General features: G+C 60.1%; 54 protein-coding genes and 2 tRNA genes (1 of these 56 only partly in view). 22 read left to right on the top strand and 34 right to left on the bottom strand.

Annotated features, from left to right (window positions below):
- The 6 genes from mazG to AC1RR7_RS18380 all read right to left on the bottom strand — a co-directional run.
- A protein-coding gene (gene mazG, locus AC1RR7_RS18405; protein ID WP_493158116.1) for a nucleoside triphosphate pyrophosphohydrolase crosses the window boundary here: on the bottom strand, window positions 1–187 show its beginning. The gene continues 647 nt to the left of window position 1, outside the view; only the first 187 of its 834 coding nucleotides appear in the window; its start codon is at window positions 185–187; its stop codon lies off the left edge, out of view.
- A 5-nt stretch (window positions 188–192) separates the two neighbouring features.
- Window positions 193–2,436, bottom strand: a complete 2,244-nt coding sequence (gene relA, locus AC1RR7_RS18400; RefSeq protein WP_096818008.1) for a GTP diphosphokinase — start codon at window positions 2,434–2,436, stop codon at window positions 193–195.
- A 124-nt stretch (window positions 2,437–2,560) separates the two neighbouring features.
- The gene (gene rlmD, locus AC1RR7_RS18395; protein ID WP_493158105.1) at window positions 2,561–3,913 is read right to left on the bottom strand and encodes a 23S rRNA (uracil(1939)-C(5))-methyltransferase RlmD; all 1,353 of its coding nucleotides are present in this window, start codon (window positions 3,911–3,913) and stop codon (window positions 2,561–2,563) included.
- The gene (cysM, locus tag AC1RR7_RS18390) at window positions 3,913–4,815 is read right to left on the bottom strand and encodes a cysteine synthase CysM (protein ID WP_096818012.1); all 903 of its coding nucleotides are present in this window, start codon (window positions 4,813–4,815) and stop codon (window positions 3,913–3,915) included. The genes rlmD and cysM overlap by 1 nt, the downstream gene beginning before the upstream one ends.
- 170 nt (window positions 4,816–4,985) lie before the next feature.
- Window positions 4,986–6,410 carry a histidine kinase sensor domain-containing protein gene (locus tag AC1RR7_RS18385; protein ID WP_493158104.1) on the bottom strand — a complete coding sequence of 475 codons (1,425 nt, stop codon included), beginning with the start codon at window positions 6,408–6,410 and terminating at the stop codon, window positions 4,986–4,988.
- Window positions 6,397–7,119, bottom strand: a complete 723-nt coding sequence (locus AC1RR7_RS18380; RefSeq protein WP_493065947.1) for a response regulator transcription factor — start codon at window positions 7,117–7,119, stop codon at window positions 6,397–6,399. Before AC1RR7_RS18380 ends, AC1RR7_RS18385 begins: the two co-directional genes overlap by 14 nt.
- Window positions 7,120–7,335: 216 nt before the next feature.
- Between AC1RR7_RS18380 and AC1RR7_RS18375 the strand changes: the two genes are divergently transcribed.
- Both AC1RR7_RS18375 and AC1RR7_RS18370 read left to right on the top strand, forming a co-directional pair.
- Complete coding sequence (locus AC1RR7_RS18375) at window positions 7,336–10,089, top strand: response regulator (protein ID WP_493065948.1); 2,754 nt, start codon at window positions 7,336–7,338, stop codon at window positions 10,087–10,089.
- 83 nt (window positions 10,090–10,172) lie between these two features.
- The gene (locus AC1RR7_RS18370; RefSeq protein ID WP_102621004.1) at window positions 10,173–11,162 is read left to right on the top strand and encodes a 2-hydroxyacid dehydrogenase; all 990 of its coding nucleotides are present in this window, start codon (window positions 10,173–10,175) and stop codon (window positions 11,160–11,162) included.
- Window positions 11,163–11,172: 10 nt separating this feature from the next.
- On the opposite strand, the gene AC1RR7_RS18365 is transcribed toward AC1RR7_RS18370, so the two are convergent.
- Complete coding sequence (locus AC1RR7_RS18365) at window positions 11,173–11,643, bottom strand: hypothetical protein (RefSeq protein ID WP_273538581.1); 471 nt, start codon at window positions 11,641–11,643, stop codon at window positions 11,173–11,175.
- Between the two features lie 133 nt (window positions 11,644–11,776).
- Here AC1RR7_RS18365 and AC1RR7_RS18360 point away from each other — a divergent pair, with 133 nt between their 5' ends.
- The gene (locus AC1RR7_RS18360; protein ID WP_096818023.1) at window positions 11,777–12,211 is read left to right on the top strand and encodes a hypothetical protein; all 435 of its coding nucleotides are present in this window, start codon (window positions 11,777–11,779) and stop codon (window positions 12,209–12,211) included.
- Window positions 12,211–12,615 carry an META domain-containing protein gene (locus AC1RR7_RS18355; protein WP_007957769.1) on the top strand — a complete coding sequence of 135 codons (405 nt, stop codon included), beginning with the start codon at window positions 12,211–12,213 and terminating at the stop codon, window positions 12,613–12,615. The genes AC1RR7_RS18360 and AC1RR7_RS18355 overlap by 1 nt, the downstream gene beginning before the upstream one ends.
- A 39-nt stretch (window positions 12,616–12,654) precedes the next feature.
- Here the strand turns inward: AC1RR7_RS18355 and AC1RR7_RS18350 are convergent, their stop codons facing one another.
- Window positions 12,655–13,122, bottom strand: coding sequence for a TlpA disulfide reductase family protein (locus AC1RR7_RS18350; RefSeq protein ID WP_096818026.1), 468 nt, complete (start codon window positions 13,120–13,122; stop codon window positions 12,655–12,657).
- Between the two features lie 114 nt (window positions 13,123–13,236).
- On the opposite strand from AC1RR7_RS18350, the gene arsC reads away from it, so the two are divergent.
- From arsC to AC1RR7_RS18335, 3 genes are read left to right on the top strand one after another with little or no spacing between them, the layout of a single operon-like run.
- Window positions 13,237–13,590, top strand: a complete 354-nt coding sequence (arsC, locus tag AC1RR7_RS18345; protein WP_011335489.1) for an arsenate reductase (glutaredoxin) — start codon at window positions 13,237–13,239, stop codon at window positions 13,588–13,590.
- Window positions 13,587–14,183: an NAD(P)H:quinone oxidoreductase gene (gene wrbA, locus AC1RR7_RS18340; RefSeq protein ID WP_096818028.1), complete on the top strand. Its 597-nt coding sequence runs from the start codon at window positions 13,587–13,589 to the stop codon at window positions 14,181–14,183. The genes arsC and wrbA overlap by 4 nt, the downstream gene beginning before the upstream one ends.
- A gap of 1 nt (window position 14,184) precedes the next feature.
- The gene (locus tag AC1RR7_RS18335) at window positions 14,185–14,610 is read left to right on the top strand and encodes a DUF2069 domain-containing protein (protein ID WP_102621006.1); all 426 of its coding nucleotides are present in this window, start codon (window positions 14,185–14,187) and stop codon (window positions 14,608–14,610) included.
- Window positions 14,611–14,661: 51 nt separating this feature from the next.
- Here AC1RR7_RS18335 and AC1RR7_RS18330 read toward each other — a convergent pair whose 3' ends face one another.
- Entirely contained in the window at window positions 14,662–15,336 is a 675-nt protein-coding gene (locus tag AC1RR7_RS18330; RefSeq protein ID WP_096818031.1) for a DNA-3-methyladenine glycosylase I, read from the bottom strand.
- A 68-nt stretch (window positions 15,337–15,404) separates the two neighbouring features.
- Entirely contained in the window at window positions 15,405–16,229 is an 825-nt protein-coding gene (gene ttcA / locus AC1RR7_RS18325; RefSeq protein ID WP_096818033.1) for a tRNA 2-thiocytidine(32) synthetase TtcA, read from the bottom strand.
- 289 nt (window positions 16,230–16,518) lie between these two features.
- On the opposite strand from ttcA, the gene AC1RR7_RS18320 reads away from it, so the two are divergent.
- A complete protein-coding gene (locus AC1RR7_RS18320; protein ID WP_053122787.1) occupies window positions 16,519–17,121 on the top strand; it encodes a Yip1 family protein in 603 nt (200 codons plus the stop codon).
- 160 nt (window positions 17,122–17,281) lie between these two features.
- Window positions 17,282–17,776, top strand: coding sequence for a SprT family zinc-dependent metalloprotease (locus AC1RR7_RS18315; protein WP_493158103.1), 495 nt, complete (start codon window positions 17,282–17,284; stop codon window positions 17,774–17,776).
- A gap of 131 nt (window positions 17,777–17,907) precedes the next feature.
- Here the strand turns inward: AC1RR7_RS18315 and AC1RR7_RS18310 are convergent, their stop codons facing one another.
- Together AC1RR7_RS18310 and AC1RR7_RS18305 are read right to left on the bottom strand one after the other, a co-directional pair.
- Window positions 17,908–19,089, bottom strand: coding sequence for a CaiB/BaiF CoA transferase family protein (locus AC1RR7_RS18310; protein WP_493158102.1), 1,182 nt, complete (start codon window positions 19,087–19,089; stop codon window positions 17,908–17,910).
- Window positions 19,090–19,247: 158 nt separating this feature from the next.
- Window positions 19,248–20,582, bottom strand: coding sequence for a dicarboxylate/amino acid:cation symporter (locus AC1RR7_RS18305; RefSeq protein ID WP_096818039.1), 1,335 nt, complete (start codon window positions 20,580–20,582; stop codon window positions 19,248–19,250).
- A 353-nt stretch (window positions 20,583–20,935) separates the two neighbouring features.
- On the opposite strand from AC1RR7_RS18305, the gene AC1RR7_RS18300 reads away from it, so the two are divergent.
- Window positions 20,936–21,934 (top strand): AraC family transcriptional regulator, encoded by a 999-nt coding sequence (locus tag AC1RR7_RS18300; protein ID WP_493158101.1) that lies wholly within the window; start codon window positions 20,936–20,938, stop codon window positions 21,932–21,934.
- A 4-nt stretch (window positions 21,935–21,938) separates the two neighbouring features.
- Here AC1RR7_RS18300 and AC1RR7_RS18295 read toward each other — a convergent pair whose 3' ends face one another.
- Entirely contained in the window at window positions 21,939–23,285 is a 1,347-nt protein-coding gene (locus AC1RR7_RS18295) for an ATP-binding protein (RefSeq protein WP_493158100.1), read from the bottom strand.
- Entirely contained in the window at window positions 23,282–23,959 is a 678-nt protein-coding gene (locus AC1RR7_RS18290; RefSeq protein WP_096818046.1) for a response regulator transcription factor, read from the bottom strand. Before AC1RR7_RS18290 ends, AC1RR7_RS18295 begins: the two co-directional genes overlap by 4 nt.
- A gap of 206 nt (window positions 23,960–24,165) precedes the next feature.
- On the opposite strand from AC1RR7_RS18290, the gene AC1RR7_RS18285 reads away from it, so the two are divergent.
- Window positions 24,166–24,957, top strand: a complete 792-nt coding sequence (locus AC1RR7_RS18285) for a dienelactone hydrolase family protein (protein WP_096818048.1) — start codon at window positions 24,166–24,168, stop codon at window positions 24,955–24,957.
- A gap of 93 nt (window positions 24,958–25,050) precedes the next feature.
- The gene (locus AC1RR7_RS18280; protein WP_493158099.1) at window positions 25,051–25,776 is read left to right on the top strand and encodes a 4'-phosphopantetheinyl transferase family protein; all 726 of its coding nucleotides are present in this window, start codon (window positions 25,051–25,053) and stop codon (window positions 25,774–25,776) included.
- A 6-nt stretch (window positions 25,777–25,782) separates the two neighbouring features.
- Here the strand turns inward: AC1RR7_RS18280 and AC1RR7_RS18275 are convergent, their stop codons facing one another.
- Window positions 25,783–27,393, bottom strand: coding sequence for an ATP-binding protein (locus tag AC1RR7_RS18275; protein WP_096818050.1), 1,611 nt, complete (start codon window positions 27,391–27,393; stop codon window positions 25,783–25,785).
- Window positions 27,390–28,112, bottom strand: a complete 723-nt coding sequence (locus AC1RR7_RS18270) for a response regulator (protein WP_096818051.1) — start codon at window positions 28,110–28,112, stop codon at window positions 27,390–27,392. The genes AC1RR7_RS18275 and AC1RR7_RS18270 overlap by 4 nt, the downstream gene beginning before the upstream one ends.
- A 734-nt stretch (window positions 28,113–28,846) precedes the next feature.
- On the opposite strand from AC1RR7_RS18270, the gene AC1RR7_RS18265 reads away from it, so the two are divergent.
- Window positions 28,847–31,741: a ribonucleoside-diphosphate reductase subunit alpha gene (locus AC1RR7_RS18265; protein ID WP_096818053.1), complete on the top strand. Its 2,895-nt coding sequence runs from the start codon at window positions 28,847–28,849 to the stop codon at window positions 31,739–31,741.
- 175 nt (window positions 31,742–31,916) lie between these two features.
- On the opposite strand, the gene AC1RR7_RS18260 is transcribed toward AC1RR7_RS18265, so the two are convergent.
- From AC1RR7_RS18260 to AC1RR7_RS18215, 10 genes are all read right to left on the bottom strand, one after another.
- A complete protein-coding gene (locus AC1RR7_RS18260; protein ID WP_096818055.1) occupies window positions 31,917–32,114 on the bottom strand; it encodes a hypothetical protein in 198 nt (65 codons plus the stop codon).
- 382 nt (window positions 32,115–32,496) lie between these two features.
- Window positions 32,497–33,873, bottom strand: a complete 1,377-nt coding sequence (locus AC1RR7_RS18255) for an efflux transporter outer membrane subunit (RefSeq protein ID WP_493158098.1) — start codon at window positions 33,871–33,873, stop codon at window positions 32,497–32,499.
- A 5-nt stretch (window positions 33,874–33,878) separates the two neighbouring features.
- On the bottom strand, window positions 33,879–35,897 hold the full coding sequence (locus tag AC1RR7_RS18250) for a MacB family efflux pump subunit (protein ID WP_493158097.1): 2,019 nt from the start codon (window positions 35,895–35,897) through the stop codon (window positions 33,879–33,881).
- Window positions 35,894–37,054, bottom strand: coding sequence for an efflux RND transporter periplasmic adaptor subunit (locus AC1RR7_RS18245; RefSeq protein ID WP_493065955.1), 1,161 nt, complete (start codon window positions 37,052–37,054; stop codon window positions 35,894–35,896). The genes AC1RR7_RS18250 and AC1RR7_RS18245 overlap by 4 nt, the downstream gene beginning before the upstream one ends.
- Before the next feature lie 190 nt (window positions 37,055–37,244).
- Window positions 37,245–38,561 (bottom strand): flagellar hook protein FlgE, encoded by a 1,317-nt coding sequence (gene flgE, locus AC1RR7_RS18240; protein WP_096818063.1) that lies wholly within the window; start codon window positions 38,559–38,561, stop codon window positions 37,245–37,247.
- A gap of 30 nt (window positions 38,562–38,591) precedes the next feature.
- On the bottom strand, window positions 38,592–39,317 hold the full coding sequence (gene flgD, locus AC1RR7_RS18235) for a flagellar hook assembly protein FlgD (protein ID WP_096818065.1): 726 nt from the start codon (window positions 39,315–39,317) through the stop codon (window positions 38,592–38,594).
- 15 nt (window positions 39,318–39,332) lie between these two features.
- Window positions 39,333–39,776, bottom strand: coding sequence for a flagellar basal body rod protein FlgC (gene flgC / locus AC1RR7_RS18230; RefSeq protein ID WP_007960329.1), 444 nt, complete (start codon window positions 39,774–39,776; stop codon window positions 39,333–39,335).
- Between the two features lie 3 nt (window positions 39,777–39,779).
- Window positions 39,780–40,187, bottom strand: a complete 408-nt coding sequence (gene flgB / locus AC1RR7_RS18225) for a flagellar basal body rod protein FlgB (RefSeq protein ID WP_007960328.1) — start codon at window positions 40,185–40,187, stop codon at window positions 39,780–39,782.
- 241 nt (window positions 40,188–40,428) lie between these two features.
- Window positions 40,429–41,256: a protein-glutamate O-methyltransferase CheR gene (gene cheR / locus AC1RR7_RS18220; RefSeq protein ID WP_007960327.1), complete on the bottom strand. Its 828-nt coding sequence runs from the start codon at window positions 41,254–41,256 to the stop codon at window positions 40,429–40,431.
- Window positions 41,257–41,303: 47 nt separating this feature from the next.
- Complete coding sequence (locus AC1RR7_RS18215; protein ID WP_007960326.1) at window positions 41,304–42,236, bottom strand: chemotaxis protein CheV; 933 nt, start codon at window positions 42,234–42,236, stop codon at window positions 41,304–41,306.
- 82 nt (window positions 42,237–42,318) lie between these two features.
- Between AC1RR7_RS18215 and flgA the strand changes: the two genes are divergently transcribed.
- The 4 genes from flgA (at window position 42,319) to AC1RR7_RS18195 (ending at window position 44,959) form a co-directional block, all read left to right on the top strand.
- Complete coding sequence (gene flgA / locus AC1RR7_RS18210; RefSeq protein ID WP_096818067.1) at window positions 42,319–43,080, top strand: flagellar basal body P-ring formation chaperone FlgA; 762 nt, start codon at window positions 42,319–42,321, stop codon at window positions 43,078–43,080.
- A gap of 194 nt (window positions 43,081–43,274) precedes the next feature.
- Window positions 43,275–43,601, top strand: a complete 327-nt coding sequence (gene flgM / locus AC1RR7_RS18205) for a flagellar biosynthesis anti-sigma factor FlgM (RefSeq protein WP_096818069.1) — start codon at window positions 43,275–43,277, stop codon at window positions 43,599–43,601.
- Window positions 43,602–43,649: 48 nt separating this feature from the next.
- Entirely contained in the window at window positions 43,650–44,117 is a 468-nt protein-coding gene (locus AC1RR7_RS18200) for a flagella synthesis protein FlgN (RefSeq protein WP_096818071.1), read from the top strand.
- Between the two features lie 95 nt (window positions 44,118–44,212).
- Window positions 44,213–44,959 (top strand): flagellar brake protein, encoded by a 747-nt coding sequence (locus AC1RR7_RS18195; protein ID WP_096818072.1) that lies wholly within the window; start codon window positions 44,213–44,215, stop codon window positions 44,957–44,959.
- A 74-nt stretch (window positions 44,960–45,033) separates the two neighbouring features.
- Here the strand turns inward: AC1RR7_RS18195 and AC1RR7_RS18190 are convergent, their stop codons facing one another.
- The 4 genes from AC1RR7_RS18190 to AC1RR7_RS18175 all read right to left on the bottom strand — a co-directional run bounded on the left by AC1RR7_RS18190 (window position 45,034) and on the right by AC1RR7_RS18175 (window position 50,227).
- A complete protein-coding gene (locus AC1RR7_RS18190; RefSeq protein WP_102621018.1) occupies window positions 45,034–46,404 on the bottom strand; it encodes an MFS transporter in 1,371 nt (456 codons plus the stop codon).
- A 68-nt stretch (window positions 46,405–46,472) separates the two neighbouring features.
- Window positions 46,473–47,714: a glutamine synthetase family protein gene (locus AC1RR7_RS18185; RefSeq protein ID WP_173861370.1), complete on the bottom strand. Its 1,242-nt coding sequence runs from the start codon at window positions 47,712–47,714 to the stop codon at window positions 46,473–46,475.
- Window positions 47,715–47,933: 219 nt separating this feature from the next.
- Window positions 47,934–48,626, bottom strand: a complete 693-nt coding sequence (locus AC1RR7_RS18180; RefSeq protein WP_096818078.1) for a sensor histidine kinase — start codon at window positions 48,624–48,626, stop codon at window positions 47,934–47,936.
- Window positions 48,623–50,227, bottom strand: coding sequence for a tetratricopeptide repeat-containing response regulator (locus AC1RR7_RS18175; RefSeq protein ID WP_192558748.1), 1,605 nt, complete (start codon window positions 50,225–50,227; stop codon window positions 48,623–48,625). Before AC1RR7_RS18175 ends, AC1RR7_RS18180 begins: the two co-directional genes overlap by 4 nt.
- 222 nt (window positions 50,228–50,449) lie before the next feature.
- On the opposite strand from AC1RR7_RS18175, the gene AC1RR7_RS18170 reads away from it, so the two are divergent.
- The gene (locus tag AC1RR7_RS18170; protein WP_493158096.1) at window positions 50,450–51,829 is read left to right on the top strand and encodes a lysozyme inhibitor LprI family protein; all 1,380 of its coding nucleotides are present in this window, start codon (window positions 50,450–50,452) and stop codon (window positions 51,827–51,829) included.
- A 72-nt stretch (window positions 51,830–51,901) separates the two neighbouring features.
- Here the strand turns inward: AC1RR7_RS18170 and AC1RR7_RS18165 are convergent.
- Window positions 51,902–51,978: transfer RNA gene (locus tag AC1RR7_RS18165), tRNA-Arg, on the bottom strand.
- 283 nt (window positions 51,979–52,261) lie between these two features.
- Between AC1RR7_RS18165 and AC1RR7_RS18160 the strand changes: the two genes are divergently transcribed.
- The gene (locus AC1RR7_RS18160; RefSeq protein WP_493065960.1) at window positions 52,262–52,492 is read left to right on the top strand and encodes a hypothetical protein; all 231 of its coding nucleotides are present in this window, start codon (window positions 52,262–52,264) and stop codon (window positions 52,490–52,492) included.
- A 19-nt stretch (window positions 52,493–52,511) separates the two neighbouring features.
- The gene (locus AC1RR7_RS18155; RefSeq protein ID WP_249482435.1) at window positions 52,512–52,691 is read left to right on the top strand and encodes a PA3371 family protein; all 180 of its coding nucleotides are present in this window, start codon (window positions 52,512–52,514) and stop codon (window positions 52,689–52,691) included.
- Here AC1RR7_RS18155 and phnN read toward each other — a convergent pair.
- Entirely contained in the window at window positions 52,666–53,235 is a 570-nt protein-coding gene (gene phnN, locus AC1RR7_RS18150; protein ID WP_493158095.1) for a phosphonate metabolism protein/1,5-bisphosphokinase (PRPP-forming) PhnN, read from the bottom strand. The genes AC1RR7_RS18155 and phnN overlap by 26 nt on opposite strands.
- A gap of 389 nt (window positions 53,236–53,624) precedes the next feature.
- Here phnN and AC1RR7_RS18145 point away from each other — a divergent pair, with 389 nt between their 5' ends.
- The gene (locus tag AC1RR7_RS18145; protein ID WP_003178899.1) at window positions 53,625–53,951 is read left to right on the top strand and encodes an Arc family DNA-binding protein; all 327 of its coding nucleotides are present in this window, start codon (window positions 53,625–53,627) and stop codon (window positions 53,949–53,951) included.
- A gap of 114 nt (window positions 53,952–54,065) precedes the next feature.
- On the opposite strand, the gene mgtE is transcribed toward AC1RR7_RS18145, so the two are convergent.
- A complete protein-coding gene (gene mgtE / locus AC1RR7_RS18140) occupies window positions 54,066–55,508 on the bottom strand; it encodes a magnesium transporter (protein WP_085730362.1) in 1,443 nt (480 codons plus the stop codon).
- Window positions 55,509–55,827: 319 nt separating this feature from the next.
- Here mgtE and AC1RR7_RS18135 point away from each other — a divergent pair, with 319 nt between their 5' ends.
- Window positions 55,828–56,346: a cell envelope protein SmpA gene (locus AC1RR7_RS18135; protein WP_493158094.1), complete on the top strand. Its 519-nt coding sequence runs from the start codon at window positions 55,828–55,830 to the stop codon at window positions 56,344–56,346.
- A 19-nt stretch (window positions 56,347–56,365) separates the two neighbouring features.
- On the opposite strand, the gene AC1RR7_RS18130 is transcribed toward AC1RR7_RS18135, so the two are convergent.
- Window positions 56,366–56,442, bottom strand: a tRNA-Arg gene (locus AC1RR7_RS18130).
- Between the last annotated feature and the right edge of the window lie 144 nt (window positions 56,443–56,586).

The following is a 56,586-nucleotide window of genomic DNA, read 5'->3' as shown; positions in this document are numbered from 1 at the left end:
GCAGATCGCCCAACTCGCCCTGCAAGTGATCGAAGTCGCCGCGCTCGATGGCGTCGGCGACTTCGTAGGCTTCCTCGAGGGTGTGCGGGACGATGGTCGCGTAAGTCTGCTTGATGTCCCACGGGCAACCGAACTGCGGGTCGCGCAGACGGTTCATCAGGTGCAACAGGTCTTCAAGGCTGTAGATCGATTTCATGGAGTCCGGTTACGCCGCGTCTCGATGATGTTCGGCAACTGGGAAATCCGCCCCAGCAACCGCCCCAGTGCGTCCAGCCCCGGAATCTCGATGGTCAGGGACATCAGCGCTGTGTTGTCCTCCTTGTTCGAGCGGGTGTTGACCGCCAGCACGTTGATCCGCTCGTTGAGCAGCACCTGCGAGACGTCACGCAGCAGACCGGAACGGTCGTAGGCGCGAATGACAATGTCCACCGGATAGGTGAGCACCGGCACCGGGCCCCAGCTGACCTGGATGATCCGCTCCGGCTCGCGCCCGGACAGTTGCAGCACCGAGGCGCAGTCCTGACGGTGAATGCTCACGCCGCGGCCCTGGGTGATGTAACCGACGATCGCATCGCCCGGCAACGGCTGGCAGCAGCCGGCCATCTGGGTCATCAGGTTGCCGACGCCCTGGATCTGAATGTCGCCGCGCTTGCCCGGCTTGTAGCCGGTGGCCTTGCGTGGAATCAGTTCCAGCTGTTCGTTGCCGCGCTCCGGCTCGACCAGTTGTTGCGCCAGGTTGACCAGTTGCGCCAGACGCAGGTCGCCGGCCCCGAGGGCGGCGAACATGTCTTCGGCGGTTTTCATGTTGGCCTTGTCGGCCAGCTTGTCGAAATCCACCGCCGGCAGACCGAGGCGATTGAGTTCGCGCTCGATCAGGGTCTTGCCGGCTGCGACGTTCTGATCGCGAGCCTGCAACTTGAACCAGTGAACGATCTTCGCCCGCGCCCGGGACGTGGTGACGTAACCGAGGTTCGAGTTCAGCCAGTCGCGGCTCGGCGTACCGTGCTTGCTGGTGATGATCTCGACCTGCTCGCCGGTCTGCAGGCTGTAGTTGAGCGGGACGATCCGCCCGTTGATCTTGGCGCCGCGGCAGTTGTGACCGATTTCAGTGTGCACGCGGTAAGCGAAGTCCAGCGGCGTCGCGCCCTTCGGCAAATCGATGGCGTGGCCGTCCGGGGTGAAGATGTAGACCCGGTCCGGTTCGATATCGACCCGCAACTGTTCGGCCAGACCACCGATGTCGCCCAGCTCTTCGTGCCACTCGAGCACCTGACGCAGCCAGGAGATTTTCTCTTCGTAGTGGTTCGAGCCGGACTTGACGTCGGTGCCCTTGTAGCGCCAGTGCGCGCAGACGCCGAGCTCGGCCTCTTCGTGCATCGAATGGGTACGGATCTGGACTTCCAGCACCTTGCCTTCCGGACCGATCACCGCGGTGTGCAGCGAGCGGTAGCCGTTCTCTTTCGGGTTGGCGATGTAGTCGTCGAACTCTTTCGGAATGTGCCGCCACAGGGTGTGGACGATGCCGAGCGCGGTGTAGCAGTCGCGCATTTCCGGCACCAGCACGCGCACCGCACGCACGTCGTAGATCTGGCTGAACTCCAGACCCTTGCGCTGCATTTTGCGCCAGATCGAATAGATGTGCTTGGCCCGGCCGCTGATGTCGGCGTCGACGCCGGTGGCCTGCAATTCGTCCTTGAGCTGCGTCATCACATCGGCGATGAAACGCTCGCGGTCGAGCCGCCGCTCATGCAGCAACTTGGCGATCTGTTTGTATTGGTCGGGTTCCAGGTAACGGAAGGACAAGTCCTCCAGTTCCCATTTGATATGACCGATGCCGAGTCGGTGGGCGAGCGGCGCATAGATGTCGAAGACTTCCCGGGCGACCCGGTTGCGCTTTTCGTCGTCGGCAGTTTTCACCGCGCGGATCGCACAGGTGCGTTCGGCAAGTTTGATCAGTGCGACGCGTACGTCGTCGACCATCGCCACCAGCATCTTGCGCAGGTTTTCCACCTGGCCCTGAGTGCCCATCACCATCGATTGGCGAGGACTGAGGCTGGCGCTGATCGCGGCCATGCGTTGCACGCCGTCAATCAGTTTGGCGACCACCGGACCGAAGCGCTGGCTGACCGCTGCCAGTTCGATCTGGCCTTCGCGCACGCCACGGTAAAGCACCGCCGCGACCAGCGAATCCTGATCCAGCTTGAGGTCGGCAAGAATCTCCGCGATTTCGAGGCCGGTGCTGAAACTGCCGCTGCCTTCGGTCCAGAGATTCTTGGCCGCATTGGACTGTTGCTCGGCCTGTCGAGCGAACTCACAGGCCTCTTTCAAGGCTTCGCGATCCAGTGCCAGATCGACACTGACCGCATGATCGAGCCAAGCCTCGAGATTGATACTGCCGTCGGTGTTGATCGGCTGGTGTGCTCTCACCTGTACCATCTTGCTTTACCTTCCCTACGACGCAGATTCAATGCGTCAAATCACTGACCTGTATTGCCCGTTCGCACTCGCGGGGCTAAGACGAGCGCTACACGGGCGGACCAGTCGGATCAGACGAGCCATCCTAGCTCGCTTCAAATAACGCCATGGCCTCGACATGTGCCGTCTGAGGAAACATATCGAGAATCCCGGCACGTTTTAACCGGTAGCCCTGCTTGATCAATTCGACCGTATCGCGCGCCAGAGTTGCAGGGTTGCACGACACATAAACCAACCGCTCGGCACCCAGGGTCGCGAGCTTGCGCACCACCTCGAAAGCACCGTCACGCGGTGGGTCCAAGAGTACCGCAGAAAAGCCGTTTCCGATCCACTCGGCATCGGTCAAAGGCTGGGATAAATCGGCCTGAAAAAACTTTGTGTTATGCAAATTGTTGCTAGCGGCATTCGCCGCGGCGCGATCGACCATGGTCTGCACGCCTTCGACCGCTACTACTTCGCGCACAGCTTTGGCCAGCGGCAAGGCAAAGTTGCCGAGACCGCAGAACAGGTCGAGCACGCGCTCATCGGCGGTCGGTTTCAACCACTCCAGTGCCTGGGCAACCATGGCTTCGTTGACCCCGGCATTGACCTGGATGAAATCTCCCGGCCGCCAGGCCAGTTCCAGATCCCACGGTTCCAGGCGATAGCCCAGCGACTGCGTGACATCGACCGGTTGCGGCCCGTCTTCGCCGTGCAGCCACAACTGCGCCTGATGGAATGCGCAGAAATCCTTGAGGATCGTCAGGTCAGCCTCGGACAGCGGCGCCATGTGACGCAGCAGAACGGCCAGGGACGAACCACTGAACAATTCCACATGACCCAGCGCCTGAGGTTTGCTCAGGCGACGGAGCATCTCCGGCAAACGGGTCATGATCGGTTGCAAGGGCTGTACCAGCACCGGGCATTCGCTGATCGCCACGATGTCCTGGCTACCGGCGGCGCGGAAACCGACTTCGAGCGTTTTGGCCTTGCTGTCCCAGCGCACGGCCACCCGGGCGCGGCGACGGTAGCCGAATTCCGGACCGGTCAAAGGTGCAGCCCATTCTTCAGGCTCGACACCGGCGACCCGCGAAAGCTGTTCGGCGAGCATGCGCTGTTTCAGGGCAAGCTGTTCGCCGTGGGGCAAATGCTGAACGCTGCAACCGCCGCAGCGACCGGCGTGCTGACAAGCGGCCGGACGACGCAATTCGCTTGCGGTGAACACACGCTCGGTACGCGCCTCGACCACTTTGCCGTGGGCGCCCAGTACCCGCGCCTCGACCTCTTCACCCGCCAGGGCGCCGAGGACAAACCAGGTTTTACCTTCAAAAAACGCGATGCCGCGACCGTCATTGGCGAGGCGCTCGATCTTCAAGCGCTGCTTTTTGCCGGTCGGGATTTGCGGGGCCTTGCTGCCGCCGGTGGGCTGGAAGCGCAGGCCTCTCTCGTGCTTGGCCATCAGTTGGGCGCGTCGAAAATGCCGGTCGACAGGTATCGGTCGCCACGGTCACAGATGATCGCGACGATCACCGCGTTTTCAACTTCTTTGGACAGACGCAGCATCGCTGCCACCGCACCGCCCGAGGACACGCCGCAGAAGATGCCTTCTTCGCGGGCCAGACGACGGGTGACGTCTTCGGCTTCGCTTTGCGCCATGTCGACAATGCGATCGACACGATCAGCCTGATAGATCTTCGGCAGGTATTCCTGCGGCCAGCGGCGAATGCCGGGAATGGCCGAGCCTTCCATCGGTTGCAGGCCGATGATCTGCACGCTGTCGCTCTGCTCTTTGAGGTAGCGCGACACGCCCATGATGGTCCCGGTGGTCCCCATGGAGCTGACGAAATGAGTAATGGTGCCCTGGGTCTGGCGCCAGATTTCCGGGCCGGTGGTGGTGTAGTGCGCTTCGGGGTTGTCGCCGTTGGCGAACTGATCCAGCACCTTGCCACGGCCTTCGGCTTCCATCCGCTGGGCGAGATCGCGAGCGCCTTCCATGCCCTCTTCCTGGCTGACCAGAATCAGCTCCGCGCCGTAAGCGGTCATCGCCGCCTTACGCTCGGCGCTGGAGTTGTCCGGCATGATCAGGATCATCTTGTAACCCTTGATCGCGGCAGCCATCGCCAACGCGATCCCGGTGTTGCCCGAGGTCGCTTCGATCAGCGTATCGCCGGCGTGGATCTGCCCGCGCAACTCGGCACGGGTGATCATCGACAGCGCCGGACGATCCTTCACCGAACCCGCAGGGTTATTCCCTTCGAGCTTGAGCAATAGGGTGTTGCTGGTGACACCGGGCAGGCGCTGCAAACGCACCAGCGGCGTGTTGCCGACGCAATCGGCGATGGTTGGGTACTGCAAGGTCATGGCGTTTTTCGCAATCCGGACAGCGGGGGCGCCTATCATACCGGCAAACCTGCGCGGCCCATATCACGCAAAGTGTGGTGCTTATGGTTTCTTGGAATAAGCAGTAAAAGTCGCGCCGGTGGTGCGACTTTTTAAAGAGTGTCAGCAGTGCTGACACTTTCTTGTACCGCTCACACAATCTGCGGGCGATTCATGTCCACTGTGGGAGTTGGCTTGCCAGCAAAGGCGTCGGGAGTGGCGGAGCTATCATCGGCCACCAACCGCAAATTCAATCGCAACCCTGACTCGCCGTTCTCAGCCCAAAGGCTCCCGCCCTGCCGCTGCACCGCATTCCTCGCAATGCTCAGCCCCAAACCAAATCCACCGTCCCCCGGCCGCGAGCCGTCGAGTCGGGTGAACGGCGAGAAGATCCGCTCCAGATCCGCCTCGGCCACACCGCCGCCCTCGTCCTCCAGCCATAGATGCCAGTAGTCCCCGTCACGCCGGCCATCCAGCCGCACGATGCCGCCCGCTGGCGAATGCCGGATCGCGTTGCGCAGAATGTTTTCCAGCGCCTGGGCCAGGGTATTGAGATTGCCGCGCACCCAGCACGATGCATCCACCGCACATTGCAACTGGCCCACCGGACAGCAACTTTCGTAACAGGCGTTTTCCGTGAGCATTTCCCACAGGGCCTGGATCTGGATCGCCTCGTCCGGCAGTGGTGCGCGTTCGGTTTCGAGCCAGGCCAGTTGCAGGGTGTCTTCGACCAACCGCTGCATGCCATCGACTTCGCGGCCAATGCGTTCGCGCAACGGCAACAAACCCTGCTCGCTTTCGCTGGCCACCCGCAGGCGACTCAGAGGCGTGCGCAATTCGTGGGACAAGTCGCGCAACAATTGCTGTTGCAGAGCAACGGTCGATTGCAGGCGTTCGGACATCGAGTCAAAAGCCCGGGCCAGTTCGCCGAGTTCGTCCGGGCGCTGGGTGATGCCGCTCGACAGACGCACATTCAATTGATCGGCACGCCACGCGTTGGCCTGCTCGCGCAGGTTGTTCAGCGGCACCACCAGCAAGCGATACAGGCCCACGCACAGCAACAGGGTGAACAGGCCGGGAATCACGCCGTTGGTGATCACTCGCCAGAACACTCGGTATTTGCCCGGCAGGAATCGCTCAGGCAACTCGATGACCAGGCTGCCGGCGGAGGGTTCTGCGGGAAATGGAACACGCAGCCACGGCCGGCCTTTCTTGTGAATCGGCCAGTCGAGCCCCCGCAGAAAGGTCAGGTGCTGGATTTCCTTTTCGTTCAATGGATCACGGCTCAGCGACTGCAAGTTGCCGTCGATCACACCGACCCAACCAGCTTCGCGCAATTCCATGCTCTGCAACCAGCGGTCGACGCCGTCACGCTGATCGCGCCGCCAAGCCGCTTCGGCTTCGGCGGCATAACGCGTGAGCGTGCCGCGAGCCTCGTCGGAGAGGAACTGATTGCGCTCCTCCATATAACGGCCCCAGGACCAGCTCAGCCAGATCATCAACAGACAGAACGCCACCAGCAGACAGGCCAGTTTCCAGAACAGCGAATGCCGACCCGGAAGTTCAGACACCCTCATCGACGGCGCTCAGAACGTAGCCCTTGCCCCACACCGTGCGCACTTCCCGCTCGGTGTAGCCGATCGATTTGAGTTTGCGGCGGATCTGGCTGATGTGCATGTCGAGGCTGCGGTCGTGGGCCGCGTAACCGCGCTGAAGTACATGCTGATAAAGGAAGGCCTTGCTCAATACCTCGTCGTCATTGCGATTGAGGGTTTCCAGCAAGCGGTATTCGCTGCGGGTCAGGCCGGCCGGTTGATTGCAGTAAGACACTTCGCACTGCTCGTCGTCGAAGTGCAGACCGCCCGCCGCCACCGGCTCAACGCTGACGGCCGGGCGCCGATCGAGAGCGACCCGACGCAAGATCGCTTCGATCCGCACGTGCAGCTCCGCCATGCTGAACGGCTTGGGCAGATAGTCGTCAGCCCCCAGGCGAAAACCGCTGATGCGATCGGCCTCGGCCCCCAACGCCGACATCAGCAACACTGGCGTGGAATGACTCTGGCGCAGTTGCGTCAGCACGTTCAGACCATCGAGGCCCGGCAACAGAATGTCCATCAACACCACATCGAACGGCTGGCGCCGGGCAATGCTCAGGCCTTCGCTGCCGTTCTGGCACCAGGTGACCTGGAAGCCGCTGCGCCCCAATTGCTCGTGAACATAGGCACCGAGCACGGGATCGTCCTCGATGGAAAGAATGCGTGGCTGGCCAACAGAGACAGGAGTCATGACTATCTGCAAATAATTCTCAGTTGGGCGATTATTCAAGATTGCCCGCCGCCCGGCAACCCAAGGTTGACCTGTCGGACAAATGACCGGTGCCGAAACGACGGATCGCGACATGATTTTTCCCGGGAATGCCCACAAGCAAATCGCTACACTGCGCCCATGCCGCGTGCCGGAAGCACGCAAGAGTCAATGATCAGCGGGATGCAGGAGATAGGCGTGCTCAAGAAACTGGGAATCAAAGGTCGCGTGTTGTTGCTGACCCTGTTGCCGACCAGCCTGATGGCACTGGTGCTGGGCGGCTATTTCACCTGGACGCAGCAGTCCGACCTGCAGGCCCAATTGATGCAGCGCGGCGAAATGATCGCCGAGCAACTCGCTCCGCTGGTGGCACCGGCCATGGGTCACGGCGATTCCGATCTGCTCGAGCGCATCGCCACCCAGTCCCTTGAACAGCCGGACGTGCGCGCGGTGACCTTCCTCGCACCCGACCGCTCACCACTGGCCCACGCCGGCCCGACCATGCTCAACCAGGCCCCCAGCGGCGACAGCACGCAACTGCTGCGGCGCAGCGGCAATGACGCCACCCGTTATCTGCTACCGGTGTTCGGCAAGCATCGCAACCTCGCTGGCGAACTGATCCCTGAAGAGTCCGACCGCCTGCTCGGCTGGGTCGAACTGGAACTCTCGCACAACGGCATGTTGCTGCGCGGTTACCGAAGCCTGTTCGCCAGCCTGCTGCTGATTGCGGCGGGACTGGCCGGCGCCGCACTGTTGGCCCTGCGCATGGGCCGCACGATCAATCGCCCGATCAGCCAGATCAAACAGGCGGTCGCGCAACTCAAGGACGGCCATCTGGAAACCCGCCTGCCGCCCCTCGGCAGTCAGGAACTGGATGAACTGGCGTCCGGCATCAACCGCATGGCCGGCACCCTGCAAAACGCCCGGGAAGAATTGCAGCACAGCGTCGACCAGGCCACCGAAGACGTGCGTCAGAACCTGGAGACCATCGAGATCCAGAACATCGAACTGGACCTGGCCCGCAAGGAAGCGCTGGAAGCGAGCCGGATCAAGTCCGAGTTCCTCGCCAACATGAGCCACGAAATCCGCACACCGCTCAACGGCATTCTCGGTTTCACTCATCTGTTGCAGAAAAGCGAGCTGACCCCGCGCCAGCTCGACTATCTGGGCACCATCGAAAAGTCCGCCGACAGCCTGCTGGGGATCATCAACGAAATTCTCGACTTCTCGAAAATCGAAGCCGGCAAACTGGTGCTCGATCATATTCCGTTCAACCTGCGCGATCTGTTGCAGGACACCCTGACCATCCTCGCCCCCGCTGCCCACGCCAAGCAGCTGGAACTGGTGAGCCTGGTCTATCGCGACACGCCGCTGTCGCTGGTCGGCGATCCGCTGCGGCTCAAGCAGATCCTTACCAACCTTGTGAGCAACGCGATCAAGTTCACCCGCGAAGGCACCATCGTCGCCCGCGCGATGCTCGAAGAAGAACACGAAGACAGCGTGCAACTGCGCATCAGCATTCAGGACACCGGCATCGGCCTGTCGAACCAGGACGTGCGCGCCTTGTTCCAGGCCTTCAGCCAGGCTGACAACTCGCTGTCGCGTCAACCCGGCGGCACCGGTCTGGGGCTGGTGATTTCCAAGCGCCTGATCGAACAGATGGGCGGCGAGATCGGCGTCGACAGCACCCCGGGCGAAGGCTCGGAGTTCTGGATCAGCCTGAGCCTGCCCAAGACCCGCGACGATGCCGAAGACCTGCCCGCCGCACCGCTGCTCGGCCGCCGGGTAGCGGTACTGGAAAACCACGAACTGGCGCGTCAGGCGTTGCAGCATCAACTGGAAGACTGCGGGCTCGACGTCACGCCGTTCAATACCCTGGAAAGCCTGACCAATGGCGTCACTGGCGCCCACCAGACCGATCAGGCCATCGACCTCGCCGTGCTCGGCATCACCAGCAACGACATGCCGCCGGAACGACTCAACCAGCACATCTGGGACCTCGAACACCTCGGCTGCCGGGTACTGGTGTTGTGCCCGACCACCGAACTGACGCTGTTCCATCTGTCGGTACCCAACCCGCACAGCCAGCTCCAGTCCAAACCGGCCTGCACGCGCAAACTGCGCCGGGCACTGTCGGACATGGTCAACCCGCGCCAGACGCGCAGCGAACCCGGCGAACCGCTGTCGAGCCGTGCACCGAAAGTGCTGTGTGTCGACGACAACCCGGCCAACCTGTTGCTGGTGCAGACCCTGCTCGAAGACATGGGCGCCAAGGTGCTGGCCGTCGAAAGCGGCTACGCGGCGGTCAAGGCTGTGCAGAGCGAAACCTTCGATCTGGTCTTGATGGACGTGCAGATGCCAGGCATGGACGGGCGTCAGAGCACCGAGACGATCCGTCAGTGGGAAAGCGAACGCCATTGCACACCACTGCCGATCGTCGCCCTCACCGCCCACGCCATGGCCAACGAAAAACGCGCACTGCTGCAAAGCGGCATGGACGACTACCTGACCAAGCCGATCAGCGAACGGCAACTGGCCCAAGTGGTGCTGAAGTGGACAGGACTGGCATTGCGCAATCAGGCACCGGACCGCAACAGCGAAAGCCTGGCGGGCCATCAGGACCTGCCGGTACTCGACCAGGAAGAAGGCCTGCGTCTGGCCGCCGGCAAGGCGGATCTGGCAGCGGACATGCTGGCCATGTTGCTGGCGTCCCTTGAGGCCGACCGCGAAGCGATCCGCAGCGCCCGCGACAGCCACGACCAGACCGGCCTGATCGAGCGGGTGCATCGCCTGCACGGCGCCACCCGCTACTGCGGCGTTCCGCAATTGCGCGCGGCCTGCCAGCGCAGCGAGACCCTGCTCAAACAGGAAGACCCCAAGGCTTCCAGCGCTCTGGATGAACTGGAGCGGGCGATCAATCGTCTGGCGGCGCAGGCGAAGATCAGCGCCTGATCCACGGCAATGCCGATCAACGCCGACGCGGCTAAAGTGGTCGCGGGTGATTCGCGCCCGCGTCGATGCTTCAGGAGGATTGCATGCGCACGATCGTTTTCAGCAGCCAGACCTACGACCGCGACAGTTTTCTCGCCGCCGACTGCCCGGCCGGCATCGAGCTGCACTTTCAACCGGCCCGACTGAGTCTCGACACGGCACCGCTGGCCGACCGGCACGAAGTGGTCTGCGCCTTCATCAACGATGACCTCAGTGCTCCCGTGCTGGAACGTCTGGCGGCCGGCGGAACCCGGCTGATCGCCCTGCGCTCGGCGGGTTACAACCATGTCGACCTGAGCGCCGCCAAACGCCTGGGACTGGTCGTCACGCGCGTACCGGCCTACTCGCCCCACGCGGTGGCCGAGCATGCGGTGGCGCTGATTCTCGCGCTCAATCGCCGACTGCACCGAGCCTACAACCGCACCCGCGAAGGCGATTTCAGCCTGCACGGCCTGACCGGTTTCGATCTGGTGGGCAAGACCGTCGGCATTGTCGGCACCGGTCAGATCGGCGCGACGTTCGCGAAAATCATGCACGGTTTCGGCTGCGAGTTGCTGGCCTTCGACCCGTATCCAAACCCGGCCGTCGAAGCCCTGGGTGCGCGCTACCTGAGCCTGCCGCAACTGCTCGAACAATCGCAGATCATCAGCCTGCACTGCCCGCTCAACGAGCAGAGCAAACACCTGATCAACCGTGATTCGCTGGCGCACATGCAGCCGGGCGCGATGTTGATCAACACCGGCCGCGGTGGTCTGGTAGACACCCCGGCGCTGATCGACGCCCTGAAGGACGGTCAACTGGGTTATCTGGGACTGGACGTTTATGAGGAGGAAGCGCAGCTGTTTTTCGAAGACCGCTCCGACCTGCCATTACAGGACGATGTGCTGGCACGGCTGCTGACTTTTCCCAACGTGATCATCACCGCGCATCAGGCGTTCCTGACCCGCGAGGCGCTGGGCGCGATTGCCGCCACCACCCTGCACAACATCGCGACCTGGGCGGCAGGAACGCCGCAGAACCAGGTCGAGGGCTGACAATCGATCGTCAGGCCGGAGGCGGAGTCGGGGTAATCGCTACGCATAAAATCAGTAGCGCCAACCAGCCGAAGCCAAACAGTCGCTGCTTGAGGGAATGGCCCCGGCGCAGCAGGAACCAGACAAAGATGATCGGCATCAGGAACGCCATGACCTTCAGCCAGCCCTCCACCGGGCGAGAGCCATCGGCATTCAACTGAAGTTCGACCGCTTGTTCGGCCTGTTGCCGGCGCCGGCGCCCAGCGGCGGCGGGCATTACTTTCGGCGCCGGGGCTGGAGTGGAAGCGGATTCTGCGACGAAAGCGTCGGCAACCGCCTTGTTCCGGGGCAGACTGCCAAAGGAAATCGTTGATGTCGCGGTGGCCGGTCGGGTCGCCTGCAGCGGTGCATGTTTCCCCGTCATCGGAGCCCCGCAATGAATGCAGGTCTTCGCTTCGGGGCTGATGCTCCGCTTGCATTCATAACATTCGATCAGCGCCATGTTCCGTTCCTTAGAGATGAAGGCGGCAGTGTGCCACGACTGTAGTGTCGATTTGAACCGGATCGAAGGTCGCAAGCGCGCGTTATTCTGCAATCAAGCCCGTGCTAGCATGTCGCGCATATTTGGAGGACCCATGGTCGAACACGATTTCCGCTACACCCTGATGAACCCGCAACACACCCTCACCGAATGCCGCGCCCTCGTACCGGGCCGTTATCAGGTTACCGGCAACGGTGGCTCGATCCGTATCGGCGACGTGCTGGTCGTGACCCTCAAAGGCAGCAAGGACTTGTCCATGCGCCTGACCGTCGACACCGTCCGCCACCTGATCAACCCGCCGGGTCAATGGACCGCGATGACCACCGGCCCGGTGTTCGGCGAACTGGCGATCCACACCTGGCAGGTCAACTGCGACAGCTGCGCCAAGGAACTGAGCTTCGAATTCGCGGTGGACGCCAAGCTCGGCAAACCGGCAGAAAAACCGGCCGCCACGGCGCGTATCGCCGAACTGGGCTGGAAAGCCGTCGATGACAAGCACCTGTGCCCGAAATGCCAGGAGCCGGTGTGATGAAACACCTGGCCCTGACCGCCGCTGTCGGCGCCGGCCTGATGGGTTGCGCCGCGGAGCCTGTGCAACTGCAACAGAACCGCAGCTACATTCTGGAGTGGATCGGCGAACGGCCACTGATGGACTACAGCCACCTGACCGTGACCCTGGGCGATGATGGCCGGGCGTATGGCAATGGCGGCTGTAACCATTGGTTCGCGCCTTACACCCTGGAAGGCGACAAGCTCAGCTTCGGCAAGATCGGCAAGACCCGCAAACTGTGTGCCCCGGCGCTGATGGAGCAGGAGCAACGCTTCCTCCAGGCGCTGGAGCACGTGGAGCGCTGGGATATCTCGCCAATCGAGCAGATGCGTTTCTGGCCTGCCGAGGGCAAGCCATTACGCTGGTGGCTGGAAGAAGGCTGAGCCTTCCAATCGTTCCCACGCACAGCGTGGGAACGATCCTCAGTTGGCCGCCTTCAACGCCTCAAGCTTCGCCATCACCCCCGCCGCCGTCTGCTCGCCCATCAACTGTTCCCGCACCTTGCCCTTGTTGTCGATGATGTAGGTCACCGGCAAGGCCTCGCTGCGCGGCAGTTCGAACAAGTCCGCCGGATCCTGCGCCAGCACGGTGAACTTGATGCCGAGTTTCTCGCTGGCACCTTTCAGTTCTTCGCCCTGCACGTTGTCGAAGTTGACCCCGAACACACCGATCTTCTTGCTCTTGAGCTCGTCCGCCAGATGATTGAGTTCCGGGATTTCCGTGCGGCACGGACCGCACCATTCGGCCCAGTAATTGAGCACGACCCATTGTTTGTCCAGACGCTCGGACGCCACCTTCTGCCCGTTCTGGTCAATGCCGTAGTCGTTACCGCAGCCCCCCAGCATCAACGCCCCGATGATCGTCAATGCCGCTGCCAGTCGCCGTGTCATGTCATGTTCCTTGTCAAAAATTGAATGCGCCTGCGACCCATCGCCTCCCAAGGTTCTGGATTGCGCGCTGCACAGTTAGAATAGCCGCCACTCTACGCAAGAAGCGACCCGCCCATGACCGATCTGACGCTTTATCACAACCCGCGCTGCTCGAAATCCCGCGGTGCGCTCGAACTGCTCGAAGCCCGTGGCCTGACACCGAACGTGGTGCGCTACCTGGAAACGCCGCTGGACGCCGCGCAGATCAAGGCCCTGCTCGGCAAGCTGGGGATCAGCGCACGGCAACTGCTGCGCACCGGCGAAGACGAATACAAGACCCTGAACCTGGCCGATGCCAGTCTCACCGAGAAACAATTGATCGAGGCCATCGCGGCGCATCCCAAGTTGATGGAGCGCCCGATTCTCGAAGCCGGCGACAAAGCCGTGATCGGCCGTCCACCGGAGCAGATCCTGGAGCTGTTGCCGTGAGTGCGCCGTACATTCTGGTTCTGTATTACAGCCGCAGCGGCTCGACCAACGAGATGGCCCGGCAGATTGCCCGTGGCGTTGAACAGGCGGGCCTCGAAGCGCGCCTGCGCACCGTGCCGGCGATCTCCACCGAGTGCGAAGCCGTGTCGCCGGACATTCCTGATGAAGGCGCGCTGTACGCCACGCTGGATGACCTGAAGAACTGTGCCGGCCTGGCCCTTGGCAGCCCGACCCGTTTCGGCAACATGGCCGCGCCGCTCAAGTACTTCCTCGACGGCACCAGCAACCTGTGGCTGACCGGCGCGCTGGTCGGCAAACCGGCTGGCGTGTTCACCTCCACCGCCAGCCTGCACGGCGGTCAGGAAACCACGCTGCTGTCGATGATGCTGCCGCTGCTGCACCACGGCATGCTGATCACCGGTCTGCCCTACAGCGAGTCGGCGCTGCTGGAAACCCAGGGCGGCGGCACGCCTTACGGTGCCAGCCATCACGCCGGGGCCGATGGCAAAAGCGGTCTCGATCAGCACGAAGTGGCGCTGTGCCGCGCACTGGGCGCACGCCTGGCCAAAACGGCTTTGAAGCTGGGGAACTGAGATGGCGAAAAAGCCGAAAATCCTGCCCGCCGTCGAATGGCTGGAGCCACGGGTAAGGGCAATGCGGGTCGTCAGTCTGCTGTGTTTCTTTGGATTGGCCGGACTGCTCGCCGCTTATTACCTGCTGTTCGCCGACTTGCATGGTGCGCGGCCGTGGGTGATTCTGCTGATCGAGCTGATCCCGTGGATCGTGCTCGCACCGGGCATGATCATGGGCAGCGCCCGCGGGCATTCGTGGATGTGCTTCGTGGTGAACCTGTATTTCATCAAGGGCGCACTGGCGGCGTATGACCCGAGCCGGCAGCTGTTCGGCGTGCTGGAGATGATCGCCAGTCTGGCGGTGTTCTGCTCGGCGCTGCTGTATGTGCGCTGGCGGTATCAGCTGAACCGCAAACTGGCCGGCGAAGGCGAAGTCTCCGTCGCCTGACAGCTGTCCCGAGATCGTTCCCACGTTTAGCGTGGGAACGATCACTCGGTCTCAATGATTGACGGTATACGCCAGCATCATCGATATCTGGCTCATCGGTCGCCCGCCGCTTTCTTCATGCCACTGGTTGAACGCGCTCTGCACCGTCGCCAGATCCCGCAGACTGCTCGGCACCTTGTCGACGATCTTCTGTGCATTCAACGCCGCGACCACGTCGTAGCTCGGCACGAACGTGTCCTTGCCAACCATCCGCAGAAAGCGTGGCGCCGACAGCCCGCCCAATTGATGGCCGTGCTTTTTCAGGTAGGTCCACAGGCCAACGATATCGGTCACCGGCCAGTCGGCGAGCAACGCGCCGAAACTGCCCTTCTCTTTCTCGACGTCCAGAATGAACTGCGCATTGCGCGGCACACTTTTGAGTTTGCCCAGGTGGCGGATGATCCGCGCATCCTGCATCAGCCGCTCAAGGTGTTCGGCGCTCATCAGCACGACTTTTTCCGGGTCGAACTTGAAGAATACTTCCTCGAAGGCCGGCCACTTGGCGTCCACCAGACTGTGCTTGAGCCCGGCGCGAAATACCCGCAGGGCCATGGTCGAGAGATAACGGTCGTCGCTGATCTGGCGCAGTTGCGCCGGGGTCTTGGGAACGGGCAGATGGGCTTCCAGTTCAGCCGCCGAACCGAAGCGGTTCAGACAGTATTCGTGCAGCCACTTGTAATCGCGCATGCCCTCTCCTAGAAAACGAATTGAAAACGGCGCCCGCGAGCGCCGTTTTTTTCAAGCGATCGGATCGCTTACAGGTTCACCACGTTGACGAAACGCGAAGCGGCGGTTTCATCAATCTTCAGGCTGGTGAAGTCGAACAGATTACGGTCAGCCAGCTGCGACGGGATCACGTTCTGCAGGCTGCGGAAGATGCTTTCGGTACGACCCGGGGTCTTGCGTTCCCAGTCCTGAAGCATTTCCTTGACCACCTGACGTTGCAGGTTTTCCTGGGAACCACAGAGGTTGCACGGAATGATCGGGAATTGCTTGAAGTCCGAATAGGCCTGGATGTCTTTCTCGTTGCAGTAGGCCAGCGGACGGATCACCACGTTGCGCCCGTCGTCGGCACGCAGCTTCGGCGGCATCGCCTTGAGGGAGCCATTGAAGAACATGTTGAGGAAGAACGTCTCGACGATGTCGTCGCGGTGATGACCGAGGGCCATTTTGGTCGCGCCGATTTCGTCGGCGAAGGTGTACAGCGTGCCGCGACGCAGGCGCGAGCACAGCGAGCAGGTGGTCTTGCCTTCAGGAATCAGCTCCTTGACCACCGAGTACGTGTCTTTCTCGACGATGTGGTACTCGATGCCCAGCTCTTTCAGGTAGGCCGGCAGCACGTGCTCGGGAAAGCCCGGCTGCTTCTGGTCCATGTTCACGGCGACGATCTCGAACTTGATCGGTGCAACCTTCTGCAGGTGCATCAGCACGTCGAGCATGGTGTAGCTGTCCTTGCCCCCGGACAGGCAGACCATGACCTTGTCGCCGTCTTCGATCATGTTGAAGTCGGCGACCGCTTCGCCGGCCAGGCGGCGCAGGCGCTTTTGCAGTTTGTTCTGGTTGACCGTAAGAGTGCCCATGACGCGAAATCCGTGAGGTGTGACGAAAGGCGGGCATTTTACGCAAAAACACCGGGGTTGTGGCCACAGGTTGTCGCCCCTTCGATTGCCCGTCTGCACAGACCCCGACGCGATTACCCCGCCGGTTTACAGCGCGATTTGCTCTAAGACCCTAATACCTGTGCGGTTAAGACCTTCCTATACTGCGACATAAGGTCGCACACAATCTGAAGACCTGTATTTGCTCGGCCACATTGGCCCGTAGGCGCTCCGCTGGGGGGCGATGGCAATAACGAGAGGAGTGACTGGCATGATCCATCACGTAGTGGGACTTTTTACCCACCCCGATCAGGAATGGAAGGAAATCCGTGGCGACCAAGAGGAAAGCATCAGCCACATGTACCTGACGCACACGCTGATTCTGGCGGCGATCCCCGCTATTTCGGCTTTTATCGGCACGACTCAGGTCGGCTGGGTGATCGGTAACCGCGCGCCGGTGATGCTCACCGTCGAAAGCGCGATCTGGATGACCGTCATGTCGTACCTGGCGATGCTCGGCGGGGTCGCGGTCATGGGAGCCTTCGTGCACTGGATGGCCCGTACCTATGACGCCAATCCGAGCCTGGCCCGTTGCGTCGCGTTTGCCACCTACACCGCGACACCGTTGTTCGTCGGCGGGCTGGCGGCGTTGTATCCGCATATGTGGCTGGGGATGATCGTCGGCACGGCGGCCATCTGCTACACGGTGTACCTGCTGTATGTGGGTCTGCCGACCTTCATGAACATTCCGTCTGACGAGGGATTCCTGTTTTCCAGCTCGGTGCTGGCGGTGGGTCTGGTGGTGCTGGTCGCCATCATGGCGTTTACCGTGATTGTCTGGGGACTGGGCGTGGGGCCCGTCTACACCAACTGACGACCGATCCAACCCGAGAAGAACAAGATCCGCCAACACAGGCCGCCGCAAGGCGGCCTTCTCGTGCCGGTTGAAAAAGAGCGACGACCATTCGGCAGTTCGGCGATTCGCAACGCCCCGGGGTTGCGGCATACTCGACGCCTCTGGAGATCCATCAAGCATGCCCGAGCAACTCAATACCCGCGTCGAAGACTGTTTCCAACTCGCTGAATCCTTTTTCAAACGTCCTTTCAAACGCCCCGTGGTGAGCCTCAAGCTGCGCGGGCAAAAAGCCGGGGTCGCGCATCTGCACGAGAACCTGCTGCGCTTCAACCCGCAGCTGTATCGGGAGAACGCCGAACACTTCCTCAAGCAGACCGTGGCCCACGAAGTCGCGCACCTGATCGCCCATCAACTGTTCGGTGACCGCATCCAGCCCCACGGCGAGGAGTGGCAACTGATCATGCGCGGCGTCTACGAATTGCCGCCGGACCGCTGCCATACCTACGCCGTCAAACGCCGCAACGTGACCCGCTACATCTACAAATGCCCGTGCGCCGACAGTGATTTTCCGTTTTCAGCCCAGCGTCATAGCCTGGTCAGGCAAGGTCGGCGCTATTTGTGCCGACGCTGTCGCAACACCCTGGTGTTCAGTGGCGAGATGCGGGTCGAGTAAGTCCCCACCTCGTTCCCACGCTCTGCGTGGGAATGTATCCCGTGACGCTCTGCGTCACAGTGGACGCGGAGCGTCCATGGCGGCATTCCCACGCAGAGCGTGGGAACGATCTGCTAACTGGGAGCTGCGAGCTACGCGACGACTTTCGCGGCACGTAATTCGGCAATTCGCTCCGGGCTCAAGCCCAACTCCCCCAATACCTGATCCGTATGCTGCCCCAGCGCCGCCCCGACATGTCGCGGCGCCGGCAATACCTCGGAGAACTTCAGCGGACAAGCGATCTGCGCCTGCGAAGAGCCATCTCCACGGGGCACCTGTGTCACCAGTTCCCGCGCCTGCAACTGTGGATGCTGCACCGCCTCGCCCAGATTCAACACCGGCTCGACACAGGCATCGATCCCGGCGAACAGCTCGCGCAGTTCAGCAAAGTCATGCTTCTCGAACTCGACCTTCAACGCCTCCTTGAGCGCCTGTTGCTGCTCGGGCTTGGGTGACAAGCCCTGGGCCGCCAGTTCCGGCCGGCCCAACGCTGCGCACAATTGCTGCATGAAGGCCGGCTCCAGACTGCCCACCGACATCCAGCGCCCGTCGCGGGAGCGGTAGTAATCGTAAAAACTGCCGCCATTGAGCATCTGATCCTCCCAGCCCGGTTCTTCACCGCAGGCCAGATACCCGGCGCCAGCCATGGCGTTCAGGCTGAACGCACAGTCAGTCATGCTCACATCCAGGTGCGTGCCCTGCCCGGTCTGTTGGCGGGAAATCACCGCCGCCAGCAAACCGATCACCCCGTGCAGCGAGCCACCCGCGACATCCGCCACCTGCATGCCCAGCGGCAACGGCCCGCTGTCAGCGCGGCCGGTGTAGCTGGAGAGCCCGGCCAGTGCCAGATAGTTGATGTCGTGTCCGGCGCGATCCTTGTACGGGCCGGTCTGGCCGTAACCGGTGATCGACACGTAAATCAGCTTCGGATTGATCGCCTTCAGTGCCTCGTAACCCAGCCCCAGCCGCTCCATCACACCGGGGCGGAACTGTTCCAGCACGATGTCGTAGTCCGCCAGCAACTGCTTGACCAGCTCCAGCGCCTCGGGCTGTTTGAGATCCAGCGCCAGGCTGCGCTTGTTGCGGTTCAGGTAGGCGTGGCTGGCCGAGATTCCGTGATCGTGGGGCGGCAAAACCCGCAACAGGTCGAGGCGAGTCGGCGATTCGATGCGCAACACCTCGGCGCCCATGTCCGCCAGCAGCAGCGAGGCGAACGGTCCCGGCAGCAGGGTCGAGAAATCCAGAATCTTCAGTGAGGCCAACGGTGCAGACATGGGCGATCTCCATCAACGATGCTTGCAGCCTAGGCAGCCGTCGGCGATGGGGCAATTACCGGATGCATCAGTTGCTGTGACCGTTGCGCTCAAATCGCCCGCTCAAATCACAGACATGAAAAAACCCGCCGAAGCGGGTTTTTCCAATCAAGCGATGCTTACTTCACATTGCTCGGGGTTGGGCCTTCAGCCACACCCAGGTCGTCTTCGTGACGCTGGTCAACGATACCGCGACCGCCCGAGGCCAGCTCGGTTTGCAGCACGTCGGTGTCCAGTTCCTTGACCCACTTGGCCACAACGATGGTGGCAACGGCGTTGCCGACCAGGTTGGTCAGGGCGCGGGCTTCGGACATGAAGCGGTCGATACCCAGGATCAGCGCCAGACCGGCCACCGGCAGGTGACCTACCGCCGACAGGGTGGCGGCCAGCACGATGAAGCCCGAACCGGTCACACCGGCTGCGCCTTTGGAGGACAGCAGCAACACCACCAGCAGAGTGATCTGGTGAGTGATGTCCATGTGGGTGTCGGTCGCCTGAGCGATGAACACGGCCGCCATGGTCAGGTAGATCGCGGTACCGTCGAGGTTGAACGAGTAACCGGTCGGGATCACCAGACCCACTACCGATTTCTTCGCGCCCAGACGCTCCATCTTGATCAGCATGCGTGGCAGTACCGATTCCGACGAGGAAGTGCCGAGTACGATCAGCAGTTCTTCGCGGATGTAGCGGATCATCTTCAGCACGCTGAAGCCGTGCATGCGGGCGATACCGCCGAGCACGATCAGGATGAACGCCAGGCACGTGATGTAGAAGCAGATCATCAGTTGACCCAGCTGCACCAGCGAACCGACACCGTAGGCACCGATGGTGAACGCCATCGCACCGAAGGCACCGATTGGCGCGAGCTTCATGATCATGTTGATGATGTTGAACATCACGTGGGCGAAGCGATCGATGAAGTCCAGGATCGGCTTGCCGTAGGCACCCAGGCGATGCAGGGCGAAACCGAAGATCACCGAGAACATCAGCACTTGCAGGATGTCACCGGTGGCGAACGCGCCGACGATGGTGGTCGGGATCACGTTGAGCAGGAAGCCGACGACGCTCTGGTCAGCGCCCTGTGCCACGTAGGTGGCGACTTTCGAGGCGTCGAGGGTGGCGACATCGATGTGCATGCCGTTGCCCGGCTGCACGATGTTGACCACGACCAGACCGACCAGCAGTGCGATGGTCGAAACGATTTCGAAGTACAGGAGTGCATAGCCACCGGTCTTGCCGACCGATTTCATGCTCTGCATGCCGGCGATGCCGCTGACCACGGTGCAGAAGATGATTGGCGCGATGATCATTTTGATCAGTTTGATGAACCCGTCACCCAGCGGCTTTACGGCCACGCCGAACTGCGGGTAGTAGTGGCCGAGCGCAATACCGATACAGATTGCGACGATCACCTGGAAATACAGGGATTTGTACAGTGGCTGACGAGTCGTCATTGCAAAGTTCCTCAAGAGTCCCGCGTAGCAACATCCATCTGTTGAACGCGACACTTGAATTGCGAACCCTCCTGCACTGGAGGGATTTGTTGTGTCGAACGACGCTTTTCCGGACCGGCTCGGCGCACGCTTCTGTCGCTCTTATCGCAAACCTCGTGCCACTTTGGTGCAATTCGCTGCAAGCCTTTTGATATCAGGGGATGCAGGTTTTTCTGTGTCACCATTCGGTTACCCAAGTATGGCGGATTTCCGCCAACGCACCGGGTCTCGTCCTACAATTTGGCGGAAATCCGCCTTGTTGCCGATCAAGGCCGCCGGCTACCATCGGTCGCCAGAGGAAGGATTTGCCGCTTATGCGCGAACGCACCATCGCCAGTCATTTCGCCCGTGCCGCCCTCGGTGGCGCACGCCGTCGCGGGTTCGATTATTCGGGCCTGCTGCTGCAGCTGGGCATCAGTCCCGAACTGCTCGACGAGCCGCGTGCGCGGATCGCCCCGGAACAATTCACCCAACTGATCCAGAACCTGTGGCTGGCCCTGGACGACGAATGCCTGGGCTTCGGCAACGCGCAAAGCAAACCCGGCAGCTTCGCCATGATGTGCCACGCCATCATTCATTGCCGCAGCCTGGAAAAGGCTCTGCAACGCGGCTTATTGTTTTATAGCCTATTCCCCGACGCTCCGCGCCTGACCCTGACCCATGAAGACGAATGGGTACGCCTGAGCCTCGACGATGCGCAATGGTGGGATCCGGATCACTTTCTCAGCGAGAGCCTGCTGGTGATCTGGCATCGCCTCGGCAGCTGGCTGATCGGCCAGCGGATTCGCCTGGAACAGGCTACTTTCAGCTACCCGAAACCGGCGCACGGGGCCGAATACGATCTGCTGTTCTCCTGCCCGCTGGAGTTTTCCGCATCCCAGAGCAGCCTGGTGTTTCACAGTCGCTATCTGCACATGCCGCTGCTGCAGGACGAACGCACGCTCAAGCATTTTCTTGAACGCTCCCCCGCCGACCTGCTGTCACGCCCGGATGACGGCAACAGCCTCAGCAGTCGATTGCGTCGCCTGCTCAGCCATGACAGCGCGCGCTGGCCGGACCTGGAAGCCGTGGCCGCGCACCTGCACATCAGCCCACAAACCCTGCGCCGGCATTTGCGTGAGGAAGGCACCAGTTTTCAGGAATTGAAGGATCAGTTGCGACGGGACATCGCGATTTATCACCTGGGGCGGGCAGATCTGTCGTTGCAACAGATCGCCGAACAGCTCGGGTTTTCCGAGCCGTCGGCGTTTCACCGGGCGTTCAAGAAGTGGACGGGGCTGACGCCGGGGGCTTATCGGGCGCAGGAACAGTAGGCGGTCACACCGCCGGAAAATGAATCCTGAACGCCGCCCCACCCATTGGTGAATCGCCCAGGGTCAATTTGGCGTTGTAGCTCTCGATGATGTCCTTGACCACCGCCAGCCCGATCCCCTGCCCCGGATGCTGGCGATCCAGCCGTTCACCCCGCTCGAGAATCCGCGCGCGCTGATGCTGTGGAACGCCAGGGCCGTCGTCTTCGATGCACAACTCGACCCCGGCCAGGCTTTCGCGCACGCTGATGCGTACTTCGCCGAGGCACAGGCGATAGGCGTTTTCCAGCAGGTTGCCCATCATTTCCAGCAAGGCGCCCTGCTCGATCGGCACGTAGCAGTGTTCCGGCAGGTCGAACGCCACGCGTACGCGTTTGTCGCGGTAGACCTTGTCCAGCGTGTCGCACAGGCTTTTGAGCACCGGCCGCAGGCGCACCTGATGGCGTACCAGACCGCTTTTGCGCAGGCTGGCGCGCTGCAACTGGTAGCTGATCTGCTGGCTCATGCGTTCGATCTGGGTTTGCAGCACCCAGGCCTGATCGCGATCTTCGGGGCGCTGGGCCATGTCTTCACTGACGCCTTGCAACACCGCCAGCGGGGTTTTCAGGCTGTGGGCCAGATCGTCGAGGGAGTCGCGGTAACGGCTGCGCTGCTGGCGTTCACTGTGCAGCAAGCGGTTGAGCGAGCCGGTCAGGCGCAGCAATTCACGGGGGTGCTGTTCGCTGAGGCTTTCGAGGGTGCCGCCTTCGATTTCGTCCAGCTCCTGACTGAGCCGGCGCAAGGCTTTCAGGCCCCAGGTCAGACCGATCCACAGCAGCGAGAGCAGCACCAGCAACGCGGCGCCGAAACCGAGGTAGAGGTTTTCCCGCAGGCCTTCGAGGGTGGTTTCGTATTCGCGTACCGGTTGCAGCGCGACGATGCTGAACGCCGCATTCTTGCCACCGAGCAGTTTGACTTCGACGTCGTAGACGAAGAACTCCTGTCCGCTGGCCTCGCGAATCCGCGCGAATTCGTTGCCCATCCCGTCGTAGCGCGGCTTGTAGTTGATCTGTTCTTCCTGGGTCGCTTTGGAGCGCCAGACCAGATGACCTTCGCGGTCGTAGATGTAGCCGAGCAGACGGAAATCGGCGAGGTTGAAACGCTCGTCCGGCAACTGCATCGGCATCACCAGCCGGCCGTTTTCAATCCGCGCGGCAGAAATCAGTGTGGTGACGTCCGAGGCCAGACGCTGCTCGATCGAATCCTGCAGCGCCAGGCTGAACGCACCTTGCATCGCCGGGAGCAAGGCGAGCATGAACAACACCGCCAACGTGGTGGCGGCCAACATCAAGCGAACGCGAAGCGAACGGATCAAGTGCAGCGCTCATTGAACAGGTAGCCGAGGCCGCGCACCGTGTCGATCGGCTTGAACCCGGCCGGGCCTTCCAGCTTGCGACGCAGGCGCCCGACCAGCACTTCGATCACGTTCGGATCACGCTCGTCGTCATCCGGGTACAACTGCTCCATCAGGCGATCCTTGGGCACCACTTGCTGGTGGTGGCGCATCAGGTATTCGAGGATCCGGTACTCATACGCGGTCAGCGCCAGCGGCTGTTCATCGAGGGTCGCCTGCTTGCGATTGAGGTCGAGCAGCAGCGGCCCGGCGACAATGGAAGACTGGGTGAAACCGCTGGAACGGCGTAGCAGCGCATTAAGTCGCGCTTCGAGTTCTTCGAACTGAAACGGTTTGACCAGATAGTCGTCGGCGCCGGCGGCCAGGCCTTCGACCTTGTCCTGCCAGTTGCCACGGGCGGTGAGGATCAGGATCGGGAAGCTCTTGCCGTCCGAGCGCAACTGACGGATCAGGTCGAGCCCGCCCATGCCCGGCAGGCCGAGGTCGATCACCGCCAGGTCAAAGTTGAATTGCCCGGTCTGGTACAGCGCCTCTTCGGCATTGGCCACGGACTCGACCACATGACCGCTTTCCGTCAGGCGGGTTTGCAGGTGATGGCGCAACAGCGCTTCATCTTCGACGACCAACAGTTTCATGACGCTCTCCCGGGCAAATCAGAATCTCCAACAGCATACCTGCGACAACGGTGTACTGCCGCTTTTGAGGGTCCTGTTCATTTCTCCCCTCGGACATGATTCAAGCTTACTGAACCGGGCCTGTACCTGCCCTGAACACACCCTGAACCCGAGCGCAATCAAATGAACTAGGCTGTTTTGACCTTTTATTGTCAGGAGACCCGATCATGCGCCTGTTCCTTGCCCTCACCCTGCTCGCCTTCAGCAGCCTCAGCGCGGCTGCGATCAAGACCGAGGAAATCCCTTACCAGAGCGCCGATGGCACCAAACTGATCGGCTACTACGCTTTCGACGATGCCATAAAAGGCCCGCGCCCGGGCGTTGTAGTGGTGCATGAATGGTGGGGCCTGAACGACTATGCCAAGCGCCGCGCCCGGGATCTCGCCGGGCTTGGCTACAGCGCGCTGGCCATCGACATGTACGGTGAAGGCAAGAACACCGAGCACCCGAAAGATGCCATGGCATTCATGCAAGCGGCCACCCAGAATGCCGATGCGGCCAGCAAACGCTTCCAGGCCGGCCTTGATCTGCTGAAGAAACAACCGCAGACCGACACCGGCAAACTGGCCGCCATCGGTTATTGCTTCGGCGGCGGTGTGGTGTTGAATGCCGCTCGCCAGGGCGTACCGCTGGCGGGTGTCGTGAGTTTCCACGGCGCACTGGCCACCAACACCCCGGCGACACCTGGCAGTGTCAAAGCCAAAGTCCTCGTCGAGCACGGCGCGCTGGACAGCATGGTCACCGCCGACAACGTCACGGCGTTCAAATCCGAAATGGACAAGGCCGGCGCCGACTACAAGTTCGTCAGTCTCGACGGTGCCAAGCATGGCTTCACCAACCCCGACGCGGATCGCCTGAGCCACGGCGATCACGGTGGCCCGGATATCGGCTACAACAAGGCAGCGGATGAAAAGTCCTGGGCGGACATGCAGGCATTCTTCAAGAAAATCTTTGGCTGAGCCGGAGTATGCTGATCGCTCCCACGTTCTGCGCGAGAGCGATCTGCACCAGCGCACTATTCAGCCTGAAGGCAACCCGGCAAAATGCCCGCCATGAATTCCAGCCCCCTCCTCCCCGCCTGCTGCACCCCGCTCGATGCCCACTGGCCGCTACCGACCGTGCTGCCGGACACCGTGCTGCTGAGCACTCATTTCGACCCGGCGCAACTGCTCGGCGATGACTTCCGCCGCAGCGCCATCGAGCCGCCGCCGAGCATCCAGCGCTCCGTGGCCAAGCGTCAGGCGGAGTTTCTGGCCGGGCGGATTTGCGCCCGGGCCGCGCTGCAACAACTGGAAGGTAAAAGCAGCGTCCCGGCCATTGGCGAGGATCGCGCCCCCGTGTGGCCGACACATATTTGCGGCTCGATCACCCACAGCACCGGCCGGGCAGCGGCGATTGTCGCCAACAAGCAACACTGGCGCGGGCTGGGCATGGACCTGGAAAACCTGCTCAACGCCGAAAGGGCCGAGCGGCTGGCCGGGGAGATTCTGACGCCGGCAGAGTTGCAGCGCATGGCTGCCGGCGCCCGCGATCAACTGGCGTTGTGGGTGACGCTGACGTTTTCGGTGAAGGAAAGCCTGTTCAAGGCGCTGTACCCGATCGTCCAGAAGCGTTTCTATTTCGAGCACGCCGAAGTGCTCGACTGGACCGAACAGGGTCATGTGCGGCTGCGCCTGCTGACGGACCTCTCCAGCGAATGGCGCAACGGGACCGAACTGGACGCACAGTTCGGGGTGCACGACGGGCAGTTATTGAGCCTGGTCAGCATCCAGGCTTGAGCGGCTTCAGCGCCGCTCCTGATTCCGCGGCCAGCTCAGGCTGAAACACGCCCCGCCCAGACTCTTGCTCTTGCCGATCAGCGCCCGGCCGTCATGCCAGTGGATGATCCGCCGTACGATCGACAGCCCCAACCCGTGCCCACCGGATGCCCGGGTACGGCTGTCGTCCAGCCGCAGGAATGGCGTGAAGATTTTCTCCCAGGCACTTTCCGGCACGCCGGGGCCGTCGTCCTCGACGTCCACCCGGCAACGCATCTGCCCGACCTGATAACTGACCGTGACCCTTGAGCGCGCATGGCGCATGGCGTTGCCCACCAGATTCTGCAAGGCGCGATGCAGGTAACGTGGCTCGGCCTCGACCCAGGCATCGTCGCAGTCGGCGGCCGACAGGCACAAACCACGTTGCACCGTGACGTCGGCACGCAGTGGCGCCAGTTCTTCGATCACCTGATTGACCAGTGCATCGAGGTCGATGCGCTGGAATGTCAGCGCTGGCGAGCCCTGTTCCAATCGCGCATAGGTCAGCATTTCATCGACCAGCTTATCGAGGTCCTCGATGTCGTGGTCCATGCCTTCGCGGTACTTTTCCAGCGCTTGCGGGGTGGTGGCCGAACCGATCATTTCCAGACCGAAGCGCAGGCGCGCCACTGGTGTGCGCAACTCATGGGACACCGCGCGCACCAGCTCACGCTGGATCGCCAGCAGCTGTTGCAGGTGCTCGGCCATGCCGTTGAACGCTGCCGCCAGTTTTCCCACCGAGTCGGCACCGCGCGCCGGCACGCGGGTTTCCAGACTGCCCTTGGCGATACGGGTGGCGGCGGCTTCGAGGCCACGCAAACGCCGCTCGAGCTGGCGCACCAGTAAATAGACGATAAGACCGATCAGGGTCAGACCCAATGCGGCAATCAGCACCAGCCATTGCGGCGGGTACGGATTCATCTGATAGAGCGGGCCGATTTCCAGCACCCACGGCGTACCGACCATCCCGGCGAACACCCGGATCGAGTCCCCGCCCTTGCCCAGCGCCATCACCGTATCGCCTTCCGACACGCGACGGCTCTGGTCTTCATCCATGTCGGCCTCGTTCACGGTGACCAGCCGCAGGTCGAAACCGAAGCCCTTCTCTTCCTTCAATTGCGCCAGTCGTTTGGGCTGCTCGCCCACCGGCACCCGCACCAGTTCATCGGCCAGCAGGTAGATGGTCGCCCGGGCCAGTTGTTCACTGATCTGCTGCACCTCGCCCACCAGCACAAGCTGCTCCTTGTCGCTGACCAGTCGATAGACCTTGGCCGCGTGCGGCCCGGTCTGCTCGACCAGTGCCTGCCCGCGTTGCACGCGGGTGCGCTGGGTGAGATCGAGATCGGTCTGGGCGAAGGTTTTCAGTGCCAGCGGAATCCCCAGCAGTCGTTCCCACACCAGCAAGGCGCGGTGGCGCTCGGTTTCGTTCATCGGTTGCAGGTTGTCGGCCATCAGCGAAAACGTGCCGTGGGCCAGACGTTCGCGGTACTGCTCGCTGCGTACCTGGTTGAGCAGGTGCAGTGCCAGAACGCCGAGCACCGCCACCAGAATCAGCGCCGCGCACATGCCGCCGTAGATGCGCAGGAAGATCGAGTTCACAGCGGCAGTTCTACGCAAGCTTCAGGCACGAACAGATAGCCTTTGCTGCGCACGGTCTTGATCAGGCGCGGGTGATCGGGGTCGTCGCCGATCTTTGGACGGATGCGCGAGATGCGCACATCGATCGAACGGTCCTGGCCGTCGTAGCCGATGCCGCGCAGCGCGGTGAAGATTTCTTCCCGCGACAGAATCCTTCCGGCGTTGGACACCAGCAGCCACAGCAGATCGAATTCGGCGCTGGTCAGTTCGATGCCGCTGTCGCTCAGCCAGGCTTCGCGTAAGGCGTTGTCCACCACCAACGGGCCGAATTGCAGACGGCGTGGCTTGCCCGACGCCGGCTCCGGTGCGTCACTGCGTCGCAACAACGCCTGGATGCGCGCCAGCAACAGCCGTGGGCGAACCGGTTTGCACACGTAGTCATCGGCGCCGATGTCGAGGCCGAGGATCTGGTCGGCATCGTCGGTGCGCGCGGTCAGCATCAGGATCGGCCCGTCGTACTGGTCGCGCACCTTGCGGCAGATGCTCAGGCCGTCTTCACCGGGGAGCATCAGGTCGAGGATCACCAGGTCCGGTTGCTCCTTGATGATTCGCGCCGCCGCCAGGGCTCCGTTGCCTTCGATCTCCACGCGCAATCCATTGGCTTGCAGGTATTCGCGGGTCAGTTCGGCCAGACGCTGGTCGTCCTCGACTATCAATACCTGCCAGGCTTCTTGCTCCACGGATGACCTCTGCTTGCCGATGTTGCGAATAAAGGAAGGATCCTCCCGTCTTTTTGTCATCTTTAAGGAGGATAAGAATGCGTGTGACAGGGCCGATTGTATAAACGGCGTACAGCGAGAACACAAGTCGGTAAATGCGTTCGGACAAGGCCGTTTTTTGTGATAGGGTTCGCGCCCTTAAAAATCCGCTGAAGCGTTTTTCCCGAAGAGAAAACAGTGACAAACGGTCTAGCTCAGCAGGTTCGCGGCCTACAAAGGAATTCCCTGTTTCGCACACAATTTACGCACAGGGTTATCCACAGGCTGTCCGTTGCAATCGCCCCCCAAAACGCATTATCTTGTAGCCCGCGCTCAAAAAAACCCTACATATAGGGTTTGACGCTAAAAACCAAACACAAACCGGACAGTGAATTCAAGGCTTTTTATTGCCATTGTCGGGTTGAACCAAACGTATTTTCAGAAGCCCAAACCGCGCCTGCGGATGGCTACCGTTTTTCAGCCGATCACGGCGTAAACGGTACGGGTGTTGCAGTTCAAAACTGCTCCCCGAAAGGAATGCGGTTTCACGCGTATCGCGCGAACCGAAGACTTCGGCATGGAAGCGGCGCCCACAAGGCCCACTTCCTGAACTGTCCCGAAGTCGTTACCCGGCGCTGGCCGGTCGTAGTGCTTCAGGACGGAACGGTGGGCACCGTGATGGTGCCCAAACAAACATAGAGAACGTGGAGACACCCATGCAAACCGACACAACTCGCGAGAACCCGCAGGGCACCTTGCCGCAGGCCGCCGATTCGAATTCGGATCTGGCTGCCACCGCGCCTGGTCAACTGCGTGTGATCAAGCGTAATGGCACTGTCGTTCCTTACACCGATGACAAGATCACCGTCGCTATCACCAAAGCGTTTCTCGCAGTTGAGGGCGGCACCGCTGCCGCTTCGTCGCGAATCCACGACACCGTTGCCCGCCTGACCGAACAGGTCACCGCGACCTTCAAGCGTCGCATGCCTTCGGGCGGCACCATCCACATCGAAGAAATCCAGGACCAGGTCGAACTGGCCCTGATGCGTGCCGGCGAGCAGAAAGTGGCTCGTGACTACGTGATCTACCGTGACGGCCGTTCGAAAGAACGCGCTGCCCACGCTCCGGCCGAAGCCGCAGTCAACGCTCACCCGTCGATCCGCATCACCCGCGCCGACGGCAGCCTCGCGCCGCTGGACATGGGTCGCCTGAACACCATCGTCACCGAAGCCTGCGAAGGTCTGGCCGAAGTCGACGGCGACCTGATCCAGCGCGAAACCCTGAAGAACCTGTACGACGGCGTTGCCCTGAACGACGTCAACACCGCGCTGGTAATGACCGCCCGTACCCTGGTCGAGCGCGAGCCGAACTACTCGTTCGTGACCGCCCGCCTGCTGATGGACACCCTGCGTGCCGAAGGCCTGGGCTTCCTGGGCGTCGCCGAGAGCGCGACTCACCACGAAATGGCTGACCTGTACGCCAAGGCGCTGCCGGCCTACGTCGCCAAAGGTATCGAGTTCGAACTGCTGAACCCTGTGCTGGCCTCCTTCGACCTGGAAAAACTGGGCAAGGCGATCAACCACGAGCGCGACCAGCAATTCACCTACCTGGGCCTGCAGACCCTGTACGACCGTTACTTCATCCACAAGGATGGCGTGCGTTTCGAACTGCCACAGATCTTCTTCATGCGCGTGGCCATGGGCCTGGCGATCGAAGAGAAGCAGAAAGAAGACCGTGCGATCGAGTTCTACAACCTGCTGTCCTCGTTCGACTACATGGCTTCGACCCCGACCCTGTTCAACGCCGGTACCCTGCGTCCACAGCTGTCGAGCTGCTACCTGACCACCGTTCCGGATGACCTGTCGGGCATCTACCACGCGATCCACGACAACGCCATGTTGTCGAAATTCGCCGGTGGCCTGGGCAACGACTGGACGCCGGTGCGTGCACTGGGTTCGTACATCAAGGGCACCAACGGCAAGTCCCAAGGCGTGGTTCCGTTCCTGAAAGTCGTGAACGACACCGCCGTTGCCGTTAACCAGGGTGGCAAGCGCAAAGGCGCTGTCTGTGCCTACCTGGAAACCTGGCACATGGACATCGAAGAGTTCATCGAACTCCGTAAGAACACCGGTGATGACCGTCGTCGTACCCACGACATGAACACCGCCAACTGGATCCCTGACCTGTTCATGAAGCGCGTCTTCGATGACGGCAAGTGGACCCTGTTCTCGCCATCCGAAGTACCAGACCTGCACGACCTGACCGGCAAGGCCTTCGAAGAGCGCTACGAGTACTACGAAGCCCTGACCGAGTACCCGGGCAAGGTCAAGCTGTTCAAGACCATCCAGGCCAAAGACCTGTGGCGCAAGATGCTGTCCATGCTGTTCGAAACCGGCCACCCATGGCTGACTTTCAAGGACCCGTGCAACCTGCGCAGCCCGCAGCAGCACGTCGGCGTGGTTCACAGCTCGAACCTGTGCACCGAGATCACCCTGAACACCAACAAGGACGAGATCGCGGTCTGCAACCTGGGCTCGATCAACCTGCCGAACCACATCGTCGACGGCAAGCTGGACACCGCCAAGCTCAAGCGCACCATCGACGTAGCCGTTCGCATGCTCGACAACGTGATCGACATCAACTACTACTCGGTACCGCAGGCGAAGAACTCCAACTTCCGCCACCGTCCGGTCGGCCTGGGCATCATGGGCTTCCAGGACGCGCTGTACCTGCAGCACATCCCTTACGGTTCCGACGCTGCCGTCGAGTTCGCCGACAAGTCGATGGAAGCGGTCAGCTACTACGCGATCCAGGCGTCCTGCGACCTGGCTGACGAGCGCGGCTCGTACGAGACGTTCCAGGGTTCGCTGTGGTCCAAAGGCGTACTGCCGCTGGATTCGCAACAGATCCTGATCGAAGCACGTGGCCAGAAGTACATCGACGTCGACCTGACCGAGTCCCTGGACTGGGCACCGGTTCGCGCCCGTGTACAGAAAGGCATCCGTAACTCGAACATCATGGCCATCGCACCGACCGCGACCATCGCCAACATCACCGGCGTATCGCAGTCGATCGAACCGACCTACCAGAACCTGTATGTGAAATCGAACCTGTCGGGCGAATTCACCGTGATCAACCCGTACCTGGTTCGCGACCTGAAGGCTCGCGGTCTGTGGGACTCGGTCATGATCAACGACCTGAAGTACTACGACGGTTCGGTTCAGCAGATCGAGCGCATCCCGCAAGAACTCAAAGAGCTCTACGCGACCGCGTTCGAAGTGGACACCAAGTGGATCGTTGACGCCGCCAGCCGTCGTCAGAAGTGGATCGACCAGGCCCAGTCGCTGAACCTGTACATCGCCGGCGCATCGGGCAAGAAACTCGACGTGACCTACCGCATGGCCTGGTACCGTGGTCTGAAAACCACCTACTACCTCCGTGCCCTGGCTGCGACCAGCACCGAGAAGTCGACCATCAACACCGGCAAGCTGAACGCTGTTTCCAGCGGCGGCAACCACGGTGACGATTCGGTCCTGGCAGCGCCTGCCGGCCCTGCTCCAGTACCGAAGGCTTGCGCCATCGACGAGCCGGATTGCGAAGCTTGCCAATAAGCTGAGCTGAATCGGGCGTTGCGAGACGCCTGATTCCTCCAGACAAAAGAAACCCCCGACAGACTTCTGGTTTGTCGGGGGTTTTCTTTTGTCTGCCAAACACCAAGGCTCTAACGAACAGGTTTCAGCAGATACAAAAAAGGCCCCTTCACAGAAGGAGCCTCCCTATCGGTGCTTACCGACGGCAGCCGCCGTTGTTGAAAGGACCGGCAACACGAACCCAGCCACTGGCTTGCGGAACGTTGCTGCACATAGTACGGCCGGTCGAAGCCGACTCATAAAGCCACCAGGAAGCCGGAGCAGCTTGAACAACGACTGCACCCAACAGCAAACTTGCGGCCAAAGTCAGACCAAAACCAATACGCAGCGACATAACGATCTCCATTTCAAATAAACGTCTCAAACGGCCGTCAGCGCAATAACTTCATAGTTCATCATCTTGCCGACACAACCAGAGACAGCAGTAAGAGTGTTGCAACCGAACACCCATCCTTTCATCAAGACCCTGACGAAAGAGCGCGCACCTTACATTGCGAAACAACTAAAAACAATAAAGAAAACTCCCACAACCAAAATTATTTATTAATTAAATAAACTCAAAAAAATCAACAAACACGCAAAAACCTACAACCTTAATTGCATATAAACCATTGACCCAAATCAAAAAAATACGCTAACTAAAACCAGACACGCGACACAATCTTCCTTAATTAAAAACAACGCTCCAACAAGTTAACGTTTGTCTGCACAATAAATTAACGCGCGAAGCCTCCGCCCAGCGCCAGGTACAGTCCCATTTGCGCCTGCAGTCGGTCGAAGCGATTCTGCGCCAGCGAAATTTGCGCGGCACGACGGCTCTCTTGCAGATCCAGCCACTCCTTGATACCCGTTTGCCCGCTGCGATAACGAATTTCGGCCAACCCTTCGGCTTTCATTGCGGCGACCAGAGCCTGCTCTCGCCGTACCCCCTGATCAGCAAACTGCACTTGCGCCGACAGCGCATTTTCAACTTCCGCCAGCGCGATATATAGGCTCTGGCGAAAATCGATTATCGCCGCCTCATAGTCCACCGCCGATATACCCACTGTGTACTTGCGAACATTCCATTGCACAAACGGCAGACTGATACCAACGCCCAATAGACCGACAGGGTTATTGAGCACTTGGCTTAACTCCCGACTACCACCCGTCGCCAGACCGCCAGTCAGTGTGAACGAAGGATAGAAACTGGCACGCGTTGCGTCATAGTTCGACAGCGCCTGGCGTAATCGCCATTCAGCCGCCTGCAGATCCGGGCGTCGATCAACCAGATCAGCCGGCAAGCCTGCCGGCACACTCGCCAATGCCATCGAAGGTAATTGCACAAGTTCTGCAAACCGATGCTCGGGTGCCTGATCGAAGACAATGGCCAGTGCGTTGCGCGCCACTTCAAGTTGCTGCAGATAGTCGCTCAATACAGCACGCTGCGTGGCCAGGACCTGCTCGGCTTGCGCCTCTTCAAGTCCGGTCGCCGCACCCGCCAGACGTTGGGACTGCACCAGTTGCAACGTCTGCTCGGCGTACCGGATACTTTCCCGCGCAGACCGGGCCAGTTCGTTGAACAGGCCGATCTGCCAATAAAGGCGCGCTGTCGTACCCACCAGACTCAGCGCACTGGCACGCCGGTCAAAATCGGTCGCCAACAGCGCCCACTGCGCGGCATCGCGCGTACTCGCCAGCCGCCCCCACAAATCGACCTCGTAACGCACCGACGAGTTCGTGGAAAATCGACGCTGGCCTGAATTGTCTCGATGTAGATTCCTGCTCCAGTCCGCCCCCGCCCCCACGTCCAGATCGGGCGTGATATTGGTCCCGGTGAGTCCTGCCTGAAGCGCTGCCCGACGCACTCTGAGCGCAGCCACTGCAAGATCGTTATTGCGCGCCAGAGCGTCGTCAACCAAGGCGTTCAGACGTGGATCATCAAACGTTTCCCACCATCGCTCCCGCACACTCAATGAGCGCTCACGGGATGCGTCACCAAACCAGAAGGCCGGCGTCTTCACTTCCGGTTGACGGTATTCGCTGTGCAGCAGGGCGCTGCAACCACCCAACAACAAAGGCAACTGCAATGCCCAGATCCACTTGCGCTTCATGTACTTCATTCTCGGGACAACGCCTGAATGGGATCAAGCCGGGCGGCATTGCGCGCCGGGATATAACCGAACAACACGCCGACCAGCAGCGAACACAAACACGCTGAAATCATGGCCAGAGCCGTGAACTCCATAACGATTGCCTGCACGAAGTAGCCGAACACCTGGCTGATCAACAACGAAAGCAGGACGCCCAACAAGCCCCCTAGCAGACAGACCAGCACAGCCTCGATCAAAAACTGCTGCAGAATGTCCGCGCGCCGCGCGCCGACGGCCATGCGGATGCCAATCTCCCGGGTACGCTCGGTGACCGATACCAGCATGATATTCATCACCCCGATACCACCGACCAAGAGCGAAATGAACGCCACGGCAGAGATCAGCAGCGTCAGGGTGTCCGTGGTTTTCTGTACGATTTTCAGGATGCTGTCGCTGGAACTGAGGAAAAAATCCGCGCGCCCATGACGTGCCACCAACAATGTTTGCAGTGCTTGTTCTGCCGCGGGACTGGCAACCTGCTCCTTGAGCCGAACCTTGATCGAATTGAAATGGCTCTGCCCCAACAAGCGCCCCATTACCGTCGTATAAGGCAAATAGACTTGCAGGCTCGGCCCTGAAAAACCGTCATCGCGACTTTCCATGACCCCCACCACCGTACAAGGCAGGCCGCCAACCAGGATGACTTTGCCCAGCGGTTGCTCCCAGTCCTTGAACAGCCGTTGTCGAGTGTTGTGGTCAATGATCAGTGTCTGAGCGCGGCGCATCACATCGCCCGCATTGAACATCGCGCCCTGGCTCACGCGGATGCCCATCACCTGAAAGTAATCCTGGCTGACACCATTGACCGTGGCACTGACATGCAGATTGCGATAACGAATCGTCCGGCTGCCATTGACCATCGCAGAAACACTGTCTACCCAGGACTGCGCCTGGATGATCCGCAAGTCCACGGGCTGCAATGTCCGGATTGAAGCTGCCTGCTCATCACCCCAATCCTTGCCGGGATAAACATCGATGGTATGGGTGCCCATCGCACTGATATCACGCAGCACCCGGGTCTGTGCGCCCTGCCCCAGCGCTACCACCGAAACCACCGAGGCAATACCGATGACGATCCCGAGCATGGTCAGCAATGTGCGCATGCGATGGCTGCGCAGAGAGATCCAGGCCATCTTGAAGGCCTCGCTGAAGCGGCGCCAATGCACCGCCGTCGCGTCACGCTCCTGAGTTTGCGGGATGTCGCCTGGCTCGGTGACCGGCGCCGCAAGCACCTTGCGGTCGGCATTCAAACGATCACCGACGATTTCGCCATCATGTATCTCGATGATGCGGTCTGCGTACTGCGCCACCTGCGAGTCATGGGTCACGATAATGATCGTGTGACCGCTGCGATGCAGTTCACGCAGGATCGCCATCACCTCCTCGCCACTGCGCGAGTCCAGCGAGCCGGTGGGCTCGTCGGCCAGAACAACCGCACCGCCATTGATCAGCGCACGAGCAATGCTGACCCGTTGCTGCTGCCCACCGGAGAGTTGCGCTGGCCGATGCAGCATGCGCTGACCCAGACCGAGACGTTGCAGCAGCCCCCTGGCCTTTTGCCGATGCTCGGTAAACGACTGATCGGCGTAAATGGCCGGCACCTGCACGTTGGCCTCCGCACTCAGATGCGACAGCAAATGAAAGCGCTGAAAAATGAATCCGAAATGCTCACGACGCAGCGTCGCCAGCTCATCGCTACTCATTTCGGCCATGTCAGCACCGTTGATGCTGTAGCGGCCAGCAGAGGGACGATCCAGGCATCCGAGGATATTCATCAGACTGGATTTTCCAGAGCCCGACGGCCCGACGATCGCTACCATTTCACCGGCGGCGATGGTCAGGTTCACGTCGCGCAGCACATGAGTCCGTGCCTCACCCTCGGCGAACCAACGCTGCACGCCTTCAAGAGCCAACAACGGCGTGACCGGCAGCTCGTCTTTCACGGGGTCTGGCGTCCAGCCATGAAGATTACTGGTGCTGCTCATCGAGGCTCCGGCTCTTCGCCGAGAACGACTTCGTCATTTTCCTTGAGCCCGTCCAGCACCTGAACGCTCAGGTCATTTCGCAACCCGGTTGTCACCAGCACCGTCTGCGGCTGACCATCCACCAGTCGGCGAACTTCGTAGCGACCGTCAGCGGCACGCTTGCCCAGCGCAGCCACCGAGACCGTTGTGGCTTTGGGCACCGAGTCGAGCAGAACGCTGACCTGCGCCGTCATCGAGGTGCGCAACGAACGATCGTCATTGGGTACGTCAAACAGCGCGTTGTAGTACACCGCTGCATCGGCGCCGCCGGCAGTCGAGCCACCGCCACCCTGCATTTGATCCTGCCGGGCAATGGACTCGGGCGCCGGCTCTACCGCCCGTATATGGCTGGTAAAACGCCGGTCCGGATCACCCAGAATATTGAAGGACACGGCCTGGCCCGCCTTGACCCGAACCACGTCAGCTTCCGAAATTCGCGCTTCGACCGTCATCCGGTCCAGACGGGCAAGTATCAGCAATGTCGGGACACTCTGTGCGGAAACGACGGTCTGGCCCTGTCTGGTCACCACGGCAATGACCTCGCCGTCCATCGGCGCACTGATCCGCGTATATCCGAGGTTGACTTCGGCGATCCTGATTTCTATCTCCGCCTGGGAAATCTGCGCAGCCAGGGATGCCAGCTCGGCGCGCGAACTTTGCAGCTGCGCCTCGGCAATTTCCAGATCGGCCCGCGATCCGGCTTCACTGGCAACCAGGCTTTGCTTGCGACGAAAATCAAGTTCGTACTGGCGGATCATCGCCTGTCGGGCTTTGTATTGCGCGCGGACACTGAGCAACGCAGCCCGGGATTTGAGCAATTCATTCTGTGGCAGCAACGGGTCGATTTCAGCCAACAGCTGACCCTGGCGAACCGTATCACCCAACCCGGCTTTCAGACTCTGGAGTTGCCCATTGACCTGCGCGCCGACGCTGACTTGCTGGAAGGGCTTGACCGTACCACTGGCCAATACGGTCTCTTCAAGATCTTCAACGGTGACGGTCGCTGTCAGGAATTTCTTTGGAGGGGTGCCCCAGCCTTGGCCCCATACAAACCAGACCAACAAGGCAACAACGGGCAGCGTCCCGAACACGATTCGGGAGCGAGAGAAAAAAACCATGAAGTAGTCGTTACATCCCTGTCAGTGGTTGGGCGAACCGCTCATTGGCGCCCGGGTATAGCGTGAGCAGGCGTGTGAATACACGCGCGCAAATGCGAATGCAGCGGACGAGTGGCCCCGGCGCGCGCATTAAACAAGAAAGCCCCTCAAAGAGGGGCTTTCCGTTACAGCTTTTTACAAAGCATCGATATCAGGTCATCTGAATGATGGTCTGCATGATGGTGCTCTGGGTGGAGATGGTCTTGGCGTTCGCCTGATAGTTGCTCTGGCCCTTGATCAGGTCTACCAGCTCGTTGGTCAGGTTAACGTTGGACTCTTCCAGCGAGTTGGACTGGATGGAGCCCAGGGTGCCGGTTTCCGGAGCGTCATAACCCGGAATCCCCGACGCGAAGGTTTCCTTCCAGCTGGTACCACCGATCGCTTGCAAGCCTTGTTCGTTGGTGAAGCTGGCCAGCGCAACCTGGCCGATGGCCTTGTTCTGGTTGTTGCTGAAGTTTGCGAACAGGGTACCGGTGCCGTCGATGGTCAGGTTAGTGATCTGGCCAGTGGCATAGCCGTCCTGAGTCGGGATCGAGCGCGCGGTGTCGGCGTTGTACTGAGTGGTACTGGCCATCGAAATGGTGATGCCGGCCGGGTTTGCTGCTGCACCGTTAGGCTTGAAGGTGCCGTTGACGACATTGCCTGGTACCCAACCGGTGATCTTCAGGTCACTGCTGATCACCGGACCAGGCAGAGTGCTGACCTGAGTCAGCTTGCCAGCAGAGTCGAAGGTCATGGTCGAAGGCACCGGGGCGGTGGTTTTCGGATCACTGCCGGTAGCGTCCGGGTTGCGACCGTCGACCAGGGTGTAGACCTTCCAGGTGTTGGCACCGGTTTTCACCACGTACTGATCCATCGGGTGCATGTTGCCCTGACTGTCATAGATCGGGGTGCTGAACGACTTGGTGTAGGTCGCCAGGTTGGTCGGGTCGAATTTGCCGGCTGGAACCGTGTCGTCGATCACCGGAGCGGTCGAGTTCAGGTTGATGGTCGAAGTCACCAGCGAAGTGGACTTCGGTGCCAGGTTCGAGGTGTCGATCTTCAGGTCGGTCAGTACGCCGTTGATGACCTTGCCGTTGGCATCCACACCATAACCTTGCAGGCGCGAGGTGTAGTCGGTGTTGGTGATGAAACCCTTGTCGTCGACCTTGAACGTACCGGCACGGGTATAGGAAATCGAGCCGTTGTTGCTCATGGTGAAGAAACCGGAGCCGTTGATGCCCATGTCCAGCACGTTACCGGTGTTGTTGATGTCACCCTGGGTGAACTGCTGGGAAACGTTGGCCAGGCGCACGCCGTTGCCGATGACCTTGCTGCCGCTACCCAGGCGAGTCGCCGAGTAGACGTCTTCGAATTCTGCGCGAGACGATTTGAAACCGGCGGTCGCGACGTTGGCGATGTTGTTGCCGGTCACGTCCAGTTGCTTGTTGGCTGCATAGAGACCGCTAAGGCCGATATTGAAAGACATATTCCACTCCTTTGTGCCGGTTAGTCGGCTCTATATACCAATGGTTTGTACTTTGGACAGGGCAACGGTGCCCTTGCCGGACAGGTTGAGCATCAGCTCGCCGCCGGTCTGGCTGATCGTCACGCTGGTGACGGTGGCCGGCAGGTAGGTCGCCATATCGGTCGCGGTGCCGTTGATCGATGCGTTGGCCTTGACGGTATAGGTACCGGTCTTGACCAGGTTGCCGTCCTTGTCCTTGCCGTCCCAGGTGAAGCTCGCGGCGCCTGCGGCGCGACTGCCCAGATCGAGGGTGCGAACAATCGTGCCGCTGCTGTCGGTGATGCTGACGGTGCCGCCGGCAATCGACGACGGAACGGTGACCGAACCGGTCATGCCTTTGCTCGGATCGTCGAGCTGGACCGAGTTGGTCTGCACGATCACGTTGCGACCGACCAGCGAAGAAGCCTGCAGGGCTTGCGACGAGTTGTAATTGCCGGCCAGCGAACTCACGGTGCTGTTGAGGGTAGTAATACCCTCGAGGCTGCTGAACTGCGCCAACTGGGCAACGAATGCGCTGTTGTCCTGCGGGTCGAGCGGGTTCTGGTTTTTCAGCTGGGTTACCAGCAATTGCAGGAACGCGTCCTTGCCCAGGGCCTGGCCGCCGGTGGAACTGTTAGTGGCCGAAGCAATGCCATCGGTTGTCGAACTGGTCTTTTTCGACGAGTTCGCCAGGATGTCCTTCATGCTCAGGCTGCTGGTGGTATCGGAAACACTCATGGCAGTCGCCCCTTATTACTGACCGAGGGTCAGTACCTTCTGCATCATGGTTTTGGCCGTGTTCATCATTTCGGCGTTGGTCTGGAACGAACGGCTCGCGGAAATCATGTCAGCCATTTCTTCCACCACGTTGACGTTCGGGTAGTAGACGTAGCCCTTGGCGTCGGCGGCCGGATGGTTCGGCTCGTAGCGCGCTTCGAGGTTGCTCTGGTCTTCGACCACGCCCATGACCTGCACGCCCTGGCCGGCCGCGTCCTGGTTCTGGAACAGCGAGTTGCTGCCGCCGCTCTGGCCGCCCTGGAACATGGTGGCGAACACCGGGTGACGGGCGCGATAGGTCTGGTCGATGCTCGACGAGACGGTTTCGGCGTTGGCGATGTTCGAAGCCACGGTGTTCAAACGCGTGGTCTGTGCGCTCATGCCGCTGCCGGCAATGTTGAAAACGCTGGACAGGGACATGGATTACTCTCCGCGCAGGGCTGACACCAGCCCTTTGAATTTGCTGTTGAGCAGCGTGAAGCTGGCCTGGAAGCCGACGGCGTTTTCCGCGTAGTTCGACTGTTCCAGCTGGGCATCAACGGTGTTCTGGTCGATCGACGGCTGCATCGGCGTGCGATACATCAGCGACTCGTCGCCATTGCCCAGACCTTCAGCTTCGATGTGACGGCTGTTGGTCATGTTCAGGGCGATAGTGCCGTTGGCGTTCTTCTGGCTCTGTGCCTCGAGCACTTTGGAGAACTCCAGATCCCGAGCCTTGTAGTTCGGGGTGTCGGCGTTGGCGATGTTGTTGGCCAGGACTTCGGCACGCTGGGCGCGGAAGCCCAGGGCTTTTTCGTGAATTCCGAGCGCTTTATCGAAGCTGATGCTCATGTCGGGAACCTTCAGGTGACCGGGTTTTTCGTAACTGGGTTATAGCAAGCGTCGTGCCAGTTTTAAAAAGCCCCGGATTCCGGGGCTTTGCAGGTGATCGGCAATGCGGCAATGCCAGAAAAGCGGCAACGGGTTTCCGCCGGATGCCGCTTTTCTGCCGCTTGCCGTCACTGCAAAAACGGCCAGGCATAAAAAAACGGGAGCCCCTGAGGACTCCCGTTTTTTGTGTTGCCGGTGCCAATCACTTCGCCTGGTAAATGATCCCCGGGCTGCACTGGACCATCTGGTAATGGTCCGGCAAACCGTTCAGCGCTTCGGAAGCGCCGAGGAACAGATAACCGCCCGGCTTCAGCGTGCTGTGAATACGCAACAGGATGTCTTTCTTCACCTCGGCGGAGAAGTAGATCAGCACGTTGCGGCAGAACACGATGTCGAACTTGCCAAGGCTTGCGTAGCTGTCGAGCAAGTTGAACGAGCGGAATTCCACCCGGTTCTTGATCGGCGCCTTGATCACCCAGCGTCCCGGCCCTTTCGGGTCGAAGTAGCGCTGCAGACGATCGGCGGACAAACCGCGACCGATCGCCAGGCTGTCGTACTCGCCGGTCTTGCAGTTGGTCAGCATGCTGCCGGACAGATCCGTGGCAACGATCTGTACGCCCATTTTCAACTGACCGATGTTGGTCCGTTCGAACTCGTCGATCGACATCGACAGCGAATAGGGTTCCTGACCCGACGAGCACGCCGCCGACCAGATCCGCAGACGCTGGTTGGGAGCGGCCTTGATCGCTTCGGGCAGCACCTTGTTCTTCAAGACTTCAAACGGATAGGTGTCGCGAAACCACAGGGTTTCGTTGGTCGTCATGGCATCGACCACCTGCTCGCGCAAACCGCTGCGCGGCTGGGTCTGGATGCGCTGTACCAGCTCACCCAGGGACTTGATGCCTTGCTGCTCCATCAGTTTGTTGAGACGGCTCGAGACCAGGTACTGCTTGTTTTCACCGAGCAAAATGCCACAGGCTTTTTCCAGGAAGACCCGGAACTGTTCGAAATCCAAATTACCCGTAGACAAATGATGCCGCCTCTTAAATCGTGTTGATCGCCAGGGACGAAAAGTCCCTAGCTGATATCTGCTGCTTTGATCCGGTCGACTACCCGGGATGCCAGGTCATCAGGACGGAATTTGGCCAGGAAGTCATCGGCACCGACCTTCTTGACCATCGCCTGGTTGAACACACCCGACAACGAAGTATGCAGGATGATATGAAGCTTTTGCATGCGAGGGTCGCTGCGGATTTCGGCCGTCAGGGTGTACCCGTCCATCTCCGGCATTTCGATGTCGGAGATCATCATCAGGAACTCTTCTTCCGGCTTCTTGCCCTCATCGACCAGCTTGCGCAGGTAATCCAGCGCCTGCTTGCCGTCGTTCAGCGCCACCACTTCAACGCCAACCGTCTGCAGGCAACGCGTCACCTGCTTGCGCGCCACCGACGAGTCATCGACCGTCAGCACCCGCAGAGACAGCGCCTTGCTCTGGGTCTCGACATCCACCACGCCGACCGAAATCGCTTCCGGTGTCGGTGCGACTTCCGCCAGCACCTTCTCGACGTCGATGATTTCGACTAACTGATTGTCCACCCGAGTCACAGCGGTCAGGTAATGATCACGACCGGTCCCCTTGGGTGGCGGATGGATCTCTTCCCAGTTCATGTTGACGATACGTTCCACCGAGCGCACCAGGAAACCCTGGGTCTTGGTGTTGTATTCCGTGATGATCACGAACGGACTGTTCTTGTCTTTCAACGCCCCGGAGCCGGTTGCCATTGCCAGATCAAGGATCGGAATGGTCGCCCCCCGGATATTCGCCACCCCGCACACGACAGGACTGGACTTGGGCATCAGCGTCAGTTGCGGGCACTGCAGCACTTCCCGAACCTTGAACACGTTGATCCCGTAGAGTTGCTGGCCGTCGAGACGGAACAACAACAGCTCCAGGCGATTCTGCCCCACCAGTTGCGTGCGCTGGTTCACCGAATCCATTACACCAGCCATGCCCAGACTCCTACACCAACGCCAAGTGTTGTTGCGACGCACATTCATTGCTAAACGGCACGGCGCTTGCTTTTTAACTCTTATGAACATTCAAACGACATTTTTCCGACGCCTGACATCCCCCCTTCGCAGAGGACTTTGCGCGGTGTCTGCCGCTTGCCTGTTTTTCGCGGGCAGCCCTGCCATTGCTGATGCGGTTACCTTGCCTGACATGCTTATCGGCGTCACTCAGGGCTTTCTTGAATTCACCGTAGAAGACTATCTGGCTACCAGTCAAACGGAAGGGCGTTATGAAATCGAGGTCAAGCAGCTCGATCCGCGCATGCACATGCCTATGTGCGACAAGGAATTGACAGCGTCGCTGGAGAGCCCGGCACGTCCTTTGGGACGCGTAACCGTCAAGGTTCGCTGCGAAGGCGCCTCCCCCTGGACCGTGTTCGTACCCGCTCAAGTCCGCCTGTTTCGCCCGGTCGTGACCACCACTCGCCCGCTCAAGCGCGCCGGCATCATCGAGCCTCAGGACGTGACCCTGCGCGAGCATGATGTGAGCCTGATCAACCAGGGCTTCCTGACGTCGGTGGATGAGGCGATCGGGCAAAAATTAACCCGACCAACGGTCGCCGACCAAGTGATTACCCTGGTGCATCTGGAACAGGCGGAAGTCGTTCGCAAAGGCGATCAAGTGGTGATTACCGCCCGCAGCGGCACGCTCTCCGTGCGCATGCCGGGCGAGGCCCTGTCCAACGGTGGCCTGAAAGAACAGATTCGAGTGAAAAACCTCAATTCCCAACGGGTCATCAAGGCGCAGGTCATGGCGCCGGGCCAGGTGGAAGTGGCAATGTGAGCAACGATTGGAGCAATGACAGGAAAGCCTCGTGAGGGATCGCGCAGAAAACTGGCGCCAACCTGAGCTGTTCCCTAAACTGTGCCGCAGCAGGATCTGTGCGGCGCATGCAGGCTCATTGGTAAAAGAGCCTAAAGTTTTCCAGGGGATGGCCGAGAACATGGCAAGCGTCCAAATTCCCAGAGGTTTTTAACATGGTCATCGATTTCAGCCGTTTGAACAGCTCCTCGTCACTTACGGGCAGTACACGTACCAGCACGCCTAAGGAAACCGCCGAAACCGGTACTTCCGCGACGCTGAATACCCCGGCCGAACAGGCCAGTACCGCAAAAAGCGGGGAATCGGTACACCTCAGCAATGAGGCTCAACAGTTGCAGAAGGTCACTGACAAGCTGCGCGATCAGCCTGCCGTCGACAAAGCCCGCGTGGCCGAGTTGAAAGCAGCGATTGCCGATGGCAGCTATAAAGTCGACAGCAACCGTGTAGCCAGCAAACTGCTCAACTTCGAAGCCCAGCGCTAGGCCTCGGTCAGCGCCAGGCTTTTGGACGCTTAAAACCCAAGGCCAGCCATGCACGACACTACTTTATTGCAACTGATCACCGACGACTTTGCTCCAGCTCAACAATTGCTGGAGTTACTGCAATCCGAGTCCCTCGCCTTGCACGGTCGCGACATGCCGCTGCTGGAAGAAATTCTGGCGCGCAAACAGGCATTGATCATTCTGCTTGAGCAGCATGGCCGCAAACGCAGCGAAATCCTCGCCAGCCTCAATCTGTCGCTCGACCGTCAAGGCCTGGAACAGCTGGCCAGCCAGTCGAGCATCGGCGAGCAGTTGCTGACCCAGAGCGACGTTCTGACCGATCTGATCGCCCAGTGCCAGGCGACCAATGCCAAAAATGGCCAGTCGATCGTGATTCAGCAGGCCGCCACGGCCAATCAGCTGAAAATCCTCACCGGCGGCGAGCCACCCGCGCTCTATGACGCCAGTGGCACCTTCTCCAAACTGCAGAAACCCCGCGCGCTCAGTCAGGCGTGATGCGTTCTTCTATGCTTGCGCCCTATCAACGCGCGAAACATGCTGGCAAAATACTGGCCAGCCGTAGTCAAATTTTGTCTGGAGATTGATTTAACGTGTCCAACGTCCTCAGCGCGGATGATTCTCCGCAGCCACCAAAGGTGCTCACCACGCCTCTGGAAATCTCCAGCAACCTGCGCCAGCTGCAAGAGAGCCACGATCCGCTGATCATCACCTTTCACGAACGCAGCCAGCGCTTCCAGAGCTACCTGATCAAGGTTGACCGGGATACCGCCACGATTGCCCTGGATGAAATGATCCCGCGCGATGGCGAACGCTTCCTGCTGGCGGGCGAGCCGTTCAAGGTCGAAGGTTTCCATGAAGGCGTACGCATTGCCTGGGAATGCAACGGCACGCTGGATATCAAGGAATCCGACGGTGACCGCTTTTACATTGGCGAGATGCCCACCGAAGTGGTCTATCACCAGCGCCGCAACGCCTTTCGCGCGGCACTGAAGCTGACCGATCTGGTCAGCGTCGAACTGGGTGGCGAAAAGCTCAAGTCGCCGATCGGTGGCAAGTTGCTGGATATTTCCGCCACCGGCTGCAAGCTGCGTTTTGAAGGTGATATCACCGACCGCCTGCAACTGGGCCAGGTCTACGATCGCCTGATCGCCCCGCCGCTGTTCGGCAATCAGCCAACATCGGTCGAGCTGCGCTACCTGCACTTCGAAGAAAAACTCAACATCACCTTCGCCGGCCTGCGTTTTCACAACATCAGCGGCCCGGCGGCGCGTAACGTCGAGCGTTTCGTCTATCAGCTGCAACGTGAAGCACGGCGTTTCGACAAAGACGATCTCTGATTCGTACGCACCATGAAAAACGGGCAGTCCCTTGCGGTGACTGCCCGTTTTTTATGCCTGGTGTTTTTTCAGAATCAAGGCCTGGCGCCGCTGATGTCCGGCGCAGGATTGTCGTTGCCGGCCTCAGGCTCCACAGGTGACTCAGATTCAGGTGCAGACTCAGGTGCCGGTTCAGGCGCGGCGTTATTCTGCATCTGCTCCTGCACCACTTGCTCATCGACCCGCGGATCGAGCGCGGCCACCAGCGGCGAACTGGACATGCTGTCCGGCATCGCCACGTGATGCAGCGGTGCGTCGTCGACCTGGTGCAGATTGGTCACGGCTTTCGGCCGGATGCGCCACACCAGCACCAGCGCGAAGAAGCTGAAGAACGCATACAGGCTCTGGCTACCGAACATTTTCATCAACACACCGGCCAACAACGGCCCGATGCTGGCGCCGACCCCGTAGGTCACCAAGAGCATCGCCGTCAGCGAGACCCGCCGATCCCCTTCGACATGGTCGTTGGAGAACGCCACGGCCAGCGGGTACAGGCAGAACTGCACCAGCGAGCACAGGAAACCGACGCCGAACAAGACCTCCAGTGGCACCTGCGGCAGGATCGCCAGCGGCAACGCGGCTACGGCCAGAAACCCGGCAAAGCAACGGATCAGCAAGGCCCGGTCATAGCGGTCCGAGAGCCAACCCAACGGCCACTGCACCAGCAGCCCGGCGAAAATGCAGGTACCCATGAACAGACCGACCTGCTCGGTGGACAACCCCTGCTGCGAGGCATAGAGCGGCGCCAGACCGTAGAACGAACCGATGATCAAACCGGCACCGAGTACCGTACTCAACGACTGCGGTACGCGCTTGATGAAGAAGCGAGGCTCCATCGGTGCCGGATGCAGCGGCGCCGGGTGAATCCGCCGGGTCAGTGCCACCGGCACCAGACACAGAGCAAAACACAGGGCGACCAGCATCAGCAGTTCCAGGCCCAGCCCCGGGTGCATGACCAGAATCAGCTGACCGAGTACCAGCCCCAGGTACGAGGCGATCATGTAGCCGCTGAACACCACGCCGCGCTGGTTGGCGTCAGCCTGTTCGTTCAGCCAGCTCTCGATCACCATGTACTGGCACATCATGCCGAGACCGACGATGGTCCGCAGCACCAGCCAGGCCGGCAACCAGTCCACCAGACCATGACCGAGCACCGCCGCGCCGACGATCCCGGCACACGCCGAGTAAGCGCGGATATGCCCGACCCGGGCAATCAACCGGTGACCGATCTTGCCGCCCAGCACCAGACCGAAATAGTTGGCCGCCATCAACGCACCGACCCACAGTCCGTCGACATGGTCGGCCGCCAGACGCAAAGCCAGATAAGTAGAAAGAAGGCCCGAGCCGATCAACATCATCAGCGAGGCGAAATACAACGCTCGAAAGGATTTCCAGATTTGGCGCATCGGCGTTCCGAGCGGCTCCTTGCGGTGAGTATCGGGCTATCAAACGATAGCCCGATGGCGACAGTTCGTCAGGCCTGGGCGGCTAGAACACGCCGTTCCCAGGGAGTGATTTCATCAAAGAAACTGGTCAACTCCATGGTTTTCGAAGCGATGTAGCCTTCGATGAACTCCTTGCCGAACAGTTCCTTGGCCAACTGGCTGCGTTTCAGACGCTCAAGTGCAGCGTGCATCGTGCACGGCAGCGAAAGATTGTCCGGCACTTCGAATTCACCCTGGATCGGCGCGCTCGGCTCCAGCTCATGTTCGATACCGTGCAGACCGGCCGCCAGACTCGCGGCAATCGCCAGGTAAGGGTTGGCATCGGCGCCCGGCAAACGGTTTTCAACCCGACGGGCAACCGGCGAACTGGCCGGGATCCGCAGGCCGGCAGCACGGTTGTCGTGAGACCAGCAGGCATTGTTCGGCGACGCAAAGGGATGGCACAGGCGCTGGTAGGAATTGACGTTCGGTGCAAACAGCGCAGTGAAGTCGGCCATGCCCGCCTGCTGCCCGCCGATGAAGTGGCGGAACATCGCGGTCGGCTGACCGTTCTCATCGCTGAACACATTCTTGCCGCTGCCGATTTCGACGATGCTCTGGTGAATGTGCATCGAACTGCCCGGCGTGTGCGCCAGCGGCTTGGCCATGCAGACCACGGTCAGGCCATGCTTGAGCGCGACTTCCTTGAGCAGGTGCTTGAACAGGAAGGTCTGGTCGGCCAGCAACAGCGGATCACCGTGCAACAGGTTGATCTCGAACTGGCTGACGCCCATTTCGTGCATGAAGGTATCGCGCGGCAGGCCCAGGGCCGCCATGCATTTGTAGACTTCACTGAAGAACGGTCGCAGACCGTTGTTGGAACTGACGCTGAACGCCGAATGACCATCCTCGCGACGACCGTCGAGACCGACTGGCGGCTGGAACGGTTGGGTCGGGTCAGTGTTCGGAGCGAACACAAAGAATTCGAGTTCAGTCGCCACTACCGGCGCCAGGCCGAGAGCTGCGTAGCGAGCAATGACTTTCTTGAGCTGGCCACGGGTCGACAGGTTGGAGCTTTCGCCGGTCAGTTCGTCGGCATCACAGATGGCCAGCGCGCGCGGCTCCTGGCTCCACGGTAGAGGATGGATTTGCGCAGGGTCGGCCACCAGCGCCAGGTCGCCATCATCGCTGCCGTAGAACCGCGCAGCGGGATAGCCCCCCATGATGCATTGCAGCAGCACCCCCCGGGCCATCTGCAAACGCCGCCCTTCGAGGAAACCCTCGGCGGTCATTACCTTGCCTCGTGGTACGCCGTTCAAATCCGGCGTGACACATTCAATCTCATCAATGCCCGTCAATCGCTGCGCGAGTGAACGCTGGCCATCGGTTGTCATGACGCAATCCTTGTTATTGTGCGAGCCGCGAACGGCGACCCGGACAAAATAGGCTTCAGCTGTTCGGAATATCAAGCAGCGGCCAACAAAAAGACTTCGAGTCGATGAATCCGTGATTCAGGGCAGGTAAATACTGAACACACCGCCACCCAACGGCCCGCCATTGCGGATCTCGGTCCGGCCACCGACACCGTTGCGCTGATGCAGCGCCGCGATGCGTCCGGCGAAGTACAGACCGAGGCCGGTACTGCCGCTGCTGTGATTGATGCCCTGCACATAATCGGCCTGACGCTCGAGCATCTCGACCGGGTAACCGGGGCCATCGTCATTGATGCTCAGAACCAGCTGCCCGGCTTCGTCGCTGACGGTGATCAGCAGCGATTCACGGGCGTAACGGATCGCGTTGTTGATGCAGTTGCCGAGCACCGAGGCGATCAGTTCCCGGTCGAAGAAACCCAGGGGGCTGAGCGGGTCGACTTCGTATGTGGCGATGATTCCACGGCTGGCGAAAACCTCTTGATGAGCCGCCAGTTGCGCCTCGATGAAATCGTCCAGCTCGTGATAGGCCGGCTGCAACGGCATCTGGTTGACGCCGAGCTTGTACAGCCCGAGCAGCTGTACCAGCATGCCGTTGAGGTGGGCGAATTCGAAGTCGATCACGCCCTGCTCCGGCACCTTGCGCTGGGCCTCGGGCAGACGCGCCAGCCATTGACTGTGAGCCTGCATCAGCATGGCCAGAGAGTTCTTCATGTCGTGCACGGTGGAGGCAATCACCGTGGAAAAGTCCAGTGCCTGCTCGTCTTGGTTCATTCGCCAAACGCCTTGCTTTTCAGCTTCTGATAACGCGGATAACGCGCGTCGGTGTCGGGCATCATGCCCACCAGTTTCAGGCAGGCCCGACATTCTTCCAGCTCCGCCGACGGCACACTGGTGTCGGTGCCGTGCAGCAGCGACTGCGCCATGTTCAGCGCAATACTGATGTTCTTCGGTTGCATCTTCAGCGCCTTGCGGAATACCTCGCGGGCCTCCACCAGGTTGCCGGTCTTGTACACGCGCACGCCCTGACGGTTGAGGTCGGCGGCGGCATTGCTGGAGCTGAGAATAGTCGGGTCGTCGGTGAGCTTGGCGATGTCTTTCATCACCGTCGGGTCATCGCCGTAGATTTCCGCGCAGCTCTTGAGCATCGACGTGCCCGCCTCGGCCTGGCCGAGCATCTGCAATTGCTTGGCGACCAGCAGCGCGGCTTCGGGGCTCATGAACTGCTCCATGCCGTCGAGACGCATCAGCGCTTGCTCGGTGAGTTTCTCGGCGGTCTCGGCGTCGTTGAGCAGCAGACTGGTGGCCTTCATCAGACGCGCACGAATCTGCAGGCCGGGGTCGGTCGGGTTTTCCTTGGCCACGGCACTGAGGGTGGTGTTGATCTCCAGTCGCGTGCGGGTATCGAGGCCTTTCTCGCTGCCCTTGCTGATCAGCGCATGGGCCAGGCCCAGATTGCTCTCCGGGTCCTTGAAGCGCGACTGCGCGCCTTGGGACACGGCCTGACGGTAGGCCCGCGACGCCGTGTCGAAATCCTCGTTGGCCATCGCCAGTTTGCCGAGCAGTGCCTGGCGACGTACCGCCAGCGGCGACAGACGGATCGCCTCTTCCAGCACCTGTTGCGCGCCCTTGGTATCGCCTTCAGCCACCAGGACATCCGCCATGCCGTCGTACAGCGCCGGCATCATCGGGAATACCTTCAGGGCTTTTTCATACACGCCTTTGGCCTGGGCAATCTGACCGCGCTTGAACAGCAACTTGCCCAGACCGGCAAATGCCCATGGCAGCGGTCGGTCGGCGATGATGCTGTCATACAGCCGCTCAAGTGCTTCGTTCTGATTCATGTCGCGCAAGGCATCGGCGCGGTAACGCAGGCACAGCGGCGAATAGCGGATGTCCTGTTTGCACAGGGCGATACAGGCGTTGAGCACTTCGACCGGTTTGCCACGGTCGAGGGCCTGCAGAATCGGCTTGAGCAGGGTCTTGCGCTGCTCCAGACGCTCCAGGCGCTGGGCCAGGCCGATGCGGTTGAACGGCTTGGTCAGGTACGCATCCGGCTCGTGCTCCAGGGCACTGAGCACCATCGCCTGACTGGTCTCGGCGGTGACCATCACAAACACCGCTTCGTGACTGATCAGCTTGTCCACCATCAGGTCTTCCAGCACCTGCTGACCGTTTTTCTTGCCGTCACCGAGGTGGAAGTCCTGGAGGATGAAGTGATAGGACTTCTGCGCGCACATTTTCAGCGCCTGCTCACCGGTGTCGGCGGTGTCCACGTCCTTGACGCCCAGCTCGCGCAACATCGAGCGTACGGAACTGCGGAAATCCGAGAAATCATCGACGATCAGAAAACTCTTTTGGTGATACGACAGCATCGAGGATTTCCAGGCAATTGAAGAGGATGGACCGAGGGCAAATTTCAGGCGCGCAGATGATAGCTGCCGGCCAAATGCTATCAAGCGATTTCGTGCGACTCTGAAGTCACCGAACGGGTTATCGGCCGGATCAACGGTTCTCTTGAAGCGGGGCTTCAAGATTCGTTGTACAGCGATTACCCTGCGCGCCTGCTCCCACCCTCCTACTTCAAGGTTTTCATCGTGTACATCAAAGGACGCTACATCGTGTCGGCCTGTGCACTGCTGTTTTTCCAGCAGGCACAGGCGCGCGGAATGGACTGCACAAAGGCTGTGAGTGTTGTGGAAACCACCATTTGTGCGAACAAGCCTCTGTATGAGCTGGATGCGCAGATGGCCTCGATTTATGGGCGGTTAATCAGGGCTATTGCGCCGGGACAGGCCGGGATCAAGACTGCCCAGCGCGAGTGGCTGAAGACAAGGGAAGCGTGCGGCGAAGATGTGGATTGCCTGAATCGGAGCTATTCACATCGCATAGAAGGATTGCATGCGCAGTGGATCGACGCCGTCGCCTATCAACCTGACGACACCGACAAACAGGTCATGCAAGATCTGCAACAACGCATTCGCGCCGCGACCAAGGTCAAACCGGAGTTCGCCCTGGAACGGGCGCTGGGTTCTCTCACGATCAGCAAGGGTCAAACCTCATTCGATGGCGATCCAAATGATGACCCGTCCGAGGATCACACACTGTTTCCCAAAACCATTCCCAAGGGTGTCACACAGGATGAATGGAAGGCGCTGACCGCATCAGGACTCGAAGCAGATGCAGAGCAAGGTCGGGCCAGTTACACACTTGTGGATCTGGACGGTGACGGTCAACGCGACTTACTCATTGCAACCTACACCGGCGGCACCGGCCTGTTCACGTTCTATGAAACCTTTCGCCGTGATGGAGAGCGGTTTACTCGCCGATTGACGCCTTATGATCCTGAATCAGGCGCTGGCAGCTCGTTGTTTTCCGTTAGTGAACGCGGAGCCGAACAATGGGCAAGCTGGATCAAGTCTCACGGGAGAACCTATCTCGCCTTCCGCGATGGCTCATACGGTGTTGATGAGCTGTACTTGATCAATCCCCTGAAGATCAATCGTCAGATACCAACAATTACGGTTCGGTACGACTACCAACTCACCGTGCCCCGCAACCAAAACCGCGAGAACGACAATACCGCCTACAAGCTTCAACCAGGTTTGCAAAAGACGCTCAGCCAAGCGTTGACCAAATCGAACGCTGGCAAACCACAGCAGCCGAGCGAGCATAAAGGCCCTCTCTGCCCCATTCCTGCATCGGGAGAAGGCGACGATACCTACTACAGCTATGGTGCCGGCTACTACGTAGACGAACCTGTGACCGATATGCCGGTGATCATCGGCAAAGAGTGCTACATCGCAAGATTGATCAATTGGTATGGGCGTTACGGCGATAAAGACGGGCTGTATGCAAAGTTGATGTTGCGCAAGCCGGGGTCGACGGATCCGGAGCAGAGTTACTCGGTCAGAGGACGTCGACATGTGACGCAGGTCAGTTCCGAGATCAGTACTCGCGGAGCCGAGCTTTTCTAGCAGTTGATTCTGCGCCGCCGAGAGCCACAAAAAAGCCCCGCCAGATCACTCTGCGCGGGGCTTTTGAATGTGTGGTGTCCCAGGGCAGGTTCGAACTGCCAACCTTCCCCTTAGGAGGGGGATGCTCTATCCAATTGAGCTACTGAGACACAGGACTGTCGGTGCGACAGACGGCGTGCATGTTAACGGCCAGGCCCTGATTTGTCATGTCGTCCGCAGGCTTTTTAAGTGTAGGCAGGCGCCCTGCAATGCAGTCGGACGTTTTATCGTGCAATTTGCACCCCTCCAAAAAGCCATCATTGCAGAATGCAATCCACGCCCTGCTAAAAACCCTGCTAAATGCTTGTTTTTAAAGGACTTGGCAGCGGTTAGACTAGTGGCACGACGGCTGCTTCAGCGGTTCTTATAAAAGAACAACTGGAGAACCGCCTCATGAACCGCGTCCTCTTGCTCGCCAACGCAATCGCCCTGATGGTTCTGGTGGGGTTTCAATTCGTTCCCCAGCACAGTGAGGCAGTAGCCCAGCGCATGCCGCATTACCTGCAAGTACAGAAGGCGCCACAATGGGCGGTACTGAGCGATCAGCGCGGCGGAGTTGCGCAAGATGTCAGCGAGTCAGATCAGGCACAGACGACACCGATGTCCGAACGCCTGGTGTTTTGAATCATTTTCGGAGTACAGCATGTCCAAATCCGCCCTGGGGTTGTTGATCCTCGCTTTCTTGAGCGGTGTTTTGCATTTCTCGCTGTTCGAAGAGACGGAAATCTCTTTGCCCCTGATTGGCTGCGGCGTTTTCGCTGTGCTGTTTGCGCTGGCCCTGGTTGCCGGGCGCAAGATCAAGTTTGATCCGGTACTGCGTTGAGCTTGATTAGATCCAACAGGTGACCAACGGCATCGGCCAGGTCGCCCGAATTGTCGATCAGATGCACAGTCATGTCAGTTGAACGCCTTTCCTTGAACAGCGCATTGCGAGCGAGCCTGGCATCGATCTGTTCAAGCGTCTCCCGGCCACGCCTGAGCAAGCGCTCACGCAACACATCATCCCGAACCGTCAGCAACACTGGCACCAATGTCGGGTAGCCTTCCAGCGCTTGTCGAAGGTTCGCCCGAGAGCCGTTGACCAGCACATGCTTCCCGGCTTTCAACCATTGGTCCATTTCCACCGGAATTCCGTAAGAGAGGCCGTTGGCTTGCCACGCGAGAGAAAATTCCCCGGCGCGCTGACGCTGTTCGAACTCTTGCAGCGTCACACCGATCGCATCCTCGCCCACCGATTCAGCCGAACGCGTGATCACCCGCCGCATCACTTCGCAGTTCAACGCACGTAATGGCTCACGCGCAGCCTCGATCAGACTGTCCTTGCCGGAACCGGATGGCCCCATGAGATAAATCAGCCTGCCATCCATCCTGAAAACGCCCTCCGGCGGGCATTTGCCCCTAGTAAATCGGCCATTTGCCACTATCCTGTACAAGGTAAGGAACAAGGATTCTAGCCGCATAGCATGCACGGTCTGACGTCTTCGGGCATCTGTTCGTGCGCTTCAGGACGCGGTCAGCGATACGGGCCGACGCATTCTTTTCAAACCAGTCCGCATTTCTGATAATTGGTGCTGGCATTACGCCTTTACCCGGATCAATATTTGTCACAGAATTGACGCCAATGATCTGGCAATTTTGAGGCATGATGCGAGCCTCTTAACAATTCAGGTTGAACCATTTGGCGCGGATGCTTGTCCTACGACTCATCCTGCGGCCAATCCCGAGAACCGCTCCCCTGAACTAACCGGTTAAATATATGCGCCCATTGAAACAGGCAATTTATTCCAGCCGTACGGCTGACAAGTTCGTCGTACGTCTGCCAGACGGAATGCGTGAACGCATTGCCGAGGTGGCTCGCAATCATCATCGCAGCATGAACTCCGAGATCATTGCGCGCCTTGAGCAGAGTCTTATTCAGGAAGGTGCACTGGGCGAAGAGCTGAGCATGCGCCTCGACAGCCCGGAGCTTTCGCTGCACGAACGCGAGTTGTTGCAACGCTTCCGCCAACTCTCCCATCGCCAGCAGAACGCGCTGGTTTCTCTGATCGCCCACGACGCCGAAATGGCCGCAGACGCATCCTGAGTCAAACCGAACATCTCAAGCCAGCATGAATGCTGGCTTTTTTTTGCCCGCTATTCGGGTTTTTCAAGGACGAAAAAAAGCCCGCCAATCGGCGGGCTGTTTCGATACGGACAATCAGAGCAGGAATATCGTCGCCAATCCCAGGAAGATGAAGAAGCCACCACTGTCGGTCATGGCCGTGATCATCACGCTGGCCCCCATTGCCGGGTCTCGCCCCATCTTGGCCAGGGTCATCGGGATCAACACCCCCATCAGCGCCGCCAGCAGAAGATTCAGCGTCATGGCAGCCGTCATCACCACGCCCAGCGACCAACTGCCATACAGCAAGTAAGCCACCACGCCGATCACACCGCCCCAGACCAGGCCGTTGATCAACGCCACGGCGAGCTCCTTGCGCATCAGGCGCGACGTGTTGCCGGTGCTGACCTGATCGAGCGCCATGGCGCGAACGATCATGGTGATCGTCTGGTTGCCGGAGTTACCGCCAATGCCCGCCACAATCGGCATCAGGGCCGCCAATGCCACCAGCTTCTCGATCGAGCCCTCGAACAGGCCGATCACCCGCGACGCAACGAATGCCGTGATCAGGTTGATCGCCAGCCACGCCCAACGGTTGCGCAGGGATTTCCAGACCGACGCGAAAATGTCTTCCTCTTCACGCAGACCCGCCATGTTGAGGACTTCGCTTTCGCTCTCCTCACGAATCAGGTCGACCATTTCGTCGATGGTCAGACGGCCGATCAGCTTGCCGTTCTTGTCGACCACCGGGGCCGAGATCAAGTCGTAACGTTCGAACGCCTGAGCAGCGTCATAGGCGTCTTCGTCCGGGTGGAAACTCACCGGATCGCTGGCCATCACTTCGGAAACCTGTTTCTCCGGATCATTGACCAGCAAACGCTTGATCGGCAGCACGCCCTTGAGCACGCCGTCGTAATCGACCACGAACAGTTTGTCGGTATGGCCCGGCAGCTCTTTGAGGCGGCGCAGGTAACGCAGAACCACTTCAAGACTGACATCCTCACGGATGGTCACCATCTCGAAGTCCATCAGCGCACCGACCTGCTCCTCGTCATAGGAAAGGGCCGAACGCACACGCTCGCGTTGTTGCTGATCCAGGGTCTCCATCAGCTCATGGACGACGTCTCGCGGCAGCTCGGAGGCCAGGTCAGCAAGTTCGTCGGCATCCATGTCCTTGGCGGCAGCCAGGAGCTCGTGATCGTCCATGTCGGCGATCAGCGTTTCACGGACGGAGTCGGATACTTCGAGAAGAATGTCGCCGTCGCGATCAGCCTTGACCAACTGCCAGAGCGTCAGACGATCGTCCAGCGGCAGGGCTTCAAGAATGTAGGCAACGTCGGCGGAGTGCAGATCATCGAGCTTGCGTTGCAGCTCGACGAGATTTTGCCGGTGGACCAGGTTCTCGACCCGGTCATGATGTGCGCCTTCCTGGCGGTGAGTCAGGTCTTCGACGACCCGTTGGCGCTGCAGCAGCTCAACGACCTGAGCCAGGCGATCCTGCAGGCTTTCCTGTGTTTTCTTTACTTCGATTTCGGACATAGGCGAACTCCACTCCCAGCAGCGGGGCACGCCGGAAGGATCAATCAGTCAATTCATGATTGGTAAAACGGGGTACTGAGTAACTACTGGGTAAGTCCATGGAGGTTTTCCATAAGCCCCGGCGGGGCTGACGGGCGCAATGATACACCGCCTGACGGTTTTAAACGTTAAAAATCTAGGCTGAAACAAGCGCTTGCGAGACAAACCTGAGCGCTGTCCTGACTCTTCAGACTGCGACGACTCATCCTGAAAAGAAAACACACCGGCGGTGAAAAAACTGCCGGCTACGCTTGAGGAGGAACGTCATGGAGGACGCCGAATGCCATCGAAAACATCCCGATTCATGCTGACCACCCTGCTCTGCCTCCCACCCACAGGGAACGCAACGACACTTCATCGCTGCGAAGCCCCTGACGGCAGCCTCACCTTCACGACACTGAGCTGCGCGAACGATGAGCATCTTTCACTTCAGGAAGTACGCCCCTATTCGCCTGGCTCCACGGTGGCACTGATGCCCGAAGCCCGGCACGAAGAAATATCCGGTATGAATATCAGAAAACGCGAAATGGCCGTCGTAGGGCGCACCCAGGACAAATGCGGAGATCTGATCGACGCGCGACAGAAGCGCGAAGCAATCATCAATCAACGAATCATCGCCGGCATGAGCCAACAGGACGTTGAAAGCGCCCTGGGCAAACCCGACAAGGTCAGCATTCGCAATTCGGCAACGAGCTATCGTTACGACCTCAAGCGAGGTCGCAGTGCTCAAGTCGATTTTGATGAGAAAGGATGCGTGACGGGAAAAGCCAAATCCCGGACAGCAAAAATCCCGCGTTAAACGCGGGCTTTCTGGTATATGGTGCACTCGACAGGATTCGAACCTGTGACCGCTCGGTTCGTAGCCGAGTACTCTATCCAGCTGAGCTACGAGTGCATTTTGTGTTTTTAGACCAGACCACAACTGGCTGAAGCCAAGTTACTTACATTGCTGCAACTAACTCTTAAATGGTGCACTCGACAGGATTCGAACCTGTGACCGCTCGGTTCGTAGCCGAGTACTCTATCCAGCTGAGCGTAC

Source organism: Pseudomonas sp. GW821-FHT11G12 (assembly GCF_058808055.1).
The sequence above is the reverse complement of the archived record's forward strand: the minus strand, read 5'-3'. Positions and strand labels throughout refer to the sequence as shown.

Excerpts from the sequence above, each read along its gene's own strand:
- relA (WP_096818008.1), bottom strand. The coding sequence starts at position 2,436 with ATGGTACAGGTGAGAGCACACCAGCCGATCAACACCGACGGCAGTATC.
- rlmD (WP_493158105.1), bottom strand. The coding sequence starts at position 3,913 with ATGGCCAAGCACGAGAGAGGCCTGCGCTTCCAGCCCACCGGCGGCAGC.
- cysM (WP_096818012.1), bottom strand. The coding sequence starts at position 4,815 with ATGACCTTGCAGTACCCAACCATCGCCGATTGCGTCGGCAACACGCCG.
- AC1RR7_RS18385 (WP_493158104.1), bottom strand. The coding sequence starts at position 6,410 with ATGAGGGTGTCTGAACTTCCGGGTCGGCATTCGCTGTTCTGGAAACTG.
- AC1RR7_RS18380 (WP_493065947.1), bottom strand. The coding sequence starts at position 7,119 with ATGACTCCTGTCTCTGTTGGCCAGCCACGCATTCTTTCCATCGAGGAC.
- AC1RR7_RS18370 (WP_102621004.1), top strand. The coding sequence starts at position 10,173 with ATGCGCACGATCGTTTTCAGCAGCCAGACCTACGACCGCGACAGTTTT.
- AC1RR7_RS18365 (WP_273538581.1), bottom strand. The coding sequence starts at position 11,643 with ATGGCGCTGATCGAATGTTATGAATGCAAGCGGAGCATCAGCCCCGAA.
- AC1RR7_RS18360 (WP_096818023.1), top strand. The coding sequence starts at position 11,777 with ATGGTCGAACACGATTTCCGCTACACCCTGATGAACCCGCAACACACC.
- AC1RR7_RS18355 (WP_007957769.1), top strand. The coding sequence starts at position 12,211 with ATGAAACACCTGGCCCTGACCGCCGCTGTCGGCGCCGGCCTGATGGGT.
- AC1RR7_RS18350 (WP_096818026.1), bottom strand. The coding sequence starts at position 13,122 with ATGACACGGCGACTGGCAGCGGCATTGACGATCATCGGGGCGTTGATG.
- arsC (WP_011335489.1), top strand. The coding sequence starts at position 13,237 with ATGACCGATCTGACGCTTTATCACAACCCGCGCTGCTCGAAATCCCGC.
- AC1RR7_RS18335 (WP_102621006.1), top strand. The coding sequence starts at position 14,185 with ATGGCGAAAAAGCCGAAAATCCTGCCCGCCGTCGAATGGCTGGAGCCA.
- AC1RR7_RS18330 (WP_096818031.1), bottom strand. The coding sequence starts at position 15,336 with ATGCGCGATTACAAGTGGCTGCACGAATACTGTCTGAACCGCTTCGGT.
- ttcA (WP_096818033.1), bottom strand. The coding sequence starts at position 16,229 with ATGGGCACTCTTACGGTCAACCAGAACAAACTGCAAAAGCGCCTGCGC.
- AC1RR7_RS18320 (WP_053122787.1), top strand. The coding sequence starts at position 16,519 with ATGATCCATCACGTAGTGGGACTTTTTACCCACCCCGATCAGGAATGG.
- AC1RR7_RS18315 (WP_493158103.1), top strand. The coding sequence starts at position 17,282 with ATGCCCGAGCAACTCAATACCCGCGTCGAAGACTGTTTCCAACTCGCT.
- AC1RR7_RS18310 (WP_493158102.1), bottom strand. The coding sequence starts at position 19,089 with ATGTCTGCACCGTTGGCCTCACTGAAGATTCTGGATTTCTCGACCCTG.
- AC1RR7_RS18305 (WP_096818039.1), bottom strand. The coding sequence starts at position 20,582 with ATGACGACTCGTCAGCCACTGTACAAATCCCTGTATTTCCAGGTGATC.
- AC1RR7_RS18300 (WP_493158101.1), top strand. The coding sequence starts at position 20,936 with ATGCGCGAACGCACCATCGCCAGTCATTTCGCCCGTGCCGCCCTCGGT.
- AC1RR7_RS18290 (WP_096818046.1), bottom strand. The coding sequence starts at position 23,959 with ATGAAACTGTTGGTCGTCGAAGATGAAGCGCTGTTGCGCCATCACCTG.
- AC1RR7_RS18285 (WP_096818048.1), top strand. The coding sequence starts at position 24,166 with ATGCGCCTGTTCCTTGCCCTCACCCTGCTCGCCTTCAGCAGCCTCAGC.
- AC1RR7_RS18280 (WP_493158099.1), top strand. The coding sequence starts at position 25,051 with ATGAATTCCAGCCCCCTCCTCCCCGCCTGCTGCACCCCGCTCGATGCC.
- AC1RR7_RS18265 (WP_096818053.1), top strand. The coding sequence starts at position 28,847 with ATGCAAACCGACACAACTCGCGAGAACCCGCAGGGCACCTTGCCGCAG.
- AC1RR7_RS18260 (WP_096818055.1), bottom strand. The coding sequence starts at position 32,114 with ATGTCGCTGCGTATTGGTTTTGGTCTGACTTTGGCCGCAAGTTTGCTG.
- AC1RR7_RS18255 (WP_493158098.1), bottom strand. The coding sequence starts at position 33,873 with ATGAAGCGCAAGTGGATCTGGGCATTGCAGTTGCCTTTGTTGTTGGGT.
- AC1RR7_RS18250 (WP_493158097.1), bottom strand. The coding sequence starts at position 35,897 with ATGAGCAGCACCAGTAATCTTCATGGCTGGACGCCAGACCCCGTGAAA.
- AC1RR7_RS18245 (WP_493065955.1), bottom strand. The coding sequence starts at position 37,054 with ATGGTTTTTTTCTCTCGCTCCCGAATCGTGTTCGGGACGCTGCCCGTT.
- flgE (WP_096818063.1), bottom strand. The coding sequence starts at position 38,561 with ATGTCTTTCAATATCGGCCTTAGCGGTCTCTATGCAGCCAACAAGCAA.
- flgD (WP_096818065.1), bottom strand. The coding sequence starts at position 39,317 with ATGAGTGTTTCCGATACCACCAGCAGCCTGAGCATGAAGGACATCCTG.
- flgC (WP_007960329.1), bottom strand. The coding sequence starts at position 39,776 with ATGTCCCTGTCCAGCGTTTTCAACATTGCCGGCAGCGGCATGAGCGCA.
- flgB (WP_007960328.1), bottom strand. The coding sequence starts at position 40,187 with ATGAGCATCAGCTTCGATAAAGCGCTCGGAATTCACGAAAAAGCCCTG.
- AC1RR7_RS18215 (WP_007960326.1), bottom strand. The coding sequence starts at position 42,236 with ATGGCTGGTGTAATGGATTCGGTGAACCAGCGCACGCAACTGGTGGGG.
- flgA (WP_096818067.1), top strand. The coding sequence starts at position 42,319 with ATGAACATTCAAACGACATTTTTCCGACGCCTGACATCCCCCCTTCGC.
- flgM (WP_096818069.1), top strand. The coding sequence starts at position 43,275 with ATGGTCATCGATTTCAGCCGTTTGAACAGCTCCTCGTCACTTACGGGC.
- AC1RR7_RS18200 (WP_096818071.1), top strand. The coding sequence starts at position 43,650 with ATGCACGACACTACTTTATTGCAACTGATCACCGACGACTTTGCTCCA.
- AC1RR7_RS18190 (WP_102621018.1), bottom strand. The coding sequence starts at position 46,404 with ATGCGCCAAATCTGGAAATCCTTTCGAGCGTTGTATTTCGCCTCGCTG.
- AC1RR7_RS18185 (WP_173861370.1), bottom strand. The coding sequence starts at position 47,714 with ATGACCGCCGAGGGTTTCCTCGAAGGGCGGCGTTTGCAGATGGCCCGG.
- AC1RR7_RS18180 (WP_096818078.1), bottom strand. The coding sequence starts at position 48,626 with ATGAACCAAGACGAGCAGGCACTGGACTTTTCCACGGTGATTGCCTCC.
- AC1RR7_RS18175 (WP_192558748.1), bottom strand. The coding sequence starts at position 50,227 with ATGCTGTCGTATCACCAAAAGAGTTTTCTGATCGTCGATGATTTCTCG.
- AC1RR7_RS18160 (WP_493065960.1), top strand. The coding sequence starts at position 52,262 with ATGAACCGCGTCCTCTTGCTCGCCAACGCAATCGCCCTGATGGTTCTG.
- AC1RR7_RS18155 (WP_249482435.1), top strand. The coding sequence starts at position 52,512 with ATGTCCAAATCCGCCCTGGGGTTGTTGATCCTCGCTTTCTTGAGCGGT.
- phnN (WP_493158095.1), bottom strand. The coding sequence starts at position 53,235 with ATGGATGGCAGGCTGATTTATCTCATGGGGCCATCCGGTTCCGGCAAG.
- AC1RR7_RS18145 (WP_003178899.1), top strand. The coding sequence starts at position 53,625 with ATGCGCCCATTGAAACAGGCAATTTATTCCAGCCGTACGGCTGACAAG.
- mgtE (WP_085730362.1), bottom strand. The coding sequence starts at position 55,508 with ATGTCCGAAATCGAAGTAAAGAAAACACAGGAAAGCCTGCAGGATCGC.
- AC1RR7_RS18135 (WP_493158094.1), top strand. The coding sequence starts at position 55,828 with ATGCCATCGAAAACATCCCGATTCATGCTGACCACCCTGCTCTGCCTC.